The sequence below is a fragment of the Streptomyces xanthophaeus genome, from assembly GCF_000725805.1.
Lineage (GTDB): Bacteria > Actinomycetota > Actinomycetes > Streptomycetales > Streptomycetaceae > Streptomyces > Streptomyces xanthophaeus.
Window position 1 is genome coordinate 1 of the sequence record NZ_KL647138.1, and the last position, 48,529, is coordinate 48,529.

Consider the following 48,529-nt stretch of genomic DNA (forward strand, 5'->3'; position numbering starts at 1 on the left):
TGCGGACCTCGGACGCGGAGAGCTTCTGGCCGGAGTCGGCCACGTTGGCGGCCTTGTCCTTGGGGTCGTCCTTCTTGGCCTCGGAGCCGTAGCCGCAAGAGGCAAGCGCACCGATCAGCAGCGGCAGGGCGGCAGCGGCGACGACGCCGCGGCGCAGGCCGGTCCTACGGGAAAGCGGAGTACGGGTGGTACCGGTGGCAGGCACGGGAGGACTTCCTCTCGGAGCGCCGTGGGATCACGACGCGGGTCTTCGTCTACGGAGCGAGGGCGGGTACGGCTCGTGGGGGGTGTGGGCGCGCATGCGGTGCGCGTACGTCATCGCGCACATCGCGCCACCCCTCCCTGGCCGCTGCCGAGGTGACCGCTGCCTACGCGGCCGCCCTCCTTGGCGAAGGTGGAGTAGATGTCGGGAAGCATGGGCTAGAAGTCCCACCCTTCTTCATCCGCCTGGACGGTGGTCTCGGCGGTGGAGGCGAAGGACTCGCCCGCCATGCCCGCCGCCAGGGTGGTGCCGTCCGCCGGGTCGATCAGCAGGAAGGACCCGGTGCGGCGCGAGTCGGCGTACGCGTCGAGCGCGAGCGGCTCGGCGGTGCGGACGACCACGCGGCCGATGTCGTTGGCGACCAGCTGGCCCGGGTTCGGGTGCTGGGACAGGTCGTCCAGGGTCAGCCGCGAGGGGATCTCCTTGACGATCGCCTTGACCGTGCGCGTCGTGTGCTTGATCAGCACCCGGGCGCCGACGGCCAGCGGCTGGTCCGCCACGTGGCAGACCGTCGCCTCGACGTCCTGCGTGGTGGCCGGGGCGCTCGCGGTCGGCGCGATCAGGTCGCCGCGCGAGATGTCGATGTCGTCCGCCAGCCGCAGGGTCACCGACTGGGGGGCCCAGGCGATGTCCACGCTCTCGCCGAGCGCGTCGATGCCGACGACGGTGCTGGTGCGGCCCGAGGGCAGGACCGTCACGGCCTCGCCGACGCGCAGCACGCCGGAGGCGATCTGGCCCGCGTAACCGCGGTAGTCGGGGTGCTCGGCGGACTGCGGACGGATCACGTACTGCACCGGGAAGCGCGCCGGGCAGGCGGTGAGGTCGTGGCTGACCGGGACGGTCTCCAGGTGCTCCAGGACGGTGGGGCCGCCGTACCAGTCCATGTTCGCGGACGGCTCGACCACGTTGTCCCCGGCCAGGGCCGAGATCGGGATCGCGGTGATCTCCGGGACGCCCAGGTCCGAGGCGTACGCGGTGAACTCCTCGGCGATCGCGGCGAAGACGGTCTCCTCGTACCCGACGAGGTCCATCTTGTTGACGGCCAGGACCACGTGCGGGACGCGCAGCAGGGCCGCGACGGCCGCGTGGCGGCGGGTCTGCTCGATCACGCCGTTGCGGGCGTCGACCAGGACCACGGCCAGGTCGGCGGTGGAGGCGCCGGTGACCATGTTGCGGGTGTACTGCACGTGCCCCGGGGTGTCCGCGAGGATGAACCGGCGGCGTGCGGTGGCGAAGTAGCGGTACGCGACGTCGATGGTGATGCCCTGCTCGCGCTCGGCCCGCAGGCCGTCGGTGAGCAGCGCGAGGTCGGGCGCCTCCTGGCCGCGCTGGGCGGAGACGGCCTCGACGGCCTCCATCTGGTCGGTCAGGACCGACTTGGAGTCGTGCAGCAGGCGGCCCACCAGGGTGGACTTGCCGTCGTCGACGGATCCGGCGGTCGCGAAGCGCAGCAGCGTGGTCACGGAAGGGTCGGCCAGGCTGGCGAACTGATCGGTGGTGCTGGTCATCTTAGAAGTACCCTTCGCGCTTGCGGTCTTCCATCGCGGCCTCGGACATCTTGTCGTCGGCGCGGGTCGCGCCCCGCTCGGTGAGGCGGGAGACGGCGATCTCGGCGATCACGTCGTCCAGCGTGGCGGCGTCGGAGTCGACGGCGCCGGTGCAGGACATGTCGCCGACGGTGCGGTAGCGGATGAGGCGCTTCTCGGGCGTCTCGCCCTCCTTGGGGCCGCCCCACTCACCGGCGGTCAGCCACATGCCGTTGCGCTGGAAGACCTCGCGCTCGTGGGCGAAGTAGATGTCCGGGAGCTCGATGCCCTCGCGGGCGATGTACTGCCACACGTCCAGCTCGGTCCAGTTGGACAGCGGGAAGACGCGCACGTGCTCGCCGGGGGCGTGGCGGCCGTTGTACAGCTGCCACAGCTCGGGCCGCTGGCGGCGCGGGTCCCACTGCGAGAACTCGTCGCGCAGGCTGAACACCCGCTCCTTGGCGCGGGCCTTCTCCTCGTCGCGGCGGCCGCCGCCGAACACGGCGTCGAACTTCAGCTGCTGGATCGCCTCGGTCAGCGGGACCGTCTGCAGCGGGTTGCGGGTGCCGTCGGGACGCTCGCGCAGCTTGCCCGCGTCGATGTACTCCTGGACGGACGCCACGTGCAGCCGCAGACCGTGCTTCTCGACGGTGCGGTCGCGGTACTCCAGGACCTCGGGGAAGTTGTGGCCCGTGTCCACGTGCAGCAGGGTGAACGGCACCGGCGCCGGGGCGAACGCCTTCAGCGCCAGGTGCAGCATGACGATGGAGTCCTTGCCGCCGGAGAACAGGATCACCGGCTTCTCGAACTCGCCCGCCACCTCACGGAAGATGTGCACGGCCTCCGACTCGAGGGCGTCGAGGTGCGACAGCGCGTAGGGCGCGGCGCCGGAAGAATTGTTCGCAGCGTCGTGGACGTGTGCGACGGTCGTCGTCATGCCAGACCCCTCTCTGTGAGCAGCGCGTGCAGGGCCGAGGCCGACTCCTGCACGGACTGCGTGTGCGACTCGATACGCAGGTCCGGGGACTCCGGCGCCTCGTACGGGTCGTCGACCCCGGTCAGACCCGAGATCTCGCCCGCCGCCTGCTTGGCGTACAGGCCCTTCACGTCACGCTCCGAGCAGACCTCCACCGGGGTGGCCACGTGGACCTCCAGGTAGGAGGTGCCCTCGGCGGCGTGCCGCTTGCGGACGGCCTCACGGCTGTCCGCGAACGGCGCGATCACCGGTACGAGTGCCTTGACGCCGTTGCTCGCGAGGAGCTCGGCGACGAAGCCGATGCGCTGCACGTTGGTGTGCCGGTCCTCACGGGAGAAGCCCAGGCCGGCGGAGAGGAACTCGCGGATCTCGTCGCCGTCGAGGACCTCCACGCGGTGGCCCTCGGCGCGCAGCCGCTCGGCCAGCGCGTAGGCGATGGTGGTCTTGCCCGCGCTCGGCAGCCCGGTCAGCCACACGGTGGCGCCCTGGTCGCGCACGCTCATCTGCTTCTTCTCCGTCGGTTCTGTGTGGTCCGTCATCAGCCGTGCAGTCCGCACTCGGTCTTGCCGCGCCCGGCCCAGCGTCCGGCCCGGGCGTCCTCGCCCTCCGCGACCCGGCGGGTGCAGGGCGCGCAGCCGACGGAGGCGTAACCGTCCATCAGCAGGGGGTTGGTGAGCACGCCGTGCTCGGCGACGTAGGCGTCCACGTCGTCCTGGGTCCACCGGGCGATCGGCGAGACCTTGACCTTCTGCCGCTTCTCGTCCCAGCCGACCACCGGGGTGTTCGCCCGGGTCGGGGACTCGTCGCGGCGCAGGCCCGTCGCCCACGCCTCGTACGCGGTCAGGCCCTCTTCCAGCGGCTTGACCTTGCGCAGTGCGCAGCACAGGTCGGGGTCCCGGTCGTGCAGCTTCGGGCCGTACTCGGCGTCCTGCTCGGCGACGCTCTGGCGCGGGGTGAGCGTGATGACCTTGACGTCCATCACGGCCTCGACCGCGTCACGGGTGCCGATGGTCTCCTCGAAGTGGTAGCCCGTGTCGAGGAAGACCACGTCCACTCCGGGGCGGACCCGGGACGCCAGGTGGGCGACGACCGCGTCCTCCATGGAGGAGGTCACGGCGAACTTCCCGCCGAAGGTGTCGGCGGCCCAGCGCAGGATCTCCAGCGCGGAGGCGTCCTCCAGGTCCCGGCCCGCCTGCTCGGCCAGTTCCTTCAGGTTCTTCGTCCCGGTTTCCTGAACGGTCGTCATATCTCGTCCCCTCCAGTGGCGTTGCCCTGAACACCCCGGGACAGCAGCCCGAGGTACTTCAGCTGGAAGGCCCGGTTGCAGGCCCGGCATTCCCAGGCTCCGTGACCGGTCTCGTTGGGAAACAGGTCCTCGTCGCCGCAGTACGGGCAGTAGAACGGTGCGGCGCGCTCGCTCATGACAGGCTCTTCTCGTCCGCGCGGGCGACCCAGGCCGCGAACCGCTCGCCGTCCTCGCGCTGCTCCTCGTAGCTCTTGACGACCCGCTCGACGTAGTCGGGCAGGCCCTCCGAGGTGACCTTGAGGCCGCGGACCTTGCGGCCGAAGCCGGCTTCCAGGCCGAGGGCGCCGCCCAGGTGGACCTGGTAGCCCTCCACCTGGTTGCCGTCGTCGTCCAGGACCAGCTGGCCCTTGAGACCGATGTCCGCCACCTGGATACGGGCGCAGGCGTTCGGGCAGCCGTTGATGTTGATGGTGAGCGGCTCGGCGAAGTCCGGCAGGCGGCGCTCCAGCTCGTCGATCAGCGAGGCGCCGCGCGCCTTGGTCTCGACGATGGCCAGCTTGCAGAACTCGATGCCGGTGCAGGCCATCGTGCCGCGGCGGAAGGGGGACGGCTTGACCCGCAGGTCCAGCGCCTCCAGGGCCTCGACCACCGAGTCGACCCGGTCGGCCTCGATGTCGAGGACGACCATCTTCTGCTCGGCGGTGGTGCGCAGGCGGCCGGAGCCGTGCTGCTCGGCCACATCCGCGATCTTGGTGAGGGTGGCGCCGTCGACGCGGCCGACGCGCGGCGCGAAGCCGACGTAGAACCGGCCGTCCTGCTGCTGGTGGACGCCCACGTGGTCGCGCCACTGGCCGGAGGGCTGCTCGGGCGCGGGTCCGTCCGTCAGCTTGCGCTTCAGGTACTCGTCCTCCAGGACCTGGCGGAACTTGACCGGGCCCCAGTCGGCGACGAGGAACTTCAGCCGGGCGCGGTTGCGCAGGCGGCGGTAGCCGTAGTCGCGGAAGATCGAGATGACGCCCTCGTAGACGTCCGGGACCTCGTCCAGCGAGACCCAGGTGCCCAGGCGCACGCCGAGCTTGGGGTTGGTGGAGAGACCGCCGCCGACCCAGACGTCGAAGCCGGGGCCGTGCTCGGGGTGGTTCACGCCGACGAAGGCGATGTCGTTGATCTCGTGCGCCACGTCGAGCAGCGGCGAGCCGGAGATCGCGGACTTGAACTTGCGCGGCAGGTTGGAGAAGTCCTTGTTGCCGACGATGCGGCGGTAGATCTCGTCGATGGCCGGGGTGCCGTCGATGATCTCGTCCTGGGCGATGCCGGCCACGGGCGAACCGAGGATGACGCGGGGCGTGTCACCGCAGGCCTCGGTGGTGGAGAGGCCGACGGCCTCCAGGCGGCGCCAGATCTCCGGGACGTCCTCGATCCGGATCCAGTGGTACTGCACGTTCTGGCGGTCGGTGAGGTCGGCCGTGCCGCGCGCGAACTCCTCGGAGATCTCGCCGATGACGCGCAGCTGCTCGGTGGTCAGGCGGCCGCCGTCGATGCGCACGCGCAGCATGAAGTACTTGTCGTCCAGCTCCTCCGGCTCCAGGATCGCGGTCTTGCCGCCGTCGATCCCGGGCTTGCGCTGGGTGTAGAGGCCCCACCAGCGCATGCGTCCGCGCAGGTCGTTGGGGTCGATCGAGTCGAAGCCGGCCTTGGAGTAGATCGTCTCAATGCGCGTCCGCACGTTGAGACCGTCGTCGTCCTTCTTGAACTGCTCGTTGCCGTTGAGGGGCGTGTGGTGTCCGACGGCCCACTGGCCCTCACCGCGGTGACGGCCGGTCTTGCGGCGCGCGGCTGCGGGGGCGGCTGCGGGCGTTTCGGGGGTGGCGGCCATGACGGTACGTCCTTCTTCAACGGCTCAAGGCAGGGGCAGGGGGAGTGGCGGCGTGACCCCTGGATGCTGCGGTGACCTGCGACGGTGCAGGCGGATGTGGCTGAGCGCCGCCGTTCTGCCGGTGGGCACGGCGGTGTTCTGCCTCAGGGGGCTCTGGGGGTGTCTACGGCTGTGGCTGGTTCCGTCAGCAGGCCGGACACATGGCGCTGGACATGCGGCCGAGGTCGACGTGCCGCCGACTCACCAAGGCAATTCCAGCTCCATTCATGGCGGAAGCGTGTCATGTGCCGATTGGAGGAGTCCACTACTGTCCATAATGCGGACGAACTCGTCCCGGATCGTGGGACAAAGTGACGGCCGTCACGCGTTTTGCGCCGCCTCGCGGCTTCCGTCCCCCCGCCCGCGGCCCCCACCGGGTCCACGGGCCGCGGAGGCACCAGGGGCGGCCGGGGCGGGGGAGACGCGGGGGGAGGTGCGGCGGCGGGGACGGCCGGGAGCTCAGGGGAGCTCAGGGGAAGGCGGAGGGGGCGGGTGGCCTCACGCGCCCGGCCACGGGCCGGGGGTCGGGGCCTCCTCCTTCTCCTCGGTCTCCGTGCGGAAGAGCTTGAAGCCGCGCCGCAGGTAGTTGTCCATCGCCGTCGGCCCGTCCAGGCTGCACGTGTGGAGCCAGACGCGCCGCGTCGGCTCGCGGTCCGGCCAGCGCTCCGCCAGGGACCAGGCGCGCTCGATGCCCACCGTCAGCAGGTGACCGCCGATGCGCCGGCCCCGGAAGTCGGGCAGCAGGCCGAAGTACATGATCTCCACCACACCGTCCGGCTGCGGGTCGAACTCCACGTACCCCGCCGGGGTGCCGCGGTCGTAGGCGACCCAGGTCTCCACGCCCGGCCGGTCCAGCTGCTCCACCCACTGCGCGCGGGTCAGCGACAGCCGGTCCGTCCAGTGGATGTCGCCGCCGACCGAGGCGTACAGGAAGCGGCTGAACTCGGGGGACGGGACCTCGGCGCGGGCGACCGTGATCTCCGGCCCCGGGACGGCCGACGGGACGAGGTCCGACGCGGAGGTCATTTCCAGGGACCAGGTGGTGAGGGTGATGGTGCTCATGCACGTCAGGGAACCATGCCGGGCCCCCGGTGGCCCAGGCGGGCCCTGACCACCGCCGGGGCGGTGGAGTGCGGCAGCAGCACGGAGCCGTCCTGCGGACGGATCAGCTCCACCTCGACGTCCTGCGCGAAGCGGTACGGCCGGTGGGTCAGCACGCCCGCGAGGTGGCGCCGTACCCGGGACAGCTCCGCGCGGACCGTCACCGTCCGGGTCGGGTCGCCGAACAGCTCCGCCGACAGCTCGGCCGCGGAGCGCCCCCGGGGGCTCTCCGCCAGCAGGAACAGCAGCTCCGCGTGGCGCGGGCTCAGCTCCTGCGACCAGCTTCCGGCGGCCCCGTACACGGTCACCGACCAGGAACCGGCCCGGCTGAGGTCCAGGACCACCCGGGTCACCGCGGCGTCCGTACGGTCCTGCGCGACCCGCAGCAGCCAGCCGCCGGGCAGCGGTTCCACCGTGCAGTCCCCGAGCTGCGGCACCCACATCCGGCCGGGCCCGAACCCCTTCGGAAGCGGTACGCGGTCCGTCGGGGCCAGCCCCGTCACCGCGGCCGTCCAGCCGTTGGGGTCCACGGCCAGGGCCCGCCCCGGCAGCCGGGCCAGCAGCGGGGACGCCACCGTGCGCAGCCGCTCCAGCGACTCCAGGTGCCGCACCCGCAGCTCCCGCTCCGCGAGCCGGGCCACCGAGCTCACCCAGGCCAGCGTCGCCGGGTGCATGGTGGCCAGCGGCCCGCTCACGTCGATCACGCCCAGCAGCCGGCCGTCCCGCGGGTCCCGTACGGGCGCCCCCGCGCAGGTCCAGTCGTGGTGGCTGGAGACGAAGTGCTCCGCCGAGAACACCTGCACGGGACGCTGCGTCACCAGGGCCGTGCCCACCCCGTTCGTGCCGACCACCGCCTCGTCCCAGTCGGCCCCCACCGTGAAACCGAGCCGGTCCGCCTTGCGCAGGATGGAACGGTGGCCCTCCCGCCACAACAGCCGCCCCTCCGCGTCGGCGACGACCATGATGTGCAGGGCCTCGTCCAGGGCCGGCAGCAGGCTCTCCCGCAGCAGCGGCAGCAGCTCCCGCAGCGGTGACACGTGCCGTCGCTCCTCGGTCTCGGCCGCCGACAGCGTCCGCGAGCGCGCGTCCCGGTCCGGGTGCACCCCGCCGGCCAGCATCCGGCGCCAGGACGCGGCGATCTCCGGACGCGGGGCGGCCGGCGGCCGGTCCCCGGCCAGAGCGGCCGCCCGCACCCCCTTGAGCAGACGCATCGCATCCCGCGCGTCCATGGCCGAGATGCGTGCCACATCGACCGTGCTGCCTGCGGTGTCGGCCACCGGAACCTCCCCGTGCGAACAGGACGTACGACCGGCGCCGCCCGCACGGTCCCGGGGGCACCGTTTCCCCCGGCGCCCCCGGCGGGCACCCGCCGACTCAAAGGGTGCAACGTCATGCAACTCTCGCCAAGTCCCGGTCGTCCGACCGAAACTGTCCGGACGCCGCACTGCGGCGTGGCAGCTCCTCCTCGGGGCTTCTCGGACCAGGGGTGGTGCCGAGTCGGCGCGGCGCCACCTCTGCTCCAGGTCAACGGGCCCGGATCCCGGCCCGGAGCGGTTTGGGGACCGCCCGGGCGAGCAGCCGGACAGTGCCTAGGGGGCGTCCGGACCCGCGATCCGGGCCCGTTCGACGATCGCCTTCAGGCCCAGGCTGTGCGGCAGTGTGCCGAAGGCCGCACCCCAGTCACCGCCCAGCCGGGAGGCGCAGAAGGCGTCCGCCACCTCACTCGGGGCCCACCGCACCAGCAGCGACCCCTGGAGCACCAGCGTCATGCGTTCCACCACGCGGCGCGCCCGGGCCTCGATCCCCTCCAGGTCGGCGAGCTCGGTGAGCAGGTCCTTGATGGCCGAATCCAGCCGGTGGTCGGCGCCCCGCGCCTGGCCCACTTCCTGGAGGAACGCGCCCAGTGCCTGCGGTTCGCGTTGCAGGGCACGCAGTACGTCCAGCGCCTGCACATTGCCCGAGCCCTCCCAGATGGAGTTCAGCGGGGATTCGCGCAGCAGTCTCGGCAGGCCGGACTCCTCTACGTAGCCGTTGCCGCCCAGACATTCCAGGGCCTCGGCCACCATCGGCGTACAGCGTTTGGTCACCCAGTACTTGGCGGCGGGCACGGCCAGGCGCAGGAAGGCCTTCTCCTGCTCGGTCCCGGAGTCCTGGGCCGCCGCCAGGCGCAGGGCCAGCGTGGTGGCCGCTTCCGACTCCAGGGCCAGGTCGGCGAGCACGTTGCGCATCAGCGGCTGGTCTATGAGCAGTGATCCGAAAGCGGAGCGGTGCTCTGCGTGGTGGACGGCCTGCGTCAGCGCCTGCCGCATCAGCGAGGCCGACCCGATCACGCAGTCCACCCGGGTCGCGGCGACCATCTCGATGATGGTCCGCACCCCGCGGCCCTCCTCGCCCACCCGCCGCGCCCAGGTCCGGTCGAACTCCACCTCGCTGGAGGCGTTCGACCGGTTGCCCAGCTTGTCCTTCAGCCGCTGGATCGCGAACACGTTGCGCGTACCGTCCGGCAGCACCCGCGGGACCAGGAAGCAGGTCAGCCCTCCCGGAGCCTGCGCCAGCACCAGGAACCCGTCCGACATCGGAGCCGAGCAGAACCACTTGTGCCCGGTCAGCAGGTACTCGCCCGACGCGTCCAGCGGCTGCGCGGCCGTCGTGTTCGCCCGTACGTCGCTGCCGCCCTGCTTCTCCGTCATCCCCATGCCGAAGAGCACCCCGCCCTTCTGCGCGGCCGGCCGCAGCCCCTCCTCGTACACGTGCGAGGTCAGCCGCGGCTCCCACTCGGCGGCCAGCTCCGGATCGGTGCGCAGCGCCGGCACCGCGGCGTGCGTCATCGACACCGGGCAGCCGTGCCCCGCCTCGACCTGCGACCACACGAAGAACCCGGCGGCCCGGCGCAGGTGCCCGGCCGGACGCCCCCAGGCGTCGGTGAGCCCGCTGGTCACCGCGTGACCCAGCAGACGGTGCCAGGCCGGGTGGAAGTCCACCTCGTCGACCCGGTTGCCGTACCGGTCGTGCGTCCGGAGTTTGGGCGGACACTCGTTCGCCTGCGTCCCCCATTCCTGGGCCTGCGCGGAACCCGCGGCCCGCCCGAGGACGGTGAGTTCCTCCCGCACCTCGGCCCGGAGCCCGGGCTCCGCCGGGGCGAGATGCCGCTCGACGCCCTCGCTGAGGGCCCGGTCGCCGCCGTAGACGTCGTGCCCCACGAGGGGCGGGGCCTGGTTGGTGACTGTGTGGGTGGTGGCTGCCATGCGGATACCGTAAGGACGTGCAGCCAGCAAAAGAAACACCCGAGCGGATCCCAGGACGGCTCCATCGGGCCCGCGCCCTCTACCGCAACGTATCGAAGCGCAAGATGGCCTGGCTGCTGCTGAAAGACACCGTCAATTCCTGCATCGAGTACCGCATCCTCGGGCTCGCCGCCGAGGCGGCGTTCTTCACGCTGCTCTCGCTGCCGCCGCTCTTCCTCGGCCTGCTCGGCCTGCTGGGCTACGTGGACAACTGGACCGACACCACCACCGTGGCCAGCATCGAGGAGAACCTCCTGGGGGCCGTCGGCACGGTCCTCTCCGACCGGGGCGTCAACGACATCGCCAAACCCCTGCTCGACGACGTCACCAGCCGCGGCCGCCCGGACCTGATCTCCCTCGGCTTCGCCTTCGCCCTGTGGTCGGGGTCCCGGGCGGTGAACGTCTTCATCGACACCATCACCGTGATGTACGGGCTCGACGGGCACCGCGGCATCGTCAAGACCCGGCTGCTCGCCTTCCTGCTGTACGTGATCGCCCTGCTGATCGGCGCCATCGTGCTGCCGCTGATGGTGGTCGGACCGGATGCGGTGGTGCGGCTCGTGCCCTGGGGCACGGAGGTCATCGCGGTCCTCTACTGGCCGACCGTGACCCTGCTGTCCATCGCCTTCCTGACGACGCTCTACCACGTGTCCGTCCCCGTGCGCTCGCCGTGGATCGAGGACGTGCCCGGCGCGCTGGTGGCCCTCGCGATGTGGGTGCTGGGCTCGTTCCTGCTCCGGATCTACCTGACCAACACCGTGGAGGGGCCGACGATCTACGGCTCGCTGGCCGCCCCGGTGGCCGTCCTGCTGTGGATCGGCATCTCGGCCTTCGCGGTCCTCGTCGGCGCGGCCGTCAACGCCGCGATCGACCGCGTCTGGCCCTCCGTGGCCACGGCCTCGGCCCGCGAGGCCAACGAACGGGCCCGCGAGGCGGAGGCCGCCCAGCTGATCGCCCGGGCCGCGGCCTGGCGGGCGATGGCGGAAGGCGAGTCCGAGGACGACGAGGACGACGGCATGCCGTCGGAGTTCCCGGAGCGCTGGTCCAAATTCCTGCCGCCGGAGGACTACTCCTCGCGGCTGCGCAAGCACTGACCGCCCCGGACCCGCCCTGGGAGGCGGCCTAGGGTGGAGGGATGTACGAGGAGAGGCCGTCGTCCGCCGTACCGGGAGCCGTGCTGTGGCGCGCCGGGGGCGGGGGCGGGGTCGTCCTGCCCGACGGGTGCATGGACCTGCTGTGGGTCGAGGGGCGGCTGCTGGTGGCCGGCCCCGACACCGGGCCGCATCCCGCCGGGGAGGTCCCGGGCGGCGCCTTCGCGGGGATCCGGCTGGCGCCCGGCACCGCACCCGCACTGCTCGGCGTACCGGCCCGCGTGCTGCGGGACCGGCGCGTGGAGCTGACCGACCTGTGGCCGGCCCGGGAGGTGCGCGGCCTCGCCGGACGCGTGGCCCGGTACGCGGACCCGGCCGCCGGGCTGGAGGCGCTCGTCGCCCGCCGCGCCGACGCCGCCGGGCCGCCGGACCCGCTGGTCGCCGAGGTCGTGGCCCGGCTCCGGGCGGGGGACCCGGTGGCCGGGATCGCCGCGGCGGTCGGCCTCGGCGAGCGCCGGCTGCACCGCCGCTCGCTGGACGCCTTCGGGTACGGGGCCAAGACCCTCGGCCGGATCCTGCGGCTGCGTCGCGCCCTCGGGCTGGCCCGGTCCGGGATGCCGTACGCCGAGGTGGCCTGCGCCGCCGGGTACGCCGACCAGGCGCACCTGGCCCGCGAGGTCCGCGCCCTGGCCGGGACCACGCTGGGGGCCTACGCGGCGGGGTCCGCCGGGGCGAACAGCGAGACCTCGCAGCCGTCCGGGTCGAGGATCACGGCGTAGCGCTGGCCCCAGAAGGCGTCCCAGGGCTTCAGGTGCCCGGGGTACCCGGCGCCGGTCAGCTCGGCGTACAGCGCGTCGACCTCGGCGGGGGAGTCGCACAGGAAGGCCAGCCCGAGGCGGCCGTCGCCGGTGGGCGGGGTGAAGGACGGGTCGAAGGAGCGGATGGTCTCCTCGGTGTCCCAGGCGACCCGCAGTCCGCCGGGCAGGACGGCCTCCACGTGCGGCTGGTCGTCGGCCCCGGCCGGGACGTCCAGCCCGAGGCGGCGGTAGAAGGCGAGGGAGGCGGCCATGTCGGAGACGACCAGGCCGATCACGTCGAGTCGTGGAGTCATGGGAACAGGCTAGGCACGCCGGAACGCCGGGGTCTTGAACGAAACGGACACGGGCGACGCGGCGGACGGGGGCGCAGGACGGGGGCGCCGGACCCCCGTGACGGACGCGGTCGGCGGGACGCGCCCGAACGATCCCGTGCACGGGGATTGACGGATCGTCAGGCCGGGGCGCAGGTTATATCGGGTAGCCGATATAACTCCCGGAGCCCGCCATGACCTCCCCGCACCACGGGCCGCAGCCGCAGCCCCCCGCGCCTGGGCGTCAGGAGCGGCGCAAGTCGCAGACCCGTACCCGGCTCATCGACGCGGCCGCCGAACTCTTCGCCCGCAAGGGCTTCCACGCCGTCTCCGCGGAGGCGGTGGCCGAGGCGGCCGGCCGCACCACCGGGGCGCTCTACAGCCACTTCGGGGGCAAGGAGGGCCTGCTGCTGGCACTCCTGGAGGTCTGGAAGGAGCGCACCGCAGAAGAGCTCGCCGCCGAGATCGCCGGCAGCGCGGATCCGGCCGTGCACTTCTCCGCGATGTGGGGCAGCCTCACCCGCCCGCACCCCGACCGCGGGGACTCCTGGCTGCTGCTGGAGGCGGAGCTGTGGCTGCACGCCGCCCGGGGCCCGCGCGCCGGCGGTCTGCTCGCCCAGCGCTACGCCGAGATCCGCGCCCAGCTCGGCGAGGGCCTCGCCGACTGGGCCGAGGCCACCGGCACCCCGCTCGCCCGCCCGCCGGAGGAGACAGGGGCCCTGGTCCTGGGCGTGCTGCTCGGGCTGGCCATGCAGCACCGCCTCGACCCGCGGGGCATCCCCGACACCCTCGTCGTGGAAGCGCTCGGCGCATTCCTGAACCCCTCCTGAGCCCTCTGAGCCCCTCCGAACCACCTGAATCACCTGAACCACCCCTGGAACGACCGTCCGACGAAGGGAAGTGGACCGTGATCCCCACCGGTGAAGTGGACCTGCTGGAGGACACCTGGGCCCGTGGGGTCCCGCACGAGCAGTTCGCCCGGCTGCGCCGGGAGGACCCGGTCCACTGGCACGAGGTCCCGGGCGGCCACGAGGGTTTCTACGCCGTCACCCGCCACGCGGACGTCAAGGCGGTCAGCCGCGACGCGGAGCTCTGGTCCACCGAGCTGGGCTCCTTCATGGTCCGCGACCAGAGCCCCGAGTCCCTGGAGACCCTCAGGCTGGTCCTGCTCGGCATGGACGCCCCGCGCCACTCCCGCTACCGGGCCCTGGTCAGCGCGGGCTTCACCCCCAGGGTGGTGCGCAGGCTGGCCGCCCGGATCGGAGAGCGGGCGAAGGCCCTGGTGGACACGGCGGTCGTCCCCGGCCGGGACATGGACTTCGTCTCCGAGGTGGCGGCCTGGCTGCCCATCCAGACGATCTGCGAGATGGTCGGCGTACCGCAGGGCGACGAGCCGCTGATCTTCGACTGGAGCAACAGGATGGCCGGAGGCCAGGACCCGGAGCTCTCGGCGGGCCGGCACGACAGCGACCTGGCGGCCGCCGAGATATACGCCTACTGCGACGCGCTGGCGGCCGAGCGGCGGCTGCACCCGCGGGAGGACATCCTCTCCACCCTGGTCCACGCGGAGGTGGAGGGGGACCGGCTCACCCAGCACGAGATCAACATGTTCTTCGTGCTGCTGTGCGTCGCGGGCAACGAGACCACCCGCAACCTGCTGTCCGCCACCGTGCTCGCCCTGGCCGAGCACCCCGCCGCCCGCGCCGAACTGGCCGCGGCCCCGCACGACGAGCCGCTGTGGACCTCGGCCACCGAGGAGTTCCTGCGCTGGGGCGGCTCCATCCACAACTTCCGGCGCACCGCGACGCGCGACACCGTCCTGCGCGGCCGCCCGATCGCCGCGGGCCAGAAGGTCGTCACCTTCTACACGTCGGCCAACCGCGACGAGGACGTGTTCGCCGACCCCTTCACCTTCGACATCCGCCGCACCCCCAACGAGCACCTCGCCTTCGGCGGCGGGGGCCCGCACTTCTGCCTGGGCGCGGGCCTGGCCCGTACCCAGATCAAGGCGCTGATCCGCGAACTGCTGCTCCGCCACCCCGGTTTCGGCGTCACCGGCGAGGTCCGCAGGCTGCGCTCGGACTTCATCAACGGCATCAAGCACCTGCCCGTCCACTTCGACGCGTAGGCCCGCCCGAAAAAGAAGTGGCCCCCACGGGAGGAGGCTTGTTACGGTGGATCCGTTCCCGCCGACCGGTGGGGGACCGTCGGTACGTGCATGACCCGGAGGTGAGTTCATTGATGTCTGTCGTCGCGCAGGGCGCTGCCCGCACTCAGAAGACCATCGATGTCACTTCTGTGGTCTCCGGCTGACCTCATACTCCTCCGCGCGCCGCTGAGCCGGCGCGGGAACACGGCCGGGGCCACCCTGTGAAGGGTTCCCCTTGTCTTTCTCCGCTTTCCCGCAGACCTCCTCCTCCCACACCCTCGCCCCCTTCGGCTGGGACGGCGCATGGGCGGCCGAGTTCACCCCGTACGCCGAGCAGGGCCTCCTGCCCGGCCGGGTCGTACGCGTCGACCGCGGCCAGTGCGACCTCATGACCGAGGACGGCATCGTCCGCGCCGACACCGCCTTCGTCACCCCGCACGACCCGCTCCGGGTCATCTGCACCGGCGACTGGGCGGCCGTCGAGGCGGCCGGCAGCCCCCGCTACGTCAAGGCGTACCTGCCGCGCCGGACCGCCTTCGTACGGTCCACCTCCTCGCAGCGGTCCGAGGGGCAGATCCTCGCCGCCAACGTCGACCACGCGATCATCGCCGTCTCCCTCGCCGTCGAACTGGACCTGGGCCGCATCGAGCGCTTCCTGGCCCTGGCGTGGGAGTCGGGGGCGCAGCCGCTGGTCGTCCTCACCAAGGCGGACCTGGTCCCGGACCCGGCGGTGCTCGCCCACCTCGTCCAGGACGTCGAGCACACCGCGCCCGGCGTCCAGGTCCTCACCGTCTCCTCCCGCACCGGGGAGGGCACCGACGTCCTCGCCGCAGTCGTCGGGGACGGCACCAGCGTGCTGCTCGGCATCTCGGGCGCGGGCAAGTCCACGCTGGCCAACGCGCTGCTCGGTGCCGAGGTCATGGAGGTCCAGGAGGCCCGCGAGGTCGACGGCAAGGGCCGCCACACCACGACCACGCGCAACCTGCTCGCCCTGCCGGGCGGCGGCGTCCTGATCGACACGCCCGGGCTCCGGGGGGTCGGCCTCTGGGATGCCGAGGCCGGGGTGGGCCAGGTGTTCTCGGAGATCGAGGAGTACGCGGCGCAGTGCCGCTTCCACGACTGCGCGCACGAGGCGGAGCCGGGCTGCGCGGTGCTGGCCGCCGTGGACTCGGGCGAGCTGGCCGAACGCCGCCTGGAGAGCTACCGCAAGCTGCTGCGGGAGAACCAGCGCATCGTGGCCAAGACGGACGCGCGGCTGCGCGCCGAGATCCGCCGGGACTGGCGCATGAAGTCGGCGGAGGGCCGGGCCAACTACGCGGCGAAGCGCACCGGCCGCGCCTGACCCCGACGGTGAGCCCGGTCGGCGGCCGGGCTCACCGGACCACCCTGCCCCTGCGGCACGTCGTCCCGCCGGCCCGGTCCCGTACGGGCCCGGGCCGGCGGACCATGCGTCCGGGCCCAGGCGTCGGCGCGTTCCGGGTGGATGCGGATCTCACTTCCGGTCCGGAGCGGGACCCGGCGTGCGCGGGCCCGCCTCCAGCGCCGCCCCCAGACCCCCGCCGCCCCCCTCAGACCCCCGCCGCCACCGCGCCCAGCCATGCGCCCACGACCAGCAGGCACGCGAACAGCTCCACCAGCACGCTCGTCCCCACCGCCCGCATCACCGCCCGTACCGAGGCCCAGGCCTCGCCGTGGGTGCCGAGGCGGTGGCGTTCGCACAGGTAGATGCCGCCCACGAAGCCGGGGACCGCACCCAGGACCGGGACCAGGACGAAGCCGAGGACCGCACCGGTCCCCGCGCACACCGCCATCCGGGGCGTGACCGCCACGCCCCGCAGCTGCCGGGGCGGCAGCAGCCACTTCACGACCTGCACCACCAGCAGCAGGGCCGTCGCCGCGACCAGCAACGACCAGGCGGTCGCCGACCGTTCGTGCAGCGCCCACCACATCAGCCCCGCCCACACCAGCCAGGTGCCCGGTGCACCAGGTACCAGCACCCCCAGGGTCCCGAGCAGCAGCACCAGCCCCACCAGGAACTGCTGAGGCCCGTCCATCTGCTCAGCCTGACCGACCAGGGGCTATCGGGCCACCCAGCCCCTCTCGTACGCGTGCCAGCCCAGCTGCAGCCGCGTCGTGACCCCCGACAGCTCCATCAGGCCCTTGACCCGCCGCTGCACCGTCCGCAGCCCCAGCTCCAGGTGCTTGGCCACGCTCGCGTCGGTCATGCCCGCCAGCAGCAGCGACAGGATCTCCAGGTCCGTGGCGTCCGGGCTGCCCCCCGACTCCTCCGCGGAACCCGTCGAGCCCAGCCGCAGCGGCAGGGACTCCCGCCACACCGCCTCGAACAGGCCCATCAGGGACTCCAGCAGCCCCGAGGCGTGCACCACCAGCGCCGCCGGCTCCGCACCGCGCGCCGTCAGCGGCACCATGGCCAGGGTCCGGTCCGCGATGACCAGCTTCGTCGGGACGTGGGCCGTCACCCGGACCTGCTCGCCGCGCGCCAGGGCCGTCGACGCCTCCCGGATGCCGCTCGGCAGCGTCAGCACCTCCCGCTCGATCACCACCCGGTACTCGACGCCCCGCACCGAGGCCCGCTCCTCGGCCTCGTTGTCGGTGCCCGTCACCACCTGCGGCCGCCCCGTCACCAGTGCGCACACCTCCTCCGCCGCCCCCAGCTGGAGCTGGTGGAAGCGGTGCGCCACCGCACTCGCGCCCTGCACCACCTCCACCAGGTCGTGCACCGCAGGCTCGGCCGCCTCCGCCCGGTACTCCTGCGCCAGCAGGGCGGCCGCCAGCTCCGCCTGCTCCAGCTCGTGCCGCTGCTGGGTGAGCAGTGCGCCGAGGGCGACCCCCGGCGGAGCCGCCACCCAGCGTCCCGGCCGGGCCGAGGACTGCGCCGCGAGCCCCTGCCGCTCCAGGTGCCGAAGCGCCCGTTCGGTCTGCGGCACCGGCAGCGTCAGCCGGTGGGCGAGGTCCGGCACCTCCGCCGCCCCCAGCGCCACCAGCGCGCGGTACGCGCCCTCCTGGCCCTCGTCGAGACCAATCGCACCCAGCAACCCGTCCACCCCCACTCCCGGCCGTCCCGCCCACCACCATCTGGCGGGAAGCGGCCACGGCGCAAACCCGCCGCGGACATCATCGCCGCACCACCCGCCGCTCTGCCAAGGTCATGCCACCGCAGCACCAACATCCGCTGGCCAGAAGCCATTTACGCGGCAGCTTTGCCGCGCAATGCAGTATTTGGCCGGAATTCACCTGGGGAGAGCGATGCGCCCGATATCGCGTACGGCAGTGGGAGCGGCCACCGCGGCCGTCCTGGCCGTCACCGCCGTGGGCCCGTCCACGGCACAGCCGAGCGACGGAGCGCCGGACCGCAGACCCGTCGTCGGGGGCGCGGAGGCCGGGAAGCAGCCCACGGCACCCGTCACGGTGACCCTGGTCACCGGCGACCGGATCCTGGTCTCCACCGACGCGGCCGGCCGCACCGCCGCCACCGCGATGCCGCGCGAGGACGGTTCGCAGCCGCTCGTGCAGACCCGCCAGTCCGGCAAGGACCTCTACGTCTACCCCGAGGGCGCGGTCAAGGCCCTCGCCGCGGGCAAGGTCGACGAGGAACTCTTCAACGTCACCGGCCTCGTCCGGCAGGGCTACGACGACGCGCACACCAAGAAGCTCCCGCTGATCGCGGTCTACGACGGCTCCGTGAACGTGGCGCGCAGCGCCCCGCCCGCCCCGCGCGGAGCCGAACGCTCCCTCGTCCTCGGCTCCATCGGCGGCGTCGCACTCGCCGCCGACAAGGAGCAGGCCGCCGCCTTCTGGGCCGACGTGACCGGTACGGACGCCCGCGCCCGTTCCGCGTCCGGCCAGCTGAAGAAGCTGTGGCTGGACGGCAAGGTCCGGGCGAACCTGGAGCGTTCCACGAAGCAGGTCGGCGCGGACGCCGCCTGGGCCGCCGGATACGACGGCAAGGGCACCAAGGTCGCCGTCCTGGACACCGGCACCGACCTGGAGCACCCCGACCTCAAGGGGCGCGTCGCCGCGTCGAAGAACTTCACCGACTCCGACACCGACGCGGACCGCCAGGGTCACGGCACCCACACCATCTCCACCGTCGGCGGCTCCGGCGCCGAGAGCGGCGGGGCCAAGAAGGGCGTGGCCCCCGGCGCCGAACTGCTCAGCGGCAAGGTCCTCAACGACCAGGGCTACGGCCTCGACTCGTGGATCATCGCCGGTATGGAGTGGGCCGTCGAGAGCAAGGCCGACGTGGTATCCATGAGCCTCGGCGACCCCTCCCAGACCGCCTGCGACGACCCGCTCGCCGCCGCCACCGAACGGCTCTCGCAGCAGGGCCCGCTCTTCGTCATCGCCGCCGGGAACTCCGGCCCGGGCAACAACACGGTCTCCTCGCCCGGCTGTGCGGCCAGCGCCCTGACGGTCGGCGCCGTCGACCGCGACGACAGCACGGCCTCCTTCTCCAGCCGCGGCCCGGCCGGACTCCAGCACACCCTCAAGCCCGAGATCGCCGCCCCCGGCGTCGGGATCTCGGCCGCCGCGGCGGGCGGGCGCGGGGTGTACGCGTACCAGTCCATGTCCGGCACCTCGATGGCCACCCCGCACGTCGCGGGCGCCGCGGCCATCGTCAAGCAACGCCACCCCGACTGGACCTCGCAGCAGGTCAAGGCCGCGCTCGTCGGCTCCGCGGACACCAAGGTCCCCGGTGACGTGCGCGAGACCGGCGCCGGCCGGCTCGACGTGCAGGCCGCGATCGGGGCCACCGTCACCGGCGCCCCCGCCGTGCAGGGCGGCACCCACAACTGGCCGCAGGACCGCAGCGACCGCACCACCGTCGAGGTCCCGTACACGAACACGGGCACCAAGCCGGTCACCCTGGACCTCTCCGTCGAGAAGGTCACGGGCAACGACGGCTCCGCCGTCCGCAGTCAGGTCGCCCGCCTGGAGCGGCGCAGCGTGACCGTCCCGGCCGGAGCCACCGTCAAGGTGCCGCTCGCCCTCGACCCGGCCGCGAAGCTGGAGCGTTCCCAGTACGGGGACGTCACCGGCCGCGTCATCGCCACCGCGCGCGGCGTGCGCGTCTCCACCCCCTTCTCCCTCTACGTCGAACCGCAGACGGTGACCCTGCGCGTCAAGCTCGTCGACCGCGCGGGCAAGCCGGCCGCCGGGCCCTCCTCGCTGGACGTCATCGGCACCGACGACGCCTCCGGCGAGCGCCGCTTCAACGAGGGCGCCGTGGACCAGGTCTACCGGGTCCGCCCGGGCGCCTACTTCCTCTCCGCCTTCGTCGGCACCCCCGACTCCGGCGCGGGGGCAGAGCTGATCGACTCGCTCACCTACCTCGCCCGCCCGCAGCTCGAAGTGAAGAAGGACACCACCGTCGTCCTGGACGCCCGCAAGGCCGGGCGCCTGACCGTCGAGGGCGACAAGCCGCTCGAAGCCCGCAACACCACCCTCGGGTTCGCCCGCAGCTGGGACGACACCTGGCTGCACGCGGGCACCGCCATGGGCGGCCGGACCATCCGCGGCTTCTACGCCTCGGTCGAAGGCCGGGCCGGGGACGGGGAGTTCGAGTTCGCCAGCTACTGGCGGGCCGCCGCCCCGCTGGTCTCCGAGCTGAAGGTCCAGGGCGGCCCGGTGCTGCACCCCATCACCGCCTCCACGGGCAGCGACAACCTCGACGGGACCGGCAGCGCGCGGCTGGTCGACGCGGGCACCGGCACCCCCGAGGAGCTCGCCGCAGCCGGAGCCAAGGACGCGGTCGTCCTGGTGAAGGCCGCGGACGGGGCCCTGTACGACGTGGCTCAGGCCGCCAAGGAGGCCGGGGCCAAGGCGGTCCTCGCCCACCGGGAGGCCCCCGGCCGCTGGGTGGCCTTCACCGGCTACGCGGGCGGTGCGCTGCCGGCCCTGGCCATCGAGTCCGGCGAGGGCAAGGCCCTGCTGGAGCGGCTGGCCGCCGGCCCGGTCACGCTGGCCTGGAAGGCCACCGCGAAGAGCCCGTACGTCTACTCCCTCGCCTTCCCCGAGACCGGAGAGGTGAAGAACGGCCACACCTACCGGGTGCGCGACCGTGACCTCGGACAGGTGGACTCCACCTACAGCTCCATGGGCGTGGCCGCCGACTTCATGGACCTGTCCGGCGCCTACCGGCCGATCGGCAGCGCGGTCTACTTCGGCGGGATCGAGACCGTCGCGGCGCCGGGCAAGCGGACCGAGTTCTACTCCGCCGGAGACACCGCCTGGGACCAGCTGCTCTCCAGCAGCTTCCCCTGGGGCGAGTTCATGACGGGCGAGCAGAAGACCTACCAGAAGGGCCGCAGGACCACGGCGAGCTGGTACGACGGGGTGACCGGTCCGGTCGCACCCCGCGACCGGGCGGGCAAGGAGACGCTGGCCGCCGAGCGGCAGGGCAACCTGATCGGCTTCGCCCCCTCGATGTGGGGCGACAGCAGCCACTTCGCGCAGCCGGGCTCCTTCGGTGACATCGGCGGCCTCCAGCTCAAGCGCGACGGCGAGGTCATCGGCGACAGCTGGTACCCCTTCGGGGTCTTCGAGGTCCCGGCCGAGCAGGGCCGGTACGAACTGACCCAGAACATCGAGAAGATCGGCCCGCCGTCCCGCACCTGGCAGCGCTCCACCGCGGTGCAGACCACCTGGGGCTTCACCTCGAAGCTCGACCCCGCGGCGTACTCCCAGGGGCTGCCGGTCCTCTTCCCGCGGTACGCGGCTCCGCTGGACGGCATGAAGACAGTGCCGGCAACAGACGGCCAGGCCGTCGGACTCGGTGTCAGCGGACACGCGGGCTACGCCCCCGGCGCGCTCAAGTCGGCGAAGCTGTCCTACTCGTACGACGGGGAGAACTGGACGGCGGCGAAGGTGAGCGAGCGCGGCGGTGCCTGGACGGCGACCGTGAACCATGCGGGAGCCTCCGGGAAGCCGGTGTCGCTGAAGGTCGAACTGACCGACGCGAACGGCGCCACGGTCACCCAGACGGTCGTGCGGGCGTATGACGTCCGCTAGTCCGTTCGGGTAGAGCGGGAAGGGTCCACCGGGCGGCGGCCCGGTGGACCCTTTTCGCGTGTTCGGCGTTTTCCGCACCTGCCGGAGGCCGACAATGAGGGCATGAGTCAGCAGGGCGCGGACGACTGGTGGCAGAAGCTCTACGAGGACCCGGACGCGGGACCGGAACCGGACCCGGGGGACACCCTGGACAACCGGTTCCGCTCGGCGTCGGTCCTGGTGACGGACCCGGACCCGGGCGCGCAGCCGGGGCCGGGGCCGGTACCCGGGATGCGGGCGGAGCGGGACCCGGCCCCGCCGGGCCCGGTGCCCGTGGCCCCGGACCCGGCGGGTTCGCGTCCCGGCCCGGCGGACGCCCTCCTCCCGGGCCCCCGCCGCCCGGGGCCGCCTGCGCCCTCCCCGGAAGTGCCCCCGCACGAGGGGTCCCTGCCGTCGGCGCCGCCTCCCCCGGCCGCCCCGCCCCCGCCTCCGCGGGCGGCTGCCCCACCCGCGGCGCCCCCGGCCTCACCTGTGCCGCCCGGGGCCGGGGGAGCATCGCCTGCGACCGCCCCGCACCAGGGGGCCGCGCCGCCGCCGCAGGCAGCCGCACACCCACCGGCCGTCCCGCCCGCGCCTGCGCGGCCGGATGTCCCGCCCCCGGCCGCGCAGCCCCGGGCCGGGGCCGCGGGGCATGAGCCCGCGCCGGGAACGGAGCCGCACCGGCGGCCGGGGCCGCTGCCGCGGGCTGCCACGCCTTCGGCGGCCGTCCCGTCTGAGCAGCCCCCGGCCTCGGCCGTGCCGCCTTCACCCTTCCCGGCAGCGGCCCCGCACCAGGGGGCCGTGCCGCCGCCGGCAGCCGCGCCTCCGCCGACTGTCCCGCCCGCGCCCCCGCAGGCGGCTGTGCCGCCCCCGCCGCCCGGGGCCGGGGGAGCATCGCCTGCGACCGCCCCGCACCAGGGGTCCGTGCCGCCCGTGCCTCCGCAGCCGGCTGTCCCGCCCCCGGTCGCACAGACCCGGGCCGGGGCCGTCCCGCAGGGGGTGTTGCCGCCGCCGCGGGATCCGCGGGAGGGCGGGGTGACCGGGTACGCGCTCGGGGGAGTGGACGTACCGCCCGTGCCCCCGGCGCAGCCGCCCGCCTGGCGCTGGGACGTGCCGCGCGAGGACACCCCGCGGGAGCCCGTCCCGCCGCCGCCCGCACCGCCCGCCTCCGTGCCCGCGGCCCCCGCCCCGGCCCCCGCCCGCCCCGAGGTGCAGCACCTCGGCGACCGCGCCCCCACCTACGCCGCCGAGCCGGGCGCGCTGCCGCCCGCCGACCCGGCCGACCTCCACGCGCTGACCCCCGACACCGTCCTGGAGGGGGCCCGCTACGGCAGCTACTCCCTGCGCGCCGCCTCGCTGCGCGGTGACTCCGCCCGCTTCCGCGGCGAGGCCCGCCGGGACTTCCTGCTCACCGCCCGCTTCGGCGGCGGCGACGAGGCCCTGGTCCTCGTCGTGCTGGCCGGCGGGGACCGCGCCGCCCCGGGGGCCGCCGAGGCCGCGGCCGAGCTGTGCCGCACGGTCGCCGGAGCCGTCGGGCGCAGCCAGGAACGGCTGTCCGAGGACATCCGGGCCGGACGGCGCGACGCCCTGCGCTCCGGCCTCCAGCGGCTCACCGACCGGGGCTACGGGCGGCTGCGGGCCCGCGCCGCCGAACTCGGGCTCGCGGAGGACGCGTACACCGCGGGGCTGCGCGGGCTGCTGCTCCCGGTGGACGCCCAGTGCCGGACCCGGGTCTCCTTCGGCGCGGGCGCGGGCGGCCTGTTCCGGCTGCGGGCGGGCCGGTGGCAGGACCTGGAACCGGCGCAGGAGCCCTCAGGCGAGCCGTCCGAGCCGTCCGGCGCCGACTTCCGGTTCCGTGCCTCGGTGGCCGAGCCCGGGGACACCCTGCTGCTGTGCTCCGGAGGCCTGGCCGAGCCGATGCGGGAGGAGGCGAGCCTGCCCGAGGAGCTCGCGGCCCGCTGGTCCGAGCCGGAGCCGCCGGGCCTCGCGGCCTTCCTCGCGGACACCCAGCTCCGCCTCAAGGGGTACGCCGACGACCGCACCGCCGCCGCGGTCTGGGAGGCGTAACCGGCGCATACGTGGCTGGATGGGAGGCACACGCAACGGGAGGACCGGACCGGAGCCGACCGGACCGGAGACCGGGAAGGGCGCACCCCTCATGGCCAAGCAGAACGTGGCGGAGCAGTTCGTCGACATCCTCGTGCGCGCGGGCGTGCGCAGGATGTACGGAGTGGTCGGTGACAGCCTCAACCCGGTGGTGGACGCGATCCGGCGGACGGGTGACATCGAGTGGATCCAGGTCCGCCACGAGGAGACGGCGGCCTTCGCGGCCGGTGCCGAGGCCCAGATCACCGGCCGCCTCGCGGCCTGCGCCGGCTCCTGCGGTCCCGGGAACCTGCACCTGATCAACGGTCTGTACGACGCCCACCGCTCGATGGCCCCGGTCCTCGCGCTCGCCTCCCACATCCCCTCCTCGGAGATCGGCCTGGGCTACTTCCAGGAGACCCACCCCGACCGGCTGTTCACCGAGTGCAGCCACTACAGCGAGCTGATCTCCAACCCCCGGCAGATGCCGCGCGTGCTCCAGAGCGCCATCCAGCACGCCGTCGGCCGCAGCGGTGTCGGCGTGGTGGCCCTGCCGGGGGACATCGCCGCCGAGCCCGCGCCGGAGAAGACGGTCGAGCACGCGCTCGTCACCGCCCGGCCCTCGGTGCGCCCCGGCGAGGGCGAGATCGAGAAACTGGTCCGCCTCGTCGACGAGGCGGACAAGGTCACGCTCTTCTGCGGCAGCGGCACGGCCGGGGCGCACGCCGAGGTGATGGAGTTCGCGGGCCGGGTCAAGGCGCCCGTCGGGCACGCCCTGCGCGGGAAGGAATGGATCCAGTACGACAACCCGTACGACGTCGGGATGAGCGGCCTGCTCGGCTACGGCGCCGCCTACGAGGCCACCCACGAGTGCGACCTGCTGATCCTCCTCGGCACCGACTTCCCCTACAACGCCTTCCTCCCCGACGACGTGAAGATCGTCCAGGTGGACATCCGCCCCGAACACCTGGGACGCCGCTCCAAGTTGGACCTGGCGGTCTGGGGTGACGTACGGGAGACCCTGCGCGCCCTGAACTCCCGGGTGAAGGCCAAGCCGGACCGGCGCTTCCTGGACCGGATGCTGAAGAAGCACGCGGACGCCCTGGAGGGGGTGGTGAAGGCGTACACGCGCAAGGTCGAGAAGCACACGCCCATCCACCCCGAGTACGTGGCCGCCGTCCTCGACGAACTGGCCGACGAGGACGCCGTGTTCACCGTCGACACCGGCATGTGCAACGTGTGGGCGGCGCGCTATCTTTCCCCGAACGGCAAACGCCGCATCATCGGCTCCTTCAGTCACGGCTCCATGGCCAATGCCCTCCCGCAGGCCATCGGGGCGCAGTTCACCGACCGGAGCCGTCAAGTGGTGTCGATGTCGGGTGACGGCGGGTTCTCGATGCTGATGGGAGATTTCCTCACCCTGGTGCAGTACGACCTGCCCGTCAAAGTGGTCCTCTTCAACAACTCCTCCTTGGGGATGGTCGAGTTGGAGATGCTGGTTTCCGGCCTCCCTTCGTACGGAACGACGAACAAGAACCCCGACTTCGCCGCGATCGCCCGGGCGGCGGGTGCCTACGGGGTCCGCGTGGAGAAGCCCAAGCAGCTCACAGGGGCTCTGAAGGACGCGTTCCGGCACAAGGGACCCGCTCTCGTGGACGTGGTGACCGACCCCAACGCCCTGTCGATCCCGCCGAGGATCAGTGCCGAAATGGTGACCGGTTTCGCACTTTCCGCCAGCAAGATCGTGCTGGACGGGGGTGTGGGCCGCATGATCCAGATGGCGCGATCCAACCTGCGCAACGTGCCCCGCCCCTGAGCCCGAAGGAGTGCGGACCGGCTCGGGGGGCATGCATCCCGTAGAGCTGTTCGAGCGCAATGACACGGGGGAGGACATCGCCGTGCGGGTGGGGGCGAATACCGGGAAGCTGTGGAAGAGAGGCAGGCCCGTACCACGAGAACCGTCCACGGGTGAGGGCGGGGCGGTGGCGGACGCGCGGGGGATCACCCGCAGCGTGCGCCGGGCGGATCTCCGGGCGGTGAGTGAAGTCCGCAGAGCCTTGCGGGAGTTGCTGCGCCACCGGTGTGAGCCGGACACCGCCGAGGTGGCGGAACTGCTGATCACCGAACTGGTCACCAACGCCCTCGTGCACACCGACCGGGGTGCGGAGGTGACCGCGAGCCTGTGTTCCACCCGGCTGCGGGTGGAGGTCCGGGACTACGCCGCCCGCCGGCCCCGGCCGTACGTACCGACCGCCGACGACGGTACGCACGGCCGGGGACTGGTCCTGGTCCAGGAGCTCGCCGACGCCTGGGGCGTGGACGCCCTGGCCCCGGGGAGCGGGAAAGTGGTGTGGTTCGAACTGGACGGAGGGCCCGCCTGAGGCGGCGGGCCCGGGCGGAGTCAGCCGAACTGCTGCTCCAGGTCCTTCAGTTTGCGCTCCAGGGAGTCGAGTCGGGGGATGGTCTGGGTGTCGTCCTCGGCGGTGAGGTCCACCGTCCGGGGGCCGCTGATCGTGAGGTCAGCGGATTCGGTTCCATTCACGGCCTGCAGGGAGGGCCGGCGGCGCAGGGGTGGCAGTAGTCCCGGTTCCGCTATGGCCGGCTCCGCGCCGACCGGCGCGGAGCCCGTTCCGGGGGTCAGCCCCGGCATGTCGCCCTCGCGGGCGCGTGCCCGCCCGAAGGCCCGGTTCTGCCGGCCCAGTGCTCTGATGTGGGCTCGGTCCAGGCGGTGTTGCTCCCGCCTGCGGTGCCGGTCCTGCTCCTTCTCCTTCTTGTCCTCGCGCACCTCGTCCACGGCCTCGTCGAGGGTGCGTACGCCCTCCAGCAGCATGAGCGACCACGCGCCGAAGGTCTCCCGGGGAGCCCGCAGCCAGCGGACCATCCGGATCTGCGGCAACGGCCGCGGGATCAGGCCCTGTTCGCGCAGCGCCGCCCGGCGGGTCTGCTTGAGGGCCCGGTCGAAGAGGACGGCTGCGGAGAGGGACATGCCGGCGAAGAACTGGGGCGCTCCGTCGTGGCCGAGTCCCCGGGGCGCGTGCACCCAGTTGAACCAGGCGGCCGCGCCCGCGAACAGCCAGACCAGCATGCGCGAGCCGAGGGCCGCGTCGCCGTGGCTGGCCTCGCGGACGGCGAGCACCGAGCAGAACATGGCGGCGCCGTCGAGACCGAAGGGGACCAGGTACTCCCAGCCTCCGGAGAGGTTCAGGTTCTGCCGGCCGAAGCCCACGAGCCCGTGGAAGGAGAGCGCGGCGGCGACCGCCGCGCAGCAGAAGAGCAGGACGTACGAAGCGGTCCCGTAGACGGCCTCCTTGCGGCGCCGCCGTTCCTCGCTGCGCTCCCAGCTGTCCTCGGCCGCGGCCTTGTCGCTGTCGCGCCGTCCGCGGGCCAGCACCGCAACTGCCGCAAGTACGCCCAGGATCAGCAGGCTGCCGGGCAGCAGCCAGTCCAGCGATATGTCGGTCAGTCTCATGCGGATGTCCCTTGCCTCGCGTATGCGGCTTTCCGGGCGCCATAGTGGCGCAGCCGGTCCGCCGTGCACGCGGGTTTCGGGTCAAGTGGACGCCATCGGGGGGCGGGGCCCGCCGGATAGGGTGTTGTCGCTCGAACTGGCGCCCGTATGAAGTGAGTTGCGTTCGATTCCGCTCACCCCTGCGGGTGGGTTCAGGTGGTGGTGGCCGCCGTGAGCCGGGCGACGCGCTCCGCGTCGCAGGTCCGGGGGCAGGTGCCGCAGGCGTCGTCCGGGCGGATCGTGTAGAAGAAGCAGCAGCTGGCCCGGTCCCGGGTGGGCAGTTCGCCGCCACCCGGACCCGTGAGCGTACGGAACCCCGCGCCCCCGGTGAACGGGGCCGTGGACCCGGGCAGCAGTTCCGCCAGCTCCGCCCTGACCCGCTGCTCCTCGCCGAGCAGCTGCCCGATGTACCAGAGGCCCTCGACGACGTCGTCGGTCACCATGCCCCACAGGGCGCGGCGGCCGCGCCGCATCCGCGGGGAGAAACCTTTCAGCACCGGCGTGAGGTGATGGGCCACCGCGACCCGCACCTCCTCGCGCAGCGCTTCCTCGTCCGGTACGACCCGGGCCCCGGGGAGGAGGGCCGCCGGGTCGTCCGGGAGGCAGGCGAACTCCTCCACGCGCACCGACATCCGGCCGAGGGTCCGGTGGTACGCCACCTGGGTGACGGGGAGCCGGGGGACCCGCCGCAGCAGCAGCCACGGGACCGTGATCAGCAGGCAGGCCGGCCACGTGTACCGGTGCATGCCGAAGCTCGCGATCACATCGGGCCGCGCCTGCACCCCGTAGTCCTTCAGCACCTGGGCGTTGTCCCAGGCGAGGAAGGCGTCGAGGGCTGGACCTCCCTCGGCGAGCTCGTCCGCGCCGACCCACCCCACACCGCGAGGGGCCGGTCCGTACGCGTCCCGCTCGATGACCCGCAACCCTGCGTAGGCCCCGGTCAGGCGGGCGTACGCCTCCGTCACCGGAGAGCCGGCCGGTGCGGAGAGGACGTCCTGGACAGGAGGTACGAGTGTGACGGCCATGGAAGGACCACCGAATCGTGCGATCGTTAACAGGTTAGCCTTACCTTACCCGATGGCCGCAAGGCCGTATCCTCGGGGCAGCCCGAGACCCGTACGACCCGTACCCGCAAGGAGCACCGCGTGCACGACACGGCCCGAGCCCTGGTGCCGGAACAAAGGCGGAAGGTGTTGCGCCATTCGGTGCGCGGGCAGATCCTCGACGCCCTGCGCGCGGCGCTGCTGGAGGGCGAGCTCGCGCCGGGCGAGATCCACTCCGGCCCCGCGCTGGGCGAGCGCTTCGGGGTCTCCGCGACCCCCGTGCGCGAGGCGATGCAGCAGCTGGCCGTGGAAGGGGCGGTGGAGTGCCTGCCCAACCGCGGCTTCCGCGTCGTGTCCAGGACCCCCCGCGAGGCGGCCGAGCTGGCCGAGGTGCGGGCCATGCTGGAGGTCCCCGCCATGCTTCGGCTGGCCGCCGCCGTGCCCGAGGAGACCTGGGAGGGCCTGCGGCCCGCGGCCGAAGCCACCGTGGAGGCGGCTGCGGCGGGCGACCTGCCGGGCTACGCCGAGGCGGACCGGGCCTTCCACCGCGAGGTCCTCGCCCTGGCCGGCAACGGCCAGCTGGTCCAGGTGGCGGAGGAACTGCACCGGCGGGCGCAGTGGCCCCTGCCGGGCGCCCCGCGGGTGCGCCGGGCCGATCTCGTCGCCGACGCGGCGCAGCACACGGCCTTGCTGGAGGCGCTGATCGCGCGCGACCTCCCGGTGGTCGAGTCCCTCGTCCGCGCCCATTTCGCGGGTTCCGCGGCGTGACCTGACCTGACCTGAGCTGACCGGACCGGCCTCGCGGCGGCGGCGCCGCCACGAGGCCGCGAACTAGGCCGCAGGCGAGGGGGCGGGGGGCTGGAGCTGGTCCGCCAGCCAGGTCGGGATGCCGCCCAGCAGGTGGAACAGCCGGCGGGCCTCCGCGCGCAGCCGGGCGGCCTCCGGTTCCGGTTCGGCCTCCGCCAGCGCGGCCAGGGCCGGGGCCGTGCCGACCAGGAAACCGAGCTCCTCCCGGATCCGCAGGGACTCCGCGAAGCCGTTGCGGGCCTCGGCCACCTCGCCGTCCCGCAGGGCCAGCGCGGCCAGGTGACGCCAGGTGAAGGACAGCAGCAGGGTGTCCCCGTGGGCCACCGCGCCCGCGTGGGCCCGGCGGTACGCCGGGAGCGCCGACTGGGGGGCGTCCGCCAGGTGCTCGGCGACCAGGCCCCGGCGGAAGTCCAGCAGCGGCCGGGTCCGGGATCCGGGGGACAGCAGGGCCGCCGCCCGGCCCAGCGCCGAGCGGGCCTCGTCGGCCCGGTCGCGTACGCCGAGCACGGTGGCCGCGTACGCCAGATGGCCCCGCTCGCAGGCGGCGGCTCCGCGGTCGTCGTCGTCCTGGGCCACGGCCTCCGCGGTCCGCAGCGCGTCCTCGGCCTCGGACCAGCCCTGCCCGGTGAACAGGCACCGCTCGACCAGCAGCGCGGTGCGCTGCACGGCCGCTCCGGCATTGCCGACGTGTGGCGTCAGCAGCGCCGCGGCGTCGGTCCAACAGCCACGCGAACGCAGTCGCCATATCGCCCGCTGGAGGGGGTCTTCTCCCCCGGTAGATCCGGCACCGGACATGGCGGTGTCCGCCACATTGCCCTCCCCAAAGCAATCAAGCCGCACATCGTTGGGCCCTGGGGCGAAATGAGAGCACGGATCGGCGGCTCCGGCCAAGGGGTCGGGTGAACTCTTTCACAAAGTCCGGACGGATCATCAGCCGCCCCCCGGCCCGGTGCGGCCGGCCGTGGGGCGGATCTCCTCAGCTCATCCGCAGTGCGAGGAAGAAGTCGAGCTTGTCCTCCAGCCGGGACAGGTCCCTGGACGTCAACTGCTCGATTCGCCCGACGCGGTAACGCAGCGTGTTGACGTGCAGGTGCAGCCGGGTCGCGCAGCGGGTCCAGGAGCCGTCGCAGTCCAGGAAGGCCTCCAGGGTCGGGATCAGCTCCGCACGGTGGCGCCGGTCGTAGTCCCGCAGCGGGTCCAGCAGCCGGGCCGTGAAGGCGCGCCGCACGTCGTCCGGCACGAAGGGCAGCAGCAGCACGTGCGAGGCCAGCTCGTGGTGGCCCGCGGCGCAGACCCGGCCCGGGCGGGCCGCGGCGACCCGGCGGGCGTGCCGGGCCTCCTCCAGGGCCCCGCGCAGCCCCTCGGCCGAGTGCACGGCCGCGCTGACGCCCAGCGTGAGGCGGCCGTCGTCGGCGAGGCCCGCCGACAGGGGGTCCCGTACGGACGCCAGCAGCACGTCGGCGTGCAGGGCGGCGTCCGGCCCCTTGTCCTCCCCGGCCTCACCGGGGAGCGAGGGCAGCGGGACCAGGGCGATGGCCTCGTCACCCGCATGGGCCACCGCGATCCGGTCGGAGGGCTCGGGCCCGGACACGGACGGGTCGACGAGGATCTCCTCCAGCAGCGACTGGGCCACCGGGCCGCCGGGGATGTCCCCGTTGTCCCAGTCGACCCGGGCCACGACGACCTGCCAGTGCGGTGCGGCGCCCAGCCCGGGCAGCAGCACCGGGGCGGCCACCCGCAGGCGCGCGGCGATCTCGGCGGGCGGTGCACCCGTCTGGACCAGTTCCAGCACCTCCTGTGCGAGGCGCCGGCGCACCGTACGGGCGGCGTCCCGCCGGTCGCGTTCCACCGCGATCAGCTGGGTGACGCCCTGGAGCAGGTCCAGGCGCTCGGCGGGCCAGTCGCCCGCGTCCGCCTCGACGGCCAGCAGCCAGTCCGAGAGCACCGTCTCGCGCACGTCACGGGTGACCGCGCCGGCCGCGCCACGGCCGTGTCCCCTGATCGGGAACAGGGAGTAGGTAATACCCTGGATGGAGATCCGGTGCGGGCCCCTGCGGCCCGTCCGGACCGCCGCAAGGTGCTCGCTCGCCAGGGCCGCACACACGCCCGGCGCCAGCGGCTCGCCCGCACCGGCGATCTGCCGGCCCGTGGGCGACAGCACCCAGGCCCGGAGATCGAGGTCGGTGGTGAGCAGATCCAGCACCACATCGGGACCGCCACCAGCCGGACCCGAGGTCATCAGACGGCGGTGCCGGTCCACGACGGCAGCGAGATCGCCTGCCCGCTCACCGGACACCTGGCGCACCACGTACTCGGTGATCGTGGCGAATGCAACGTCTTCGTTCACAGCGAACAGCGGCAGCCGGTTGCGCACACAGGCCGAGACGAGATCGTCCGGGATGGCTCCCAGCTCCGCCTCGCCCGCGGCCAGCCCCGCCACGCCCGCGCTCGCGAGGATTCGTACGAATGGCTCGGAGTCGGCTGAATTTCTACGCCAGGCCAGGCCAGTGAGGACGAGTTCGCCCCCGGACAGGTACCGGCTGGGATCGCGCAGGTCGGTCGTCATGACCCCGCGGACCGTCCGGTCGAGTTCTTCCTCGCCGCCGAGCAGCCGCAGCCCCAGCGCCTCGGTTTCCAGCAGTGCGCGCAGCCGCATGATGTCGCCGCCGATCTGTCTCGAATGTTGCCGTTGGAAATCGGGCAGGTCGTCGCATCCTGCCTTTCATACGAATCTACAAGACATGGGAGGCCGCCAGCCAACTCCTTCATGGTTTCGGTGACTGCACCCGGGGGATAGGCGGCCGGTGTACTGAGTCCACACCGCGTTAACAGCACGTGAACGACCAGTCGAGGGTCCTTAGGCCTCCTGGCTTGAAGTGAACGACCCGATGAAGAAGAAGAGAGCCGTACATGGACTTCCTTCGCCCCGCCAGCTGGGAGGAGGCGCTCGCCGCTAAGGCCGAGTTCCCCACAGCTGTGCCGATTGCGGGTGGCACCGATGTGATGGTCGAGATCAACTTCGACCACCGTCGGCCGGAGTACCTCCTGGACCTGAACCGCATCGGTCTGCTGCGGGAGTGGGAGGTCGGCGAGGACGTGGTCCGTCTGGGCGCCTCCGTCCCGTACACGCAGATCATGGAAAACCTGCGGACGGAACTCCCGGGTCTCGCGCTCGCCTCGCACACGGTCGCGTCCCCGCAGATCCGTAACCGCGGCGGCGTCGGCGGCAACCTCGGTTGCGCCTCGCCGGCCGGTGACTCCCACCCCGCGCTGCTCGCCGCGGGCGCCGAGGTCGAGGTCGAGTCCGTACGCGGCTCGCGCCTGATCCCGATCGACGAGTTCTACACCGGCGTCAAGCGCAACGCGCTCGCCGCCGACGAGCTCATCAAGACCGTCCACATCAAGAAGGCGGACGGTCCCCAGCAGTACTCCAAGGTCGGCTCCCGCAACGCGATGGTCATCGCGGTCTGCGCGTTCGGCCTGGCGCTGCACCCGGAGACCCGCACCGTCCGTACCGGAATCGGTTCGGCCGCGCCGACCCCGATCCGGGCGAAGGCCGCGGAGGAGTTCCTGAACGCCGCTCTCGAAGAGGGCGGCTTCTGGGAGTCCGGCAAGGTCATCACCCCGTCGATCGCCAAGCAGTTCGGTGACCTCGCCTCCGGCGCGGCCAACCCGATCGACGACGTCCGCGGCACGGCGAAGTACCGCCGTCACGCGGTCGGCATCATGGCTCGCCGCCAGCTGGTCTGGACGTGGGAGCAGTACCGCGGTACCGGCAACGGCCGCTCGCTTGAAGGGGCTGCGTAACCATGCGCGTCAATTTCACTGTCAACGGTCGTCAGCAGGAAGCCGACGACGTGTGGGAGGGCGAGTCCCTTCTCTACGTCCTGCGTGAGCGCCTGGGCCTGCCGGGTTCGAAGAACGCATGTGAGCAGGGCGAGTGCGGTTCCTGCACCGTCCGTCTCGACGGCGTGCCGGTCTGTTCCTGTCTGGTGGCCGCCGGTCAGGTCGAGGGCCGCGACGTCGTGACCGTCGAGGGCCTGGCGGAGTTCGCCAAGCAGCGCGACGAGCACGGCCACGGCGGTGCCTGCGGCACCGGCGGCGGCTGCGGCAGCAAGGGCGGCGTCTCCCTGGACGCGGCCAAGCAGTGGCAGGCCAAGCCGGGCGACTCGCAGACCGGCGAGGGCGTCGAGCTCTCCAACATCCAGCAGGCGTTCATCGACGCCGGCGCCGTCCAGTGCGGTTTCTGCACCCCGGGCCTCCTGGTCCAGGCCGACGCGCTGCTGGAGGAGAACTCCTCCCCGTCCGACCAGGACATCCGTGAGGCCCTGTCCGGCAACCTCTGCCGCTGCACGGGCTACGAGAAGATCCTCGACGCGGTCCGCCTCGCGGCCGCCCGTCAGGGAGAGGCGGTCTGACCATGGCTCAGAACACGCGCACGGTTCCGGCCGGTACGCCGACCAACGTCACGCAGAAGCACAACAAGGGCGGCATCGGCGAGTCCACGCTGCGCCCCGACGGCACCCTCAAGGTGACCGGTGAGTTCGCGTACTCCTCGGACATGTGGCACGAGGACATGCTGTGGGGCCAGACCCTGCGGTCCACCGTCGCCCACGCCGAGATCGTCTCCATCGACATCTCCGAGGCGCTCGCCATGCCCGGCGTGTACTCGGTGCTGACGTACGACGACCTGCCGGCCGAGATGAAGAACTACGGCCTGGAGATCCAGGACACCCCGGTTCTCGCCAACGGCCGGGTACGTCACCACGGTGAGCCGGTCGCCCTCGTGGCCGCCGACCACCCGGAGACCGCCCGCCGCGCGGCTGCCAAGATCAAGATCGACTACCGTGAGCTGCCGCTCGTCACGGACGAGGCCTCCGCCCTCGCCGCGGACGCGCCGCTGATCCACGAGGGCCGCGACGACCACCACATCGGTCACGTCCCGCACCCGAACATCGTGCACCGCCAGCCGATCATCCGCGGCAACGTGGAAGAGGCCCGCAAGCGCGCCGACGTCATCGTCGAGGGCGAGTACACCTTCGGCATGCAGGACCAGGCCTTCCTCGGCCCGGAGTCCGGTCTGGCCGTGCCGTCCGAGGACGGCGGCGTCGAGCTCTACGTCGCCACCCAGTGGCTGCACTCGGACCTCCAGCAGATCGCCCCCGTCCTCGGCCTGCCGCCGGAGAAGGTCCGCATGACGCTCTCGGGCGTCGGCGGTGCCTTCGGTGGCCGCGAGGACATCTCGATGCAGATCCACGCCTGCCTCCTGGCCCTGGCCACGAACAAGCCGGTCAAGATCGTCTACAACCGGTTCGAGTCCTTCTTCGGCCACGTGCACCGTCACCCGGCGAAGCTCTACTACGAGCACGGCGCCACCAAGGACGGCAAGCTCACGCACATGAAGTGCAAGATCGTCCTGGACGGCGGCGCCTACGCGTCCGCTTCCCCGGCGGTCGTGGGCAACGCCTCCTCCCTCTCGGTGGGTCCGTACGTCCTTGAGGACGTCGACATCGAGGCGATCGCGCTCTACACGAACAACCCGCCCTGCGGCGCGATGCGCGGCTTCGGCGCCGTCCAGGCCTGCTTCGCCTACGAGGCCCAGATGGACAAGCTCGCGGCGAAGTTGGGCATGGACCCGGTCGAGTTCCGTCAGCTGAACGCCATGGAGATGGGCACGGTCATGCCGACCGGCCAGGTCGTGGACGCCCCGGCGCCGGTCGCCGAGCTGCTGCGCCGGGTCAAGGCCCGCCCGCTGCCGCCGGAGCGCCAGTGGGAGAGCGCCGGCGAGGGTGCGGACGTCCGCGCGCTGCCCGGTGGTCTGTCCAACACCACCCACGGTGAAGGCGTCGTCCGTGGCGTCGGCTACGCGGTCGGCATCAAGAACGTCGGCTTCTCCGAGGGCTTCGACGACTACTCCACCGCCCGCGTGGTGCTGTCGGTCATCAACGGCGAGGCCGTCGCGATGGTCCACACGGCCATGGCGGAGGTCGGCCAGGGCGGCATCACCGTCCACGCGCAGATCGCCCGTACCGAGCTGGGCGTCACGCAGGTGACCATCCACCCGGCCGACACGCAGGTCGGCTCCGCCGGTTCCACGTCCGCCTCGCGGCAGACGTACATGACCGGTGGCGCCGTGAAGAACACCTGTGAGGCCGTGCGCGAGGCCGTCCTGGAGATCGGCCGCCGCAAGAACGGCTCGTACCACCCCGCGTGGGCGACCGCCGAGCTGCTGCTCGAAGGCGGCAAGGTCGTCACCGACGGCGGCGAGGTCCTCGCGGACCTGGCGGACATCCTGGAGGGCGAGGACGCGATCGACCTCGAGCTCGAGTACCGTCACCACCCGACCGTCCCGTTCGACCTGGTCACCGGCCAGGGCAACGGCCACGTCCAGTACACCTTCGCCGCGCACCGCGCGGTCGTCGAGGTGGACACCGAGCTCGGCCTGGTCAAGGTCGTGGAGCTGGCGACCGCCCAGGACGTCGGCAAGGCGCTCAACATGCTCTCCGTCGTCGGCCAGATCCAGGGTGGTACCACCCAGGGCCTCGGCGTCGCGATCATGGAAGAGATCATCGTGGACCCGAAGACCGCGAAGGTGCGCAACCCCTCCTTCACGGACTACCTGATCCCGACCATCCTGGACACCCCGACCATCCCGGTCGACGTCCTGGAGCTCGCCGACCCGAAGGCCCCCTACGGCCTGCGCGGCATGGGCGAGGCCCCGACCCTCTCGTCCACCCCGGCCGTCCTCGCGGCGATCCGGCAGGCGACCGGTCTGGAGCTCAACAAGACGCCGATCCGTCCGGAAGCCCTCACCGGGACCCTCTAGGACGGCGTGGTCCGGGGGCCGCGAGGCCCCCGGACCCCCTCAGACTCTCCGGGCGGTGCGACATGGGAACGTCACACTTCACTGCGCACCGCCCGGAGTACGAAGTACCGCACCGCTCGCGGTCCGCTTCATCCGGCAGTACCCCTGCACAAACCCCCCCCGCCATTGAGTACCAAGCGGTAACCCCCGCAGTACCCGCAGTACACGCAGTGCACATCTCGCGTCGCCTCGGGCCGTCACCCCGGGTCGTGCAGCCAAACGCACCATCCCAAATCCCGCAGTCTCCAATCCCCAAGCGGGTGCCCCTTTGAACCTTGGGAGTTAGGCACCATGACCCAGTCGTCTGTGGAGCCCAAGACCACCGCGGAAGAGGCCGGCGACGGCTCTCGTACCCCCGCGGGCCGTTCTTGGCTCGACCGGTACTTTCACATAACCCACAGAGGATCCAACGTCGGCAACGAAGTTCGTGGCGGTATCACGACCTTCATGGCCATGGCGTACATCCTCCTGCTCAACCCGCTGATCCTCTCCGGCAAGGACGTCGCCGGAAACACGATGGCCCCCGCGGCCCTCATCACGGCCACGGCCTTCGCCGCGGCCCTGACCACGCTCCTGATGGGCTTCGTCGGCAAGGTCCCGCTGGCACTCGCCGCCGGTCTCTCCGTCTCGGGTGTGCTCGCCTCGCAGGTCGCCCCCCAGATGACCTGGCCGCAGGCCATGGGCATGTGCGTGATGTACGGCGTCGTGATCTGTCTCCTGGTCGTCACCGGCCTCCGAGAGATGATCATGAACGCGATCCCCCTCGCGCTCAAGCACGCCATCACCATGGGCATCGGTCTCTTCGTGGCCCTCATCGGCCTCGTGAAGGCCGGCTTCGTGGGCAAGGGACCGGAATTCGGTCCCCCCGTCCAGCTGGGTGCCGTCGGTGAGCTCGCGGGCTGGCCCGTCCTGCTCTTCTGCATCACCCTGCTCGCCATCTTCATGCTCCAGGCCCGCAAGGTCCCCGGCGCGATCCTGATCGGCATCGTCGGCGGCACCGTCCTCGCGGCGATCCTGAACGCCATCGTCGACATCGACCCCAAGGCGTGGAAGAACGGCCCGCCGGAGCTCTCGGGCTCCGCGGTCTCGATGCCCGACTTCTCGCTCTTCGGTGATGTCTCCTTCGGCGGCTGGGGCGACGTCAGCGCGATGACGATCGGCATGATCGTCTTCACCCTGGTCCTCGCCGGCTTCTTCGACGCGATGGCCACCATCATCGGCGTCGGCACCGAGGCCAAGCTCGCCGACGACAAGGGCCGCATGCCGGGCCTGTCCAAGGCGCTCTTCATCGACGGCGCCGGTGGCGCCATCGGTGGTGTCGCGGGCGGCTCCGGCCAGACCGTGTTCGTCGAGTCCGCCACCGGCGTCGGTGAGGGTGCCCGCACAGGTCTCGCCTCCGTCGTCACCGGCCTCTTCTTCGCGGCCTGCCTCTTCTTCACCCCGATCACCCAGGTGGTCCCGGGTGAGGTCGCCTCCGCGGCCCTGGTCGTCATCGGCGCGATGATGATGCAGAACGCCCGCCACGTGGACTGGTCCGACAGCGCGACCGCGATCCCGGTCTTCCTGACCGTCGTGATCATGCCGTTCACCTACCAGATCACCGCCGGTGTGGCCGCGGGTGTCATCTCCTACGTGGCCATCAAGGTCGCGCAGGGCAAGGCCCGCGAGATCGGGGCCTTCATGTGGGCCCTGACCGTCATCTTCGTGGTGTTCTTCGCCCTCAACCCGATCGAGGGCTGGCTCGGGGTCCACTGACCCGGCCGGACCTGATCCGTACGCAGTACCGCACCCTCCACGTATCAGATACTGGAAACCGAACCCCTCCGAGGAGGCCCCCATGCTGGACATCGCCGAAGAACTGAACCGGTGGGTCGAGCAGGGACGTGACTTCGCCGTCGCCACGGTCGTGGCGGTCGGCGGGAGCGCACCCAGGCAGCCCGGAGCGGCCCTCGCCGTCGACAGCGAGGGAACCGCCATCGGCTCGGTCTCCGGTGGATGCGTGGAGGGTGCGGTGTACGAGCTGTGCCAGCAGGCGCTGGAGGACGGCGAGACCGTCCAGGAGCGCTTCGGCTACAGCGACGACGATGCCTTCGCCGTGGGCCTGACCTGCGGCGGGATCATCGACATCCTCGTCACCCCGGTGCCGGTCGGCTCTCCCGTCCGCGAGGTGTTCGCGGGCGCCCTGGCTGCGGCCTCCCGCGGCGAGGCGGCGGCCGTCGCCCGGATAGCCGAAGGCCCGGCCGAGCTGATGGGCCGCGCGGTGCTGGTCCGTACGGAAGGCGCCCACGAGGGCGGCTTCGGCGGACACCCCGAGCTGGACCGCACCATCGCCGAAGAGGCCCGCGCCATGCTGGACGCGGGGAAGACCGGCGTACTGGAGATCGGCGCGGACGGCCGGCTCTGCGGGGAGCCGCTCAAGGTCCTGGTCGAATCCAGCGTCCCGCCCCCGCGGATGATCGTCTTCGGTGCCATCGACTTCGCGTCCGCGCTGGTGCGGATCGGCAAGTTCCTCGGCTACCGGGTGACGGTCTGCGACGCCCGGCCCGTGTTCGCGACGAAGAACCGTTTCCCCGAGGCGGACGAGATCGTCGTCGACTGGCCGCACCGCTACCTGGAGACCACCGAGGTCGACGGCCGGACCGTGCTGTGCGTGCTCACCCACGACGCCAAGTTCGACGTCCCCCTCCTCGAACTGGCCCTCAGGCTCCCCGTCGCCTACGTCGGCGCCATGGGCTCCCGGCGCACCCACGAGGACCGCAACAAGCGGCTCCGCGAGGTCGGCGTGAGCGAGCTGGAGCTGGCCCGTCTGCGCTCCCCGATCGGCCTGGACCTCGGTGCCCGCTCCCCGGAGGAGACCGCCCTGTCCATCGCCGCCGAGATCGTGGCCAACCGGCGCGGCGGCACCGGCGCGGCCCTCACCGGCGCGCACATCCCGATCCACCCCGACGTCTCGAAGACGGTGGTCAGCCGGATCGGATCGGTCGCTTGAAGAGCGGCACCGGCACCCGCTGACGGCGGGCCGTGAGACGAGGGCGTGACCCGTGGGGGTTGCGCCCTTTCGGCGTTGCGCCTATTTTACCGGCCGGTAACAGGAGGCACCCTCTCCATCCCTTCCCCGTAACGGAGTTGAACGGATGTCACGCACCCTGCGCACCCTGGCCGCGCTCGCCGCGGCCACCCTGCTGACCGCCGTCGGCCCGGCCGTCGCTGCACCCGGCGACGACGGTCTGCGCGAGGTGCTGTTCGTCGGGAACAACTGGGAGGGGACCGCCGACGTCCTCGCCTCGACCGGCGACCTCGCCCGGATCGGCCGGATCGACGTGATCCCCGACAAGGCGGAGCGCCTGTGGGAGATCCACCTGAACCCGGTCAAGCTCGCCTACTTCCTGGGCATCCGGGAATCCGCGGGCGAGGGCCACGACCAGTTCGTGGACGACATGTACACCACCCCGGACGGCTCCGCGGTGGTCGTCTCCCGCCCCAGCTTCGCCGACGTGGTATCGATCGACCTGGCCTCCGGCCGGATCAACTGGCGCTTCCCGGTAGCCGGTTACCGCTCCGACCACATGGCGGTCTCGCCGGACGGGAAGCGGGTGGCGGTCTCGGCCTCCACGGCCAACACCGTGCACGTCCTGGACATCGCCGACGGCCGCCAGCTCGGCTCGTTCAAGACCGGCGACAAGCCGCACGAGAACACCTTCAGCCGTGACGGCGCGTACCTGTGGAACAGCTCGATCGGCGAGGTGAACACCGCCCTCGACGCGCCCTGGCTGGACTGGACGAAGGGCGACCGCAAGATCACCGTGGTCGACGCGCGGACCTTCCGCACGGTCCGGGTGATCGACATGCGCGAGCGGCTGGACGCCTTCGGCCGCCCGGACCTCTCCGACGCCGTCCGGCCGGTGTCCTTCAGCCCCGACGAGTCCAAGCTCTACTTCCAGGTGTCGTTCTTCAACGGCTTCCTGGAGTACGACGTCGCCACCGACCGGATCACCCGCCTCAAGACCCTCCCCGTGAACCCGGCCACCAGCACCGACCGCACCACCTGGGTCAACGACTCCCGCCACCACGGCATGTCCATGAGCCCGGACGGCACCAAGCTCTGCATCGCCGGCACCATGGACGACTACGCCACCGTCGTGGACCGCGCCACCCTCGCCGAGGGGCCCCTGGTGCCCGCGGCCAAGCCGTACTGGGCCACGGTGAACGGCGACGGGACGGCCTGCGTGATCTCCGAGAGCGGCGCCGACCGGGTCACGGCCATCGACTTCGCCACCGGCACGGCGCGCGTCTCCGTCCCGGTCGGCGACCATCCCCAGCGCGTCCGCCTCGGCCACGTCCCGTCCACCTGGACCGGCGCGGGCTCCCGGTGAGGTGAGTCCGGGGTCGGGCGGGTGTTGTACGGCGATGACCGATGAGTTTCCTCGTGATCCGCAGTCATAGTTCATGGTCGGTGCACCGCAGCCACGAGGGTGGTAGCGGCCCGCACCGGCCGCACCCGCCGAGAACCGGACACGAGACACCGAGGAAACCGACATGCGCACCCTGATCAGCACCGCCTTCATCTCGCTCGACGGAGTCGTGGAGGCCCCGGGCGGCGAGCCCGGCTACCGGAACTCCGGGTGGACCTTCAAGGACGTCGAGTTCCTCCCCGAGGCCTTCGAGATCAAGGGCCGGGAACAGAAGGAAGCCGCCGCGATGCTGATGGGCCGGACCAGCTACGAGGCGTTCAGCCCGGTGTGGCCCGGCATGGAGGACTTCGCCGACTACAACGCGATGCCGAAGTACGTCGTCTCCACCACCCTCGGAGAGGACGGCCTGGTGTCGAACTGGGGCGAGACGACTGTCCTGCGCTCGCTCGACGAGGTCGCGGCGCTGAAGGAGACCGAGGGCGGCCCGATCATCGTCCACGGCAGCGCCACCCTCAACCAGGCCCTCTCGGACGCGGGCCTGATCGACCGCTACCACCTGATCGTCTTCCCGCTGCTGCTCGGCGCGGGCAAGCGGCTCTTCAGCACCACGGACAAGGACACCCAGAAGCTGAAGCTCGTCGAGCACGAGGCCTATGCCAACGGTCTGCAGAAGAACGTCTTCGAGGTCGTCCGCCGGGCCGACTAGAGCGCGTCGCGCAGGATGTCCTGGCTGGCCTTCTCCGCCAGGACGAGGGTCGGGGCCATGATGAACAAGTTCGCCCTGCCGGCCGCCGCCGGGCTGATCCTGGCCGGACGCCCGGCCTGGGCCCGGCTGCGCACGGCACCCGCCGTCCTGCTGGCCGGCCTGCCCCTGATCCTCATGGGCGCACTGACCGGGACGCTGGGCCCGCTGCTGCTCGCCCCCCTGCTCGGCGCGCTCCTGGCCGCCGCGGTGGCCAGGAGCGTCCGCCGCCGGCGCGGCCGGCAGGATCCGCTCATCGGGGCGTAGGCGGGCAGGAGCGCAGGCAGGCAGGGACGGGGGCGGCGCGGCAGCGGTCCGGACGGGGACCACTGCCGCGCCGCTGCGCCGTGGGGGCCGCTAGATGGTGCGGCCGGCGTAGGGGATCTTGGCCGCGGCCATGCCGAACTGCGGCGACCAGCTCGCCAGGGCCGGCCCGGACGGAGCCCGGTGCAGGTCCTCCTCACGGTAACGGCGCACCTTCTGGTGCCAGTTGAGGATGCCGGCCAGCCAGTCCTGGAGCTCCCGCACATAGGCGTCGAGCCCGGCGCGGGCCTCACCGTCCAGCTTCCAGTCGTCGTAGAGCACCGGCAGCTGGGTGGCCACGATGTGCTCGAACTCCTCGGTGCGCTGGGTCATCAGCGCATGGCAGATGCGCAGCGCCTCGGGGTAGCCGATGTCGAAGAAGTTCTGGGTGACGAGCACGTGGTTGTGCACCTCGCCCTCGACCTCGATCTCCTTCTGGTAGGAGAAGATGTCGTTGAGCAGGCAGGCGGTGTCCATCGCCGCGTTCTCCAGGGAGCGGATCACCCCCGAGCCGTAGATCTCCTGCGGGATGCCCCGGCCGGACAGGCCCAGGCGGCACAGGTACATGGTGAGTTCACTGCCGAAGGTGTGCCGGCGCATCTCCGCGTAGTCCACCGGGTCCGGGATCCGGTTGGCGATGCAGTTGTCCACCTCCCACACCCAGCTCTCCAGCATGGTGACCAGGCAGGTGCGGAACTCCTCCCGGTGGTCGGCGGCCATCGCCGTCGTGGTGCGCACCCACAGGTCGCCCAGCGACCGCTCCATCGCGGTCAGGGGTTCCGGCTGCTCGGCGTGGTCCACCGGGATCATGGTGATCAGCCGGGCGGTGGCCGCCTTGGCGGCGGGGAGGTTCCTCGTCTGCGCGAACGCCACCGGGTAGTAGTCGTCCCCGTACGTGCCCCAGGTCAGCCAGCACGCGTTGAGGGCGAGCTGCTCCGGCGTCGCGTCCGGGTCGAGTCCGGCCGAGCAGAGCGCGAAGTCGAAGCCGCGCAGCCGCTGTTCGTCCCAGATCGCCGAGGCCGGGTCACCGGGCTGGGCGTCCAGCAGGCCCATCCGCCGGGCCCAGGCGACGGACTCCTCCAGGGCGTGCTGGTGGTGCGGGCTGAGGCTCAGCCGGAACGGCATGTAGATGTCGGGGATCACCGACGGGCCGGTCCTCTGGAACGGCACGTGGGTGAAGGAGCGGCGGCGCATCTCCATCGCGCGGGGGGCGAACACCGAGCGGACGTCCAGTGCCGCGGACCCCAGCCCGGACGGCAGGAACGGCAGGGTGAGCGCCGTGGTGGACCGGGCCTCCTTGTTCATGTAGCGGCTGGAGACCATGTGCCACTCGTGACCGCCGGACTGCCAGTCCTGGAGCCCCTTGGCGTAGGCGAGGATCGCGGCGGCCTCGGCCGGGTTCAGCGCGTGGTCGGCGATCAGCTGCGGGATCTCGGAGAGCGCGGTGTGCTCGAACTGCTGGAGCCGTGAGGTCAGCAGGTCGTTGGAGGTCTCGGCGGCCTCCTGGGTGGTGCAGTCGAGGAAGGTCTCCAGGACCAGGATGGCGTTGGAGAGTTCGCCCTCGTCGGCCACCTCCCGCTGGTAGGAGAAGATGTCGTTCCTGATGTGCACGGCATCGGAGAAGGCGTCCCGCAGCACGGCCAGCGGACGGGAGTGCGCGATCCGCGCCGGGACCTCGGCGGAGACGTACTCGATCAGACCGGCCGACCAGGGGGCGCCGCCCACCTTGCGGCGCATCTCGATGTACTCGAGCGGGTTCGCGATCCGCCCGATGTTGATGTTGGCCAGTTCCCACATGGACTCGTTGAGCAGGTTCTTCGTGCTCACGGAGAACCGTTCCCGCCAGTCCATGGACATGGCGGGCACGGTACGGGTCCACAGGTCGGCGAGACCGGCCTCCACGGGGTTGGTGGCCTCCGGGAACCCGTCCGCCAGGTCCATCGGCATGAAGGCGGCGAGCCGCTCCAGGTAGTCCCGGGCGCCCTCGCGGTCCTGCGAGCGCTTGTACATCTCCAGGAAGTGGTCGTCGAAGAAGAACACCCACACGTACCAGTCGGTGACCAGGTCCAGGGCGTCGCTGTCGCAGTCCGGGTGGGTGTACGAGCACAGCAGCGCGTAGTCGTGGGAGTCGAGGTCCCTCTGCTCCCAGACGCCGGAACCTTCCAGCATCCCGAGGTCGCGCGCCCATTGCCTGGTGTGGACCCGGGCTCCCTCCAGGTGGGGGTTCAGTCGCGCCGGATAGGGCACGTAGAAATCCGGCAGTTGGAACGGCTGCGTCACGGCTGGGTGGGCCTTTCGTCCATGGTTGCGGGCAGCCGGTGGCCCGGCCCCCCGCACGAGATCAGCACTGCCCTACCCGTGGTGCCCCTGGGATAAGGGGGAGTTCACTGCTTCAGGTGACCCGGGGGCCGTTCCGCGGTGCGACGCCCCGCCGGAGGCTAGGAGCGGGGGCCCGGGACCCCGTACGCGGCCGGGCCGGGCGCCGTCAGCCCGCGGGGCGCAGGGACCGGCCCGGGTGGGCCTCGCGCCAGGCGGCGATGGAACGGTCCCAGTCCTCGCCCGTCAGAGCCGTGAGGGAGGCCGGGAAGAGGCCGTCCTCCTCCTTCGCGATGTGGTGGTGCAGCTCGGCCACCGCGGCGCGGAAGGTCTGCGCGTCCTGCGGGGACGCGAGGTCCGCCGATGCGAGGAAGGCCGCCAGCTCGTGGTGTTCGGCGACCAGGGCCCCGATGTACTGCGCGTACTCGGGGTCCGGGGCCATGACGGCGAAAAGGCCGTCCTCCTCACCCTTCCAGTGGGCGAGGAGGACGGCCTCCATCGTGGCGACCAGGGCGGCGGCTCCCGGCAGGTCGCCCGCGTCCAGGGCGCGCAGGGCGTCACCGGCCGCGTTCGTCACCGTCTCGTGCTCGGCGATGAACTCCTTGATCAGCGGGATCTGGCGGCAGCCGCAGTAGTGGCACATGCACGCCAGTGTGAGCGGTTCAGTCGCTCTCGCCCTCGAGGTTGCCCTCCGTGTCCAGGTACACCTGGCGCAGGGCTTCGAGGACCTGCGGGTCCGGCTTCTCCCACATGCCGCGGGACTCGGCCTCCAGGAGGCGTTCCGCGATGCCGTGCAGGGCCCAGGGGTTGGCCTCCTCCAGGAAGGCGCGGTTCTCCGGGTCCAGGACGTACGTCTCGGTGAGCTTGTCGTACATCCAGTCCGCGACCACGCCCGTCGTGGCGTCGTAGCCGAAGAGGTAGTCCACGGTCGCGGCGAGCTCGAAGGCCCCCTTGTAACCGTGACGGCGCATGGCCTCGATCCACTTGGGGTTGACCACGCGGGCGCGGAACACGCGCGAGGTCTCCTCCACCAGGGTGCGCGTCTTGACCGTCTCGGGGCGGGTGGAGTCGCCGATGTACGCCTCCGGCGCCGTGCCGCGCAGGGCGCGGACCGTGGCCACCATGCCGCCGTGGTATTGGAAGTAGTCGTCCGAGTCCGCGATGTCGTGCTCGCGGGTGTCCGTGTTCTTCGCCGCGACCGTGATCCGCTTGTAGGCCGTCTCCATCTCCTCCCGGGCCGGACGCCCTTCGAGGCCACGGCCGTACGCGTACCCGCCCCAGACCGTGTACACCTCCGCGAGGTCCGCGTCCGTGCGCCAGTCCCGGCTGTCGATCAGCTGGAGGATGCCCGCCCCGTACGTACCCGGGCGAGAGCCGAAGATACGGGTCGTCGCGCGCCGCTCGTCACCGTGCTCGGCCAGGTCCGCCTGGGCGTGGGCCCGGACGAAGTTCTGCTCGGCCGGCTCGTCCAGCGAGGCCGCGAGCCGCACCGCGTCGTCCAGCAGGCCGATCACGTGCGGGAACGCGTCCCGGAAGAAGCCCGAGATGCGCAGGGTCACGTCGATGCGCGGACGGCCCAGCTCCGCCAGCGGGATCGGCTCCAGACCCGTCACGCGGCGCGAGGCCTCGTCCCAGACCGGGCGGACGCCCAGCAGCGACATGGCCTCCGCCACGTCGTCGCCCGAGGTGCGCATCGCGCTCGTGCCCCAGAGCGACAGGCCGACGGACGCGGGCCACTCGCCGTTGTCCGTGCGGTAGCGGGTCAGGAGGGACTCGGCGAGCGCCTGGCCCGTCTCCCACGCGAGGCGGGAGGGGACTGCCTTCGGGTCCACCGAGTAGAAGTTGCGGCCCGTGGGGAGCACGTTGACCAGACCGCGCAGCGGGGAGCCGGAGGGGCCCGCGGGGATGAACCGGCCGTCCAGGGCGGCGACCACGTGGGCGATCTCGTCCACCGTGCCCGCCAGCCGCGGCACCACCTCGCGGGCCGCGAAGGACAGCACGTCCGCGACCGGGGCCGGGTGTCCCGCCGCGACCTCCGCCACCGCGTCCAGGGCCCAGTCCGCGTCCTCCATCGCCTGGACCAGCGCGCGGGCCGTCTCCTCGACGGCGTCCGCCGAGGTGCGGGTGGCCGCGGACTCGTCCAGGCCGAGCGCCTCGCGCAGGCCCGGCAGCGCCGTCGTACCGCCCCAGATCTGGCGCGCCCGCAGGATCGCCAGGACCAGGTTGACCCGGGCCGTACCGGTCGGGGCGCCGCCCAGGACGTGCAGGCCGTCGCGGATCTGGGCGTCCTTGACCTCGCACAGCCAGCCGTCGACGTGCAGCAGGAAGTCGTCGAAGCCCTCGTCGTCCGGGCGCTCCTCCAGCCCCAGGTCGTGGTCCAGCTTCGCGGCCTGGATCAGGGTCCAGATCTGCGCGCGGATCGCCGGCAGCTTCGCCGGGTCCATCGCCGAGATCTGCGCGTACTCGTCGAGGTGCTGCTCCAGCCGTGCGATGTCCCCGTAGGACTCCGCGCGCGCCATCGGCGGCACCAGGTGGTCGACGAGGGTGGCGTGCACCCGGCGCTTGGCCTGGGTGCCCTCGCCCGGGTCGTTGACCAGGAACGGGTAGATGAGCGGCAGGTCACCGAGGGCGGCGTCCGGGGCGCAGGACGCGGACAGGCCCGCGTTCTTGCCGGGCAGCCACTCCAGGTTCCCGTGCTTGCCCAGGTGGATCATCGCGTCGGCGCCGAAACCGCCGTCCTCGGCGCGCGCCTGGATCCACCGGTACGCCGCCAGGTAGTGGTGCGAGGGCGGCAGGTCCGGGTCGTGGTAGATCGCGATCGGGTTCTCGCCGAAGCCGCGCGGCGGCTGGATCAGGATGAGGAGGTTCCCGCGGCGCAGGGCCGCCAGGACGATGTCGCCCTCGGGGTTCGCCGAACGGTCGACGAACATGTTGCCCGGGGCCTCGCCCCAGTGCTCCTCCACGCTCTCGCGCAGATCGGCGGGCAGCTCGGCGAACCAGCGCCGGTAGTCGGCGGCCGGGATGCGGACCGGGTTGCGGGCCAGCTGCTCCTCGGTCAGCCAGTCCTGGTCGTGGCCGCCGGCCTCGATCAGGGCGCGGATCAGCTCGTCGCCGTCACCGGAGACCAGCCCCGGGATGCCGTCGGCGGGACCGAAGTCGTACCCGCCCGCGATCAGCGTGCGCAGCAGCTCCACGGCGCTCGCCGGGGTGTCGAGGCCCACCGCGTTGCCGATGCGGGAGTGCTTGGTCGGGTACGCGGACAGGACCAGCGCGACCTTCTTGTCGCGGCGGTCGATGTGCCGCAGCCGGGCGTGGCGTACGGCGATGCCCGCGACCCGGGCGGCCCGCTCGGGGTCGGCCACGTAGGCGGGGAGGCCGTCCTCGTCGAGCTCCTTGAAGGAGAACGGGACGGTGATCAGACGGCCGTCGAACTCCGGCACGGCCACCTGGGTGGCGGCGTCGAGCGGCGACAGCCCCTCGTCGTTCTCCTCCCAGTTGCTGCGCGAGCCGGTCAGGCACAGGGCCTGCAGGATGGGCACGCCGAGGGAGGCGAGCGCGCCCGCGTCCCAGGACTCGTCGTCCCCGCCCGCCGAGGCGGTGGCGGGCTTGGTGCCGCCCGCCGCGAGCACGGTGGTGACGACCGCGTCGACGCCCTCCAGCTCGGCCAGCAGTTCCGGCTCCGGGGTGCGCAGCGAGGAGACGTACAGGGGCAGCGCCTGGGCCCCGTGGGCCTCGATGGCCTCGCACAGGGTGTGCACGAAGGCGGTGTTGCCGCTCATCTGGTGGGCGCGGTAGTAGAGCACGGCGACCCGGGGACCCGTGGTGGTCCCGGGGGTGCGCTCCAGCGGGCCCCAGGTGGGGGAGGCTGCGGGCGGCTCGAAGCCGTGGCCGGTGAGCAGCACGGTGTCGGAGAGGAACCGGGCCAGCTGGTCCAGGTTGGCGGGGCCGCCGTGGGCGAGGTAGCCGTGGGCCTCGGCCGCGATGCCGATGGGGACCGTGGAGGCCTCCATCAGCTGGGCGTCCGGGGCCTGTTCGCCGGTCAGGACCACGACCGGGCGGGTCTGCCCGGGCGCGAGGAGCAGGTCGAGACCGTCCTGCCAGGCGCGCAGGCCGCCGAGGAGGCGTACGACGACCAGGTCGACGCCGTCGAGCAGGCCGGGGAGGTCGTCCAGGGGAAGGCGGGAGGGGTTCGCGAACCGGTACGGCACGGGGCCGTCCGCGGCGCGGGCGCTGAGCAGATCGGTGTCGGACGTCGACAGCAGCAGGATCATGCGGCGGCAGGCCTTCCTCGGGGTTTCCGCGCCCCGGGCAGTGAGGACAGCGGGAGTTCCTGACTCACCCGGCGGATCGCTCCGCAAGGTTCACAGTGGCGGGACCGCGCCGGAATCTCACCGGGCTTCCTCCCATGTCGCCGTCCTCGGCGATGACGGGCCGAGCGGCCCGTCGAAAGGTCATCTTAGGTTGCCTTTCCCCAGGCGGGGAGTGGGGGTGGGATTGGGGCGGGCCGGGTTCTGGAGTGAGGGCCGGGCCGGCGGTGGCGCTGCGCTGGCTTGCGCGGTGGGCGGCCGGATGCGGCGCCGTTGCCGGGGCTCTGCGGTGGTGCTGCGCTGGCTTGGGCCGTGCTGCGGTGGGTGGTCGGGTGCGGCGCCGTTGCCGGGGCTCTGCGGTGGTGCTGCGCTGGCTTGGGCCGTGCTGCGGTGGGTGGTCGGGTGCGGCGCC

Annotated in this window: 38 protein-coding genes, 1 pseudogene and 1 riboswitch; of the genes and pseudogenes, 18 read left to right on the forward strand and 21 right to left on the reverse strand. The window is 72.3% G+C overall.

Translation table 11 applies throughout. From position 1 onward, the window contains the following. The 11 genes and pseudogenes from IO30_RS41530 to IO30_RS0139455 form a co-directional block, all read right to left on the reverse strand. A pseudogene (locus IO30_RS41530) lies at positions 1-205 on the reverse strand (hypothetical protein); the annotation flags it as partial. Positions 206-420: 215 nt separating this feature from the next. After that, a complete protein-coding gene (locus IO30_RS0139415; RefSeq protein WP_031151451.1) occupies positions 421-1,770 on the reverse strand; it encodes a sulfate adenylyltransferase subunit 1 in 1,350 nt (449 codons plus the stop codon). A 1-nt stretch (position 1,771) separates the two neighbouring features. Next, the gene (cysD, locus tag IO30_RS0139420) at positions 1,772-2,725 is read right to left on the reverse strand and encodes a sulfate adenylyltransferase subunit CysD (RefSeq protein ID WP_031151452.1); all 954 of its coding nucleotides are present in this window, start codon (positions 2,723-2,725) and stop codon (positions 1,772-1,774) included. Then, positions 2,722-3,267 (reverse strand): adenylyl-sulfate kinase, encoded by a 546-nt coding sequence (cysC, locus tag IO30_RS0139425; RefSeq protein ID WP_031151454.1) that lies wholly within the window; start codon positions 3,265-3,267, stop codon positions 2,722-2,724. The genes cysD and cysC overlap by 4 nt, the downstream gene beginning before the upstream one ends. Positions 3,268-3,302: 35 nt before the next feature. Beyond that, complete coding sequence (locus IO30_RS0139430) at positions 3,303-4,010, reverse strand: phosphoadenylyl-sulfate reductase (RefSeq protein ID WP_031151455.1); 708 nt, start codon at positions 4,008-4,010, stop codon at positions 3,303-3,305. Further along, positions 4,007-4,186, reverse strand: a complete 180-nt coding sequence (locus IO30_RS0139435) for a hypothetical protein (protein WP_031151457.1) — start codon at positions 4,184-4,186, stop codon at positions 4,007-4,009. Before IO30_RS0139435 ends, IO30_RS0139430 begins: the two co-directional genes overlap by 4 nt. Then, entirely contained in the window at positions 4,183-5,886 is a 1,704-nt protein-coding gene (locus tag IO30_RS0139440) for a nitrite/sulfite reductase (RefSeq protein WP_031151458.1), read from the reverse strand. Before IO30_RS0139440 ends, IO30_RS0139435 begins: the two co-directional genes overlap by 4 nt. Before the next feature lie 184 nt (positions 5,887-6,070). Continuing rightward, entirely contained in the window at positions 6,071-6,154 is an 84-nt protein-coding gene (locus IO30_RS47965; protein WP_323181889.1) for a putative leader peptide, read from the reverse strand. Between the two features lie 269 nt (positions 6,155-6,423). Continuing rightward, entirely contained in the window at positions 6,424-6,987 is a 564-nt protein-coding gene (locus IO30_RS0139445; RefSeq protein ID WP_031151460.1) for a GNAT family N-acetyltransferase, read from the reverse strand. Between the two features lie 5 nt (positions 6,988-6,992). Continuing rightward, positions 6,993-8,255, reverse strand: coding sequence for a GAF domain-containing protein (locus IO30_RS0139450; RefSeq protein ID WP_031151461.1), 1,263 nt, complete (start codon positions 8,253-8,255; stop codon positions 6,993-6,995). Positions 8,256-8,615: 360 nt separating this feature from the next. Next, positions 8,616-10,271, reverse strand: coding sequence for an acyl-CoA dehydrogenase family protein (locus IO30_RS0139455; RefSeq protein WP_031151463.1), 1,656 nt, complete (start codon positions 10,269-10,271; stop codon positions 8,616-8,618). 17 nt (positions 10,272-10,288) lie between these two features. Between IO30_RS0139455 and IO30_RS0139460 the strand changes: the two genes are divergently transcribed. Then, positions 10,289-11,404 (forward strand): YihY/virulence factor BrkB family protein, encoded by a 1,116-nt coding sequence (locus IO30_RS0139460; protein WP_051859509.1) that lies wholly within the window; start codon positions 10,289-10,291, stop codon positions 11,402-11,404. A gap of 41 nt (positions 11,405-11,445) precedes the next feature. Further along, on the forward strand, positions 11,446-12,180 hold the full coding sequence (locus tag IO30_RS0139465) for an AraC family transcriptional regulator (protein ID WP_031151466.1): 735 nt from the start codon (positions 11,446-11,448) through the stop codon (positions 12,178-12,180). On the opposite strand, the gene IO30_RS0139470 is transcribed toward IO30_RS0139465, so the two are convergent. Then, positions 12,111-12,512: a VOC family protein gene (locus IO30_RS0139470; protein WP_031151467.1), complete on the reverse strand. Its 402-nt coding sequence runs from the start codon at positions 12,510-12,512 to the stop codon at positions 12,111-12,113. The two genes, IO30_RS0139465 and IO30_RS0139470, sit on opposite strands and share 70 nt — an antisense overlap. A gap of 212 nt (positions 12,513-12,724) precedes the next feature. Between IO30_RS0139470 and IO30_RS42525 the strand changes: the two genes are divergently transcribed. From IO30_RS42525 to rsgA, 3 genes are all read left to right on the forward strand, one after another. Beyond that, on the forward strand, positions 12,725-13,360 hold the full coding sequence (locus IO30_RS42525; RefSeq protein ID WP_051859510.1) for a TetR/AcrR family transcriptional regulator: 636 nt from the start codon (positions 12,725-12,727) through the stop codon (positions 13,358-13,360). 77 nt (positions 13,361-13,437) lie between these two features. After that, positions 13,438-14,658, forward strand: coding sequence for a cytochrome P450 (locus IO30_RS0139480; protein WP_202205085.1), 1,221 nt, complete (start codon positions 13,438-13,440; stop codon positions 14,656-14,658). 256 nt (positions 14,659-14,914) lie between these two features. Beyond that, entirely contained in the window at positions 14,915-16,021 is a 1,107-nt protein-coding gene (gene rsgA / locus IO30_RS0139485; protein ID WP_031151473.1) for a ribosome small subunit-dependent GTPase A, read from the forward strand. Between the two features lie 226 nt (positions 16,022-16,247). Here the strand turns inward: rsgA and IO30_RS0139490 are convergent, their stop codons facing one another. After that, positions 16,248-16,733 (reverse strand): DUF456 domain-containing protein, encoded by a 486-nt coding sequence (locus IO30_RS0139490; RefSeq protein WP_031151475.1) that lies wholly within the window; start codon positions 16,731-16,733, stop codon positions 16,248-16,250. A gap of 24 nt (positions 16,734-16,757) precedes the next feature. Then, the gene (locus IO30_RS0139495) at positions 16,758-17,735 is read right to left on the reverse strand and encodes a helix-turn-helix domain-containing protein (RefSeq protein WP_031151476.1); all 978 of its coding nucleotides are present in this window, start codon (positions 17,733-17,735) and stop codon (positions 16,758-16,760) included. Between the two features lie 211 nt (positions 17,736-17,946). On the opposite strand from IO30_RS0139495, the gene IO30_RS0139500 reads away from it, so the two are divergent. The 4 genes from IO30_RS0139500 to IO30_RS0139515 all read left to right on the forward strand — a co-directional run bounded on the left by IO30_RS0139500 (position 17,947) and on the right by IO30_RS0139515 (position 26,195). After that, positions 17,947-21,711: a S8 family peptidase gene (locus tag IO30_RS0139500; protein ID WP_031151478.1), complete on the forward strand. Its 3,765-nt coding sequence runs from the start codon at positions 17,947-17,949 to the stop codon at positions 21,709-21,711. 1,053 nt (positions 21,712-22,764) lie between these two features. After that, positions 22,765-23,796, forward strand: a complete 1,032-nt coding sequence (locus IO30_RS47970; RefSeq protein WP_063768503.1) for a protein phosphatase 2C domain-containing protein — start codon at positions 22,765-22,767, stop codon at positions 23,794-23,796. Positions 23,797-23,887: 91 nt separating this feature from the next. Beyond that, positions 23,888-25,630 (forward strand): pyruvate dehydrogenase, encoded by a 1,743-nt coding sequence (locus tag IO30_RS0139510; RefSeq protein WP_031151481.1) that lies wholly within the window; start codon positions 23,888-23,890, stop codon positions 25,628-25,630. Positions 25,631-25,661: 31 nt separating this feature from the next. Beyond that, positions 25,662-26,195, forward strand: coding sequence for an ATP-binding protein (locus tag IO30_RS0139515; RefSeq protein ID WP_078904167.1), 534 nt, complete (start codon positions 25,662-25,664; stop codon positions 26,193-26,195). Between the two features lie 20 nt (positions 26,196-26,215). Here the strand turns inward: IO30_RS0139515 and IO30_RS0139520 are convergent, their stop codons facing one another. Together IO30_RS0139520 and IO30_RS0139525 are read right to left on the reverse strand one after the other, a co-directional pair. After that, the gene (locus IO30_RS0139520) at positions 26,216-27,283 is read right to left on the reverse strand and encodes a DUF2637 domain-containing protein (protein WP_031151484.1); all 1,068 of its coding nucleotides are present in this window, start codon (positions 27,281-27,283) and stop codon (positions 26,216-26,218) included. A 191-nt stretch (positions 27,284-27,474) separates the two neighbouring features. Continuing rightward, positions 27,475-28,347 (reverse strand): (2Fe-2S)-binding protein, encoded by an 873-nt coding sequence (locus IO30_RS0139525; protein WP_031151486.1) that lies wholly within the window; start codon positions 28,345-28,347, stop codon positions 27,475-27,477. 120 nt (positions 28,348-28,467) lie between these two features. On the opposite strand from IO30_RS0139525, the gene IO30_RS0139530 reads away from it, so the two are divergent. Next, entirely contained in the window at positions 28,468-29,133 is a 666-nt protein-coding gene (locus IO30_RS0139530) for a GntR family transcriptional regulator (RefSeq protein ID WP_031151488.1), read from the forward strand. 63 nt (positions 29,134-29,196) lie between these two features. Here the strand turns inward: IO30_RS0139530 and IO30_RS0139535 are convergent, their stop codons facing one another. Together IO30_RS0139535 and IO30_RS0139540 are read right to left on the reverse strand one after the other, a co-directional pair. Further along, on the reverse strand, positions 29,197-29,982 hold the full coding sequence (locus IO30_RS0139535) for a hypothetical protein (protein WP_037896536.1): 786 nt from the start codon (positions 29,980-29,982) through the stop codon (positions 29,197-29,199). A 166-nt stretch (positions 29,983-30,148) separates the two neighbouring features. Continuing rightward, positions 30,149-31,828 (reverse strand): PucR family transcriptional regulator, encoded by a 1,680-nt coding sequence (locus IO30_RS0139540; RefSeq protein ID WP_031151492.1) that lies wholly within the window; start codon positions 31,826-31,828, stop codon positions 30,149-30,151. A gap of 254 nt (positions 31,829-32,082) precedes the next feature. Here IO30_RS0139540 and IO30_RS0139545 point away from each other — a divergent pair, with 254 nt between their 5' ends. The 8 genes from IO30_RS0139545 to IO30_RS0139580 all read left to right on the forward strand — a co-directional run bounded on the left by IO30_RS0139545 (position 32,083) and on the right by IO30_RS0139580 (position 41,458). After that, on the forward strand, positions 32,083-32,979 hold the full coding sequence (locus tag IO30_RS0139545) for an FAD binding domain-containing protein (RefSeq protein ID WP_031151493.1): 897 nt from the start codon (positions 32,083-32,085) through the stop codon (positions 32,977-32,979). A 2-nt stretch (positions 32,980-32,981) separates the two neighbouring features. Then, positions 32,982-33,590, forward strand: a complete 609-nt coding sequence (locus IO30_RS0139550; protein ID WP_031151496.1) for a (2Fe-2S)-binding protein — start codon at positions 32,982-32,984, stop codon at positions 33,588-33,590. 2 nt (positions 33,591-33,592) lie between these two features. After that, entirely contained in the window at positions 33,593-35,998 is a 2,406-nt protein-coding gene (locus tag IO30_RS0139555) for a xanthine dehydrogenase family protein molybdopterin-binding subunit (RefSeq protein WP_031151498.1), read from the forward strand. 330 nt (positions 35,999-36,328) lie between these two features. After that, positions 36,329-37,792, forward strand: coding sequence for an NCS2 family permease (locus IO30_RS0139560; protein WP_031151499.1), 1,464 nt, complete (start codon positions 36,329-36,331; stop codon positions 37,790-37,792). Between the two features lie 82 nt (positions 37,793-37,874). After that, positions 37,875-39,026, forward strand: a complete 1,152-nt coding sequence (locus tag IO30_RS0139565; protein WP_031151501.1) for an XdhC family protein — start codon at positions 37,875-37,877, stop codon at positions 39,024-39,026. Between the two features lie 145 nt (positions 39,027-39,171). Then, positions 39,172-40,410 (forward strand): YncE family protein, encoded by a 1,239-nt coding sequence (locus tag IO30_RS0139570; protein WP_031151503.1) that lies wholly within the window; start codon positions 39,172-39,174, stop codon positions 40,408-40,410. 163 nt (positions 40,411-40,573) lie between these two features. Beyond that, positions 40,574-41,155 carry a dihydrofolate reductase family protein gene (locus IO30_RS0139575; protein ID WP_031151505.1) on the forward strand — a complete coding sequence of 194 codons (582 nt, stop codon included), beginning with the start codon at positions 40,574-40,576 and terminating at the stop codon, positions 41,153-41,155. Positions 41,156-41,212: 57 nt separating this feature from the next. Then, positions 41,213-41,458 carry a hypothetical protein gene (locus tag IO30_RS0139580; RefSeq protein ID WP_031151506.1) on the forward strand — a complete coding sequence of 82 codons (246 nt, stop codon included), beginning with the start codon at positions 41,213-41,215 and terminating at the stop codon, positions 41,456-41,458. 90 nt (positions 41,459-41,548) lie between these two features. On the opposite strand, the gene IO30_RS0139585 is transcribed toward IO30_RS0139580, so the two are convergent. The 3 genes from IO30_RS0139585 to cobN form a co-directional block, all read right to left on the reverse strand. Further along, positions 41,549-43,774 carry a terpene synthase family protein gene (locus tag IO30_RS0139585; protein WP_031151508.1) on the reverse strand — a complete coding sequence of 742 codons (2,226 nt, stop codon included), beginning with the start codon at positions 43,772-43,774 and terminating at the stop codon, positions 41,549-41,551. 205 nt (positions 43,775-43,979) lie between these two features. Then, a complete protein-coding gene (locus IO30_RS0139590; RefSeq protein WP_031151509.1) occupies positions 43,980-44,453 on the reverse strand; it encodes a hemerythrin domain-containing protein in 474 nt (157 codons plus the stop codon). 19 nt (positions 44,454-44,472) lie between these two features. Then, complete coding sequence (cobN, locus tag IO30_RS0139595; RefSeq protein WP_031151511.1) at positions 44,473-48,081, reverse strand: cobaltochelatase subunit CobN; 3,609 nt, start codon at positions 48,079-48,081, stop codon at positions 44,473-44,475. Positions 48,082-48,134: 53 nt separating this feature from the next. Continuing rightward, a riboswitch (cobalamin riboswitch) is annotated at positions 48,135-48,234 on the reverse strand. Positions 48,235-48,529 lie beyond the last annotated feature (295 nt).

Coding starts and splice junctions, on each gene's coding strand:
- IO30_RS0139455 (WP_031151463.1), bottom strand. CDS start 10,271: ATGGCAGCCACCACCCACACAGTCACCAACCAGGCCCCGCCCCTCGTG.
- IO30_RS0139525 (WP_031151486.1), bottom strand. CDS start 28,347: ATGGCCGTCACACTCGTACCTCCTGTCCAGGACGTCCTCTCCGCACCG.
- IO30_RS0139510 (WP_031151481.1), top strand. CDS start 23,888: ATGGCCAAGCAGAACGTGGCGGAGCAGTTCGTCGACATCCTCGTGCGC.
- IO30_RS0139445 (WP_031151460.1), bottom strand. CDS start 6,987: ATGAGCACCATCACCCTCACCACCTGGTCCCTGGAAATGACCTCCGCG.
- cobN (WP_031151511.1), bottom strand. CDS start 48,081: ATGATCCTGCTGCTGTCGACGTCCGACACCGATCTGCTCAGCGCCCGC.
- IO30_RS0139490 (WP_031151475.1), bottom strand. CDS start 16,733: ATGGACGGGCCTCAGCAGTTCCTGGTGGGGCTGGTGCTGCTGCTCGGG.
- cysD (WP_031151452.1), bottom strand. CDS start 2,725: ATGACGACGACCGTCGCACACGTCCACGACGCTGCGAACAATTCTTCC.
- IO30_RS0139435 (WP_031151457.1), bottom strand. CDS start 4,186: ATGAGCGAGCGCGCCGCACCGTTCTACTGCCCGTACTGCGGCGACGAG.
- IO30_RS0139570 (WP_031151503.1), top strand. CDS start 39,172: ATGTCACGCACCCTGCGCACCCTGGCCGCGCTCGCCGCGGCCACCCTG.
- IO30_RS0139580 (WP_031151506.1), top strand. CDS start 41,213: ATGATGAACAAGTTCGCCCTGCCGGCCGCCGCCGGGCTGATCCTGGCC.
- IO30_RS0139560 (WP_031151499.1), top strand. CDS start 36,329: ATGACCCAGTCGTCTGTGGAGCCCAAGACCACCGCGGAAGAGGCCGGC.
- IO30_RS0139565 (WP_031151501.1), top strand. CDS start 37,875: ATGCTGGACATCGCCGAAGAACTGAACCGGTGGGTCGAGCAGGGACGT.
- IO30_RS0139430 (WP_031151455.1), bottom strand. CDS start 4,010: ATGACGACCGTTCAGGAAACCGGGACGAAGAACCTGAAGGAACTGGCC.
- IO30_RS0139540 (WP_031151492.1), bottom strand. CDS start 31,828: ATGCGGCTGCGCGCACTGCTGGAAACCGAGGCGCTGGGGCTGCGGCTG.
- IO30_RS42525 (WP_051859510.1), top strand. CDS start 12,725: ATGACCTCCCCGCACCACGGGCCGCAGCCGCAGCCCCCCGCGCCTGGG.
- IO30_RS0139555 (WP_031151498.1), top strand. CDS start 33,593: ATGGCTCAGAACACGCGCACGGTTCCGGCCGGTACGCCGACCAACGTC.
- IO30_RS0139545 (WP_031151493.1), top strand. CDS start 32,083: ATGGACTTCCTTCGCCCCGCCAGCTGGGAGGAGGCGCTCGCCGCTAAG.
- IO30_RS47965 (WP_323181889.1), bottom strand. CDS start 6,154: ATGAATGGAGCTGGAATTGCCTTGGTGAGTCGGCGGCACGTCGACCTC.
- IO30_RS0139440 (WP_031151458.1), bottom strand. CDS start 5,886: ATGGCCGCCACCCCCGAAACGCCCGCAGCCGCCCCCGCAGCCGCGCGC.
- IO30_RS0139590 (WP_031151509.1), bottom strand. CDS start 44,453: ATGTGCCACTACTGCGGCTGCCGCCAGATCCCGCTGATCAAGGAGTTC.
- IO30_RS0139515 (WP_078904167.1), top strand. CDS start 25,662: ATGCATCCCGTAGAGCTGTTCGAGCGCAATGACACGGGGGAGGACATC.
- IO30_RS0139500 (WP_031151478.1), top strand. CDS start 17,947: ATGCGCCCGATATCGCGTACGGCAGTGGGAGCGGCCACCGCGGCCGTC.
- IO30_RS0139465 (WP_031151466.1), top strand. CDS start 11,446: ATGTACGAGGAGAGGCCGTCGTCCGCCGTACCGGGAGCCGTGCTGTGG.
- IO30_RS0139575 (WP_031151505.1), top strand. CDS start 40,574: ATGCGCACCCTGATCAGCACCGCCTTCATCTCGCTCGACGGAGTCGTG.
- cysC (WP_031151454.1), bottom strand. CDS start 3,267: ATGAGCGTGCGCGACCAGGGCGCCACCGTGTGGCTGACCGGGCTGCCG.
- IO30_RS0139415 (WP_031151451.1), bottom strand. CDS start 1,770: ATGACCAGCACCACCGATCAGTTCGCCAGCCTGGCCGACCCTTCCGTG.
- IO30_RS0139470 (WP_031151467.1), bottom strand. CDS start 12,512: ATGACTCCACGACTCGACGTGATCGGCCTGGTCGTCTCCGACATGGCC.
- IO30_RS0139450 (WP_031151461.1), bottom strand. CDS start 8,255: ATGGACGCGCGGGATGCGATGCGTCTGCTCAAGGGGGTGCGGGCGGCC.
- IO30_RS0139520 (WP_031151484.1), bottom strand. CDS start 27,283: ATGAGACTGACCGACATATCGCTGGACTGGCTGCTGCCCGGCAGCCTG.
- IO30_RS0139550 (WP_031151496.1), top strand. CDS start 32,982: ATGCGCGTCAATTTCACTGTCAACGGTCGTCAGCAGGAAGCCGACGAC.